Annotated in this window: 47 protein-coding genes and 1 pseudogene (2 of these 48 cut by a window edge); 20 read left to right on the top strand and 28 right to left on the bottom strand. The window is 56.7% G+C overall.

Annotated features, from left to right (window positions below):
• The 5 genes in view from ilvG to ilvA are tightly spaced (at most 60 nt apart) and all read left to right on the top strand, a layout consistent with a single transcriptional unit that may run on beyond the window.
• Positions 1-414, top strand: the final stretch of a protein-coding gene (gene ilvG, locus ACQG1K_RS21780) for an acetolactate synthase 2 catalytic subunit (RefSeq protein ID WP_023298882.1). 1,233 nt of this gene lie to the left of the window's left edge; the window shows 414 of its 1,647 coding nt (coding positions 1,234-1,647); its start codon lies beyond the left edge, outside the window; its stop codon occupies positions 412-414.
• The gene (gene ilvM / locus ACQG1K_RS21775; protein WP_003860184.1) at positions 411-674 is read left to right on the top strand and encodes an acetolactate synthase 2 small subunit; all 264 of its coding nucleotides are present in this window, start codon (positions 411-413) and stop codon (positions 672-674) included. The genes ilvG and ilvM overlap by 4 nt, the downstream gene beginning before the upstream one ends.
• A gap of 18 nt (positions 675-692) precedes the next feature.
• The gene (gene ilvE / locus ACQG1K_RS21770) at positions 693-1,622 is read left to right on the top strand and encodes a branched-chain-amino-acid transaminase (RefSeq protein ID WP_003860182.1); all 930 of its coding nucleotides are present in this window, start codon (positions 693-695) and stop codon (positions 1,620-1,622) included.
• 60 nt (positions 1,623-1,682) lie between these two features.
• Positions 1,683-3,533 carry a dihydroxy-acid dehydratase gene (gene ilvD / locus ACQG1K_RS21765; RefSeq protein WP_022649775.1) on the top strand — a complete coding sequence of 617 codons (1,851 nt, stop codon included), beginning with the start codon at positions 1,683-1,685 and terminating at the stop codon, positions 3,531-3,533.
• A 2-nt stretch (positions 3,534-3,535) separates the two neighbouring features.
• Complete coding sequence (ilvA, locus tag ACQG1K_RS21760) at positions 3,536-5,080, top strand: threonine ammonia-lyase, biosynthetic (protein WP_161177826.1); 1,545 nt, start codon at positions 3,536-3,538, stop codon at positions 5,078-5,080.
• A 45-nt stretch (positions 5,081-5,125) separates the two neighbouring features.
• Here the strand turns inward: ilvA and ilvY are convergent, their stop codons facing one another.
• Positions 5,126-6,016 carry an HTH-type transcriptional activator IlvY gene (gene ilvY / locus ACQG1K_RS21755; protein ID WP_017382574.1) on the bottom strand — a complete coding sequence of 297 codons (891 nt, stop codon included), beginning with the start codon at positions 6,014-6,016 and terminating at the stop codon, positions 5,126-5,128.
• A gap of 152 nt (positions 6,017-6,168) precedes the next feature.
• Between ilvY and ilvC the strand changes: the two genes are divergently transcribed.
• Complete coding sequence (ilvC, locus tag ACQG1K_RS21750; RefSeq protein WP_022649773.1) at positions 6,169-7,644, top strand: ketol-acid reductoisomerase; 1,476 nt, start codon at positions 6,169-6,171, stop codon at positions 7,642-7,644.
• 36 nt (positions 7,645-7,680) lie between these two features.
• Here ilvC and trmL read toward each other — a convergent pair whose 3' ends face one another.
• From trmL to lldP, 5 genes are all read right to left on the bottom strand, one after another.
• Positions 7,681-8,154, bottom strand: coding sequence for a tRNA (uridine(34)/cytosine(34)/5-carboxymethylaminomethyluridine(34)-2'-O)-methyltransferase TrmL (trmL, locus tag ACQG1K_RS21745; protein ID WP_022649772.1), 474 nt, complete (start codon positions 8,152-8,154; stop codon positions 7,681-7,683).
• A gap of 46 nt (positions 8,155-8,200) precedes the next feature.
• Positions 8,201-9,541 (bottom strand): MFS transporter, encoded by a 1,341-nt coding sequence (locus tag ACQG1K_RS21740; protein ID WP_048966146.1) that lies wholly within the window; start codon positions 9,539-9,541, stop codon positions 8,201-8,203.
• A gap of 179 nt (positions 9,542-9,720) precedes the next feature.
• Positions 9,721-10,908 (bottom strand): FMN-dependent L-lactate dehydrogenase LldD, encoded by a 1,188-nt coding sequence (gene lldD, locus ACQG1K_RS21735; RefSeq protein WP_022649770.1) that lies wholly within the window; start codon positions 10,906-10,908, stop codon positions 9,721-9,723.
• On the bottom strand, positions 10,905-11,678 hold the full coding sequence (gene lldR / locus ACQG1K_RS21730) for a transcriptional regulator LldR (RefSeq protein WP_023298877.1): 774 nt from the start codon (positions 11,676-11,678) through the stop codon (positions 10,905-10,907). Before lldR ends, lldD begins: the two co-directional genes overlap by 4 nt.
• Positions 11,675-13,330: an L-lactate permease gene (gene lldP / locus ACQG1K_RS21725; RefSeq protein ID WP_367076285.1), complete on the bottom strand. Its 1,656-nt coding sequence runs from the start codon at positions 13,328-13,330 to the stop codon at positions 11,675-11,677. The genes lldR and lldP overlap by 4 nt, the downstream gene beginning before the upstream one ends.
• A 1,098-nt stretch (positions 13,331-14,428) precedes the next feature.
• Between lldP and ACQG1K_RS21720 the strand changes: the two genes are divergently transcribed.
• The 4 genes and pseudogenes from ACQG1K_RS21720 to ACQG1K_RS21705 all read left to right on the top strand — a co-directional run bounded on the left by ACQG1K_RS21720 (position 14,429) and on the right by ACQG1K_RS21705 (position 19,303).
• A complete protein-coding gene (locus ACQG1K_RS21720) occupies positions 14,429-15,010 on the top strand; it encodes a fimbrial protein (protein WP_003860173.1) in 582 nt (193 codons plus the stop codon).
• Between the two features lie 30 nt (positions 15,011-15,040).
• A pseudogene (locus ACQG1K_RS21715) lies at positions 15,041-15,714 on the top strand (fimbrial biogenesis chaperone).
• A 70-nt stretch (positions 15,715-15,784) separates the two neighbouring features.
• Positions 15,785-18,199, top strand: coding sequence for a fimbria/pilus outer membrane usher protein (locus ACQG1K_RS21710; protein WP_367076288.1), 2,415 nt, complete (start codon positions 15,785-15,787; stop codon positions 18,197-18,199).
• A gap of 9 nt (positions 18,200-18,208) precedes the next feature.
• Complete coding sequence (locus ACQG1K_RS21705) at positions 18,209-19,303, top strand: fimbrial protein (protein WP_367076290.1); 1,095 nt, start codon at positions 18,209-18,211, stop codon at positions 19,301-19,303.
• A gap of 31 nt (positions 19,304-19,334) precedes the next feature.
• Here the strand turns inward: ACQG1K_RS21705 and ACQG1K_RS21700 are convergent, their stop codons facing one another.
• The 4 genes from ACQG1K_RS21700 to ACQG1K_RS21685 all read right to left on the bottom strand — a co-directional run bounded on the left by ACQG1K_RS21700 (position 19,335) and on the right by ACQG1K_RS21685 (position 23,500).
• Positions 19,335-19,697: a YibL family ribosome-associated protein gene (locus ACQG1K_RS21700; RefSeq protein WP_022649764.1), complete on the bottom strand. Its 363-nt coding sequence runs from the start codon at positions 19,695-19,697 to the stop codon at positions 19,335-19,337.
• Between the two features lie 58 nt (positions 19,698-19,755).
• Positions 19,756-20,346: a mannitol operon repressor MtlR gene (gene mtlR, locus ACQG1K_RS21695; RefSeq protein ID WP_023298873.1), complete on the bottom strand. Its 591-nt coding sequence runs from the start codon at positions 20,344-20,346 to the stop codon at positions 19,756-19,758.
• Complete coding sequence (gene mtlD / locus ACQG1K_RS21690) at positions 20,343-21,506, bottom strand: mannitol-1-phosphate 5-dehydrogenase (protein WP_150312875.1); 1,164 nt, start codon at positions 21,504-21,506, stop codon at positions 20,343-20,345. Before mtlD ends, mtlR begins: the two co-directional genes overlap by 4 nt.
• Before the next feature lie 86 nt (positions 21,507-21,592).
• Positions 21,593-23,500 (bottom strand): PTS mannitol transporter subunit IICBA, encoded by a 1,908-nt coding sequence (locus ACQG1K_RS21685; RefSeq protein WP_022649761.1) that lies wholly within the window; start codon positions 23,498-23,500, stop codon positions 21,593-21,595.
• Positions 23,501-23,936: 436 nt separating this feature from the next.
• Between ACQG1K_RS21685 and ACQG1K_RS21680 the strand changes: the two genes are divergently transcribed.
• The 3 genes from ACQG1K_RS21680 to selB all read left to right on the top strand — a co-directional run bounded on the left by ACQG1K_RS21680 (position 23,937) and on the right by selB (position 27,869).
• Positions 23,937-24,545 (top strand): glutathione S-transferase, encoded by a 609-nt coding sequence (locus tag ACQG1K_RS21680; RefSeq protein WP_046620387.1) that lies wholly within the window; start codon positions 23,937-23,939, stop codon positions 24,543-24,545.
• 103 nt (positions 24,546-24,648) lie between these two features.
• Positions 24,649-26,034, top strand: coding sequence for an L-seryl-tRNA(Sec) selenium transferase (gene selA / locus ACQG1K_RS21675; RefSeq protein ID WP_045308992.1), 1,386 nt, complete (start codon positions 24,649-24,651; stop codon positions 26,032-26,034).
• The gene (selB, locus tag ACQG1K_RS21670; RefSeq protein ID WP_023298869.1) at positions 26,031-27,869 is read left to right on the top strand and encodes a selenocysteine-specific translation elongation factor; all 1,839 of its coding nucleotides are present in this window, start codon (positions 26,031-26,033) and stop codon (positions 27,867-27,869) included. Before selA ends, selB begins: the two co-directional genes overlap by 4 nt.
• Before the next feature lie 3 nt (positions 27,870-27,872).
• On the opposite strand, the gene ACQG1K_RS21665 is transcribed toward selB, so the two are convergent.
• Positions 27,873-28,757: an ROK family protein gene (locus ACQG1K_RS21665; protein WP_022649757.1), complete on the bottom strand. Its 885-nt coding sequence runs from the start codon at positions 28,755-28,757 to the stop codon at positions 27,873-27,875.
• Between the two features lie 166 nt (positions 28,758-28,923).
• On the opposite strand from ACQG1K_RS21665, the gene aldB reads away from it, so the two are divergent.
• Positions 28,924-30,462, top strand: coding sequence for an aldehyde dehydrogenase AldB (gene aldB, locus ACQG1K_RS21660; RefSeq protein WP_367076294.1), 1,539 nt, complete (start codon positions 28,924-28,926; stop codon positions 30,460-30,462).
• Positions 30,463-30,594: 132 nt separating this feature from the next.
• Here the strand turns inward: aldB and ACQG1K_RS21655 are convergent, their stop codons facing one another.
• The gene (locus tag ACQG1K_RS21655) at positions 30,595-32,544 is read right to left on the bottom strand and encodes a glycoside hydrolase family 127 protein (protein ID WP_063201718.1); all 1,950 of its coding nucleotides are present in this window, start codon (positions 32,542-32,544) and stop codon (positions 30,595-30,597) included.
• A gap of 10 nt (positions 32,545-32,554) precedes the next feature.
• On the bottom strand, positions 32,555-33,955 hold the full coding sequence (locus ACQG1K_RS21650) for an MFS transporter (RefSeq protein WP_022649754.1): 1,401 nt from the start codon (positions 33,953-33,955) through the stop codon (positions 32,555-32,557).
• Positions 33,956-34,180: 225 nt separating this feature from the next.
• Between ACQG1K_RS21650 and ACQG1K_RS21645 the strand changes: the two genes are divergently transcribed.
• Positions 34,181-34,999: an AraC family transcriptional regulator gene (locus tag ACQG1K_RS21645; RefSeq protein ID WP_022649753.1), complete on the top strand. Its 819-nt coding sequence runs from the start codon at positions 34,181-34,183 to the stop codon at positions 34,997-34,999.
• Here ACQG1K_RS21645 and araD read toward each other — a convergent pair whose 3' ends face one another.
• The 8 genes from araD to yiaK form a co-directional block, all read right to left on the bottom strand.
• The gene (araD, locus tag ACQG1K_RS21640; RefSeq protein ID WP_038416909.1) at positions 35,000-35,695 is read right to left on the bottom strand and encodes an L-ribulose-5-phosphate 4-epimerase; all 696 of its coding nucleotides are present in this window, start codon (positions 35,693-35,695) and stop codon (positions 35,000-35,002) included.
• Positions 35,689-36,549 carry an L-ribulose-5-phosphate 3-epimerase gene (locus ACQG1K_RS21635; protein ID WP_023298863.1) on the bottom strand — a complete coding sequence of 287 codons (861 nt, stop codon included), beginning with the start codon at positions 36,547-36,549 and terminating at the stop codon, positions 35,689-35,691. The genes araD and ACQG1K_RS21635 overlap by 7 nt, the downstream gene beginning before the upstream one ends.
• A gap of 2 nt (positions 36,550-36,551) precedes the next feature.
• Positions 36,552-37,205, bottom strand: a complete 654-nt coding sequence (ulaD, locus tag ACQG1K_RS21630) for a 3-keto-L-gulonate-6-phosphate decarboxylase UlaD (protein WP_023298862.1) — start codon at positions 37,203-37,205, stop codon at positions 36,552-36,554.
• Complete coding sequence (locus tag ACQG1K_RS21625; protein ID WP_038416907.1) at positions 37,202-38,707, bottom strand: FGGY-family carbohydrate kinase; 1,506 nt, start codon at positions 38,705-38,707, stop codon at positions 37,202-37,204. The genes ulaD and ACQG1K_RS21625 overlap by 4 nt, the downstream gene beginning before the upstream one ends.
• A 76-nt stretch (positions 38,708-38,783) precedes the next feature.
• A complete protein-coding gene (locus tag ACQG1K_RS21620) occupies positions 38,784-40,103 on the bottom strand; it encodes an MFS transporter (protein ID WP_038416906.1) in 1,320 nt (439 codons plus the stop codon).
• Between the two features lie 45 nt (positions 40,104-40,148).
• Complete coding sequence (locus tag ACQG1K_RS21615) at positions 40,149-41,075, bottom strand: DUF4862 family protein (RefSeq protein ID WP_015572754.1); 927 nt, start codon at positions 41,073-41,075, stop codon at positions 40,149-40,151.
• Between the two features lie 26 nt (positions 41,076-41,101).
• Positions 41,102-41,569, bottom strand: a complete 468-nt coding sequence (locus tag ACQG1K_RS21610) for a YhcH/YjgK/YiaL family protein (RefSeq protein ID WP_058677328.1) — start codon at positions 41,567-41,569, stop codon at positions 41,102-41,104.
• Between the two features lie 10 nt (positions 41,570-41,579).
• On the bottom strand, positions 41,580-42,578 hold the full coding sequence (yiaK, locus tag ACQG1K_RS21605) for a 3-dehydro-L-gulonate 2-dehydrogenase (RefSeq protein WP_023298858.1): 999 nt from the start codon (positions 42,576-42,578) through the stop codon (positions 41,580-41,582).
• Between the two features lie 224 nt (positions 42,579-42,802).
• Between yiaK and yiaJ the strand changes: the two genes are divergently transcribed.
• Together yiaJ and ACQG1K_RS21595 are read left to right on the top strand one after the other, a co-directional pair.
• Complete coding sequence (yiaJ, locus tag ACQG1K_RS21600; protein ID WP_015572751.1) at positions 42,803-43,621, top strand: IclR family transcriptional regulator YiaJ; 819 nt, start codon at positions 42,803-42,805, stop codon at positions 43,619-43,621.
• A gap of 3 nt (positions 43,622-43,624) precedes the next feature.
• Positions 43,625-44,080, top strand: coding sequence for a 4Fe-4S dicluster domain-containing protein (locus ACQG1K_RS21595; RefSeq protein WP_023298857.1), 456 nt, complete (start codon positions 43,625-43,627; stop codon positions 44,078-44,080).
• A 7-nt stretch (positions 44,081-44,087) separates the two neighbouring features.
• On the opposite strand, the gene avtA is transcribed toward ACQG1K_RS21595, so the two are convergent.
• A complete protein-coding gene (gene avtA, locus ACQG1K_RS21590; RefSeq protein WP_022649751.1) occupies positions 44,088-45,341 on the bottom strand; it encodes a valine--pyruvate transaminase in 1,254 nt (417 codons plus the stop codon).
• A gap of 241 nt (positions 45,342-45,582) precedes the next feature.
• Positions 45,583-47,613 carry an alpha-amylase gene (locus ACQG1K_RS21585; protein ID WP_367076299.1) on the bottom strand — a complete coding sequence of 677 codons (2,031 nt, stop codon included), beginning with the start codon at positions 47,611-47,613 and terminating at the stop codon, positions 45,583-45,585.
• 313 nt (positions 47,614-47,926) lie between these two features.
• On the opposite strand from ACQG1K_RS21585, the gene ACQG1K_RS21580 reads away from it, so the two are divergent.
• Positions 47,927-48,751, top strand: a complete 825-nt coding sequence (locus ACQG1K_RS21580; protein WP_022649749.1) for a protein bax — start codon at positions 47,927-47,929, stop codon at positions 48,749-48,751.
• A gap of 35 nt (positions 48,752-48,786) precedes the next feature.
• Here ACQG1K_RS21580 and xylR read toward each other — a convergent pair whose 3' ends face one another.
• The 4 genes from xylR to xylF form a co-directional block, all read right to left on the bottom strand.
• Positions 48,787-49,965, bottom strand: coding sequence for a D-xylose utilization transcriptional activator XylR (gene xylR, locus ACQG1K_RS21575; protein ID WP_038416899.1), 1,179 nt, complete (start codon positions 49,963-49,965; stop codon positions 48,787-48,789).
• Between the two features lie 34 nt (positions 49,966-49,999).
• A complete protein-coding gene (xylH, locus tag ACQG1K_RS21570; RefSeq protein WP_023298853.1) occupies positions 50,000-51,181 on the bottom strand; it encodes a xylose ABC transporter permease XylH in 1,182 nt (393 codons plus the stop codon).
• Positions 51,159-52,700 carry a xylose ABC transporter ATP-binding protein gene (locus ACQG1K_RS21565; protein WP_367076302.1) on the bottom strand — a complete coding sequence of 514 codons (1,542 nt, stop codon included), beginning with the start codon at positions 52,698-52,700 and terminating at the stop codon, positions 51,159-51,161. The genes xylH and ACQG1K_RS21565 overlap by 23 nt, the downstream gene beginning before the upstream one ends.
• A gap of 72 nt (positions 52,701-52,772) precedes the next feature.
• Positions 52,773-53,765, bottom strand: coding sequence for a D-xylose ABC transporter substrate-binding protein (xylF, locus tag ACQG1K_RS21560; RefSeq protein WP_022649746.1), 993 nt, complete (start codon positions 53,763-53,765; stop codon positions 52,773-52,775).
• Between the two features lie 371 nt (positions 53,766-54,136).
• Here xylF and xylA point away from each other — a divergent pair, with 371 nt between their 5' ends.
• Both xylA and xylB read left to right on the top strand, forming a co-directional pair.
• Positions 54,137-55,459 carry a xylose isomerase gene (gene xylA / locus ACQG1K_RS21555; RefSeq protein ID WP_026080557.1) on the top strand — a complete coding sequence of 441 codons (1,323 nt, stop codon included), beginning with the start codon at positions 54,137-54,139 and terminating at the stop codon, positions 55,457-55,459.
• A gap of 59 nt (positions 55,460-55,518) precedes the next feature.
• The gene (gene xylB / locus ACQG1K_RS21550) at positions 55,519-56,973 is read left to right on the top strand and encodes a xylulokinase (RefSeq protein ID WP_367076304.1); all 1,455 of its coding nucleotides are present in this window, start codon (positions 55,519-55,521) and stop codon (positions 56,971-56,973) included.
• 52 nt (positions 56,974-57,025) lie between these two features.
• On the opposite strand, the gene ACQG1K_RS21545 is transcribed toward xylB, so the two are convergent.
• Positions 57,026-57,671, bottom strand: the 3' portion of a protein-coding gene (locus ACQG1K_RS21545; RefSeq protein WP_022649743.1) for an acyltransferase. 350 nt of this gene lie beyond the right edge of the window; only the last 646 of its 996 coding nucleotides appear in the window; its start codon lies beyond the right edge, outside the window; its stop codon occupies positions 57,026-57,028.

The following is a 57,671-nucleotide window of genomic DNA, read 5'->3' as shown; positions in this document are numbered from 1 at the left end:
GGCGCACAGGTTGCCCGCCCGAACGATACCGTTATCTGTATCTCCGGTGACGGCTCCTTCATGATGAATGTCCAGGAGCTCGGCACCGTGAAGCGTAAGCAGTTACCGCTGAAAATCGTTTTGCTCGATAACCAGCGTTTGGGAATGGTTCGCCAGTGGCAGCAGCTGTTCTTCCAGGAGCGTTACAGCGAAACGACCCTGACCGACAACCCCGATTTCCTCACCCTGGCCAGCGCCTTCGGCATTCCTGGCCAGCACATCACCCGTAAAGACCAGGTTGAAGCGGCACTCGACACCATGCTGTCAAGCGAAGGGCCATACCTGCTTCATGTCTCAATCGACGAGCTTGAGAACGTCTGGCCGTTGGTACCGCCCGGTGCCAGTAACTCACAAATGCTGGAGAAATTATCATGATGCAACATCAGGTTGCCGTGCAGGCTCGCTTCAACCCGGAAACGTTAGAACGCGTATTGCGTGTGGTGCGTCATCGTGGTTTTCAGATTTGCTCTATGAATATGGAAACGGCCACGGATGCACAAAATATCAGTATCGAATTAACCGTTGCCAGCCCGCGGCCGGTCGACTTACTGTTTAGTCAGTTATCAAAACTGGTAGACGTTGCCCATGTTGCCATCTGCCAGAGCACAACCACATCACAACAAATCCGCGCTTAAGCGTGACAGGACGAAAAAATGACGACAAAAAAAGCTGATTACATTTGGTTCAATGGTGAGATGGTTCGCTGGGAAGACGCGAAAGTTCACGTGATGTCCCACGCGCTGCACTACGGCACCTCCGTGTTTGAAGGCATCCGTTGCTACGATTCTCACAAAGGACCAGTGGTGTTCCGCCATCGCGAACACATGCAGCGTCTGCATGACTCAGCCAAAATTTATCGTTTCCCGGTCTCCCAAAGCGTTGATGAGCTGATGGAAGCCTGCCGCGAGGTGATCCGCCAGAACAAACTGACCAGTGCCTATATTCGTCCGCTGGTCTTCGTGGGTGATGTCGGCATGGGTGTCAATCCGCCCGCTGGCTATAACACCGATGTGATCATTGCTGCGTTCCCGTGGGGCGCCTACCTGGGCGCGGAAGCACTGGATCAGGGGATCGACGCAATGGTTTCTTCCTGGAACCGCGTGGCACCAAACACTATCCCGACCGCGGCTAAAGCGGGCGGTAACTACCTCTCCTCACTGCTGGTTGGCAGCGAAGCGCGCCGTCACGGCTATCAGGAAGGTATCGCGCTCGATGTAAATGGCTACATCTCCGAAGGTGCGGGCGAAAACCTGTTTGAAGTGAAAGACGGCATTCTGTTCACCCCGCCGTTTACCTCGTCCGCGCTGCCGGGCATCACCCGCGACGCCATCATCAAGCTGGCAAAAGATCTGGGTATCGAAGTACGCGAGCAGGTGCTGTCCCGCGAATCCCTGTACCTGGCTGACGAAGTGTTCATGTCCGGCACCGCGGCTGAAATTACACCGGTGCGTAGCGTCGACGGCATTCAGGTGGGCGAAGGCCGCTGTGGTCCGGTCACCAAACGCATTCAGCAAGCCTTCTTCGGCCTGTTCACCGGCGAAACAGAAGACAAATACGGCTGGTTGGATCAGGTTAATCACTAAATATAAATTTGGGACGGCACGCACCGTCCCATTTAATAGTCAGACGGGAGTAAATAAAGCATGCCTAAGTATCGTTCAGCCACCACCACCCACGGCCGTAATATGGCGGGTGCCCGCGCACTGTGGCGCGCCACCGGAATGACCGACGCCGATTTCGGCAAGCCAATTATCGCCGTGGTGAACTCCTTCACCCAGTTTGTGCCGGGCCACGTACACCTGCGCGATCTCGGTAAGCTGGTTGCCGAGCAAATCGAAGCCTCCGGCGGCGTGGCGAAAGAGTTCAACACCATTGCGGTGGATGACGGTATCGCAATGGGCCACGGGGGGATGCTCTATTCACTGCCGTCGCGCGAGCTGATCGCCGACTCGGTGGAGTACATGGTTAACGCCCACTGCGCCGATGCGATGGTCTGTATCTCCAACTGCGACAAAATCACCCCGGGGATGCTGATGGCCTCCCTGCGCCTGAACATTCCGGTGATCTTCGTTTCCGGCGGCCCGATGGAAGCGGGTAAAACCAAGCTTTCCGACAAAATCATCAAGCTCGACCTGGTCGATGCGATGATCCAGGGCGCGGACCCGAAAGTCTCTGACGAGCAGAGCGACCAGGTGGAACGCTCCGCGTGTCCGACCTGCGGCTCCTGTTCCGGGATGTTCACCGCCAACTCCATGAACTGCCTGACCGAAGCGCTGGGCCTTTCTCAGCCGGGTAACGGCTCGCTGCTGGCGACCCACGCCGACCGTAAGCAGCTGTTCCTTAACGCGGGCAAGCGCATCGTTGAGCTGACCAAACGCTACTACGAGCAGGACGACGCCAGCGCGCTGCCGCGCAACATCGCCAGTAAAGCGGCGTTCGAAAACGCCATGACGCTGGATATCGCCATGGGCGGTTCCACCAACACCGTTCTGCACCTGCTGGCCGCCGCGCAGGAAGCCGAAATCGACTTCACCATGAGCGACATCGACAAGCTCTCCCGCAAAGTGCCGCAGCTGTGTAAAGTCGCGCCGAGTACCCAGAAGTACCATATGGAAGACGTGCATCGTGCTGGTGGTGTCATCGGTATCCTCGGCGAGCTGGATCGCGCAGGGCTGCTGAACCGCAACGTGAAAAATGTGCTCGGCCTGACGCTGCCGGAGTCGCTGGACCAGTACGACGTGATGCTGACCAAAGACGACGCGGTGAAAAAGATGTTCCGCGCCGGTCCGGCAGGTATTCGCACCACGCAGGCGTTCTCGCAGGATTGCCGCTGGGACACGCTGGATGATGATCGCGCCGAAGGCTGCATCCGCTCGCTGGAACATGCCTACAGCAAAGACGGCGGTCTGGCCGTGCTGTACGGTAACTTTGCGGAAAACGGCTGCATTGTGAAAACCGCAGGCGTGGACGACAGCATTCTCAAATTCACCGGTCCGGCAAAAGTGTATGAAAGCCAGGACGAGGCGGTAGACGCTATCCTCGGTGGCAAAGTGGTGGAAGGCGACGTGGTGGTCATTCGCTACGAAGGGCCGAAAGGCGGTCCGGGCATGCAGGAGATGCTCTACCCGACTACCTTCCTGAAATCGATGGGCCTCGGCAAAGCCTGCGCGCTGATCACCGACGGTCGTTTCTCTGGCGGCACGTCAGGCCTCTCCATTGGCCACGTCTCCCCGGAAGCGGCAAGCGGCGGCAATATCGCGATCATCGAAGATGGCGACCTGATCGAAATCGACATTCCGAACCGCGGCATTCAGCTGAAGCTGAGTGACCAGGAGATTGCGGCCCGTCGTGAAGCGCAGGAAGCCCGCGGCGACAAAGCCTGGACGCCGAAAGACCGCCAGCGCGAAGTCTCCTTCGCCCTGCGCGCTTACGCGAGTCTTGCCACCAGTGCAGATAAAGGCGCGGTGCGCGATAAATCTAAACTTGGGGGCTAATGATGGCCGAGTCACAACCTTTATCCGCCGCACCCGAGGGGGCGGAATACCTGAGAGCGGTGCTGCGCGCGCCGGTCTATGAAGCCGTGCAGGTCACGCCCCTGCAAAAAATGGACAAACTCTCCTCGCGCCTCGACAACGTCATTCTGGTGAAGCGCGAAGACAGGCAGCCGGTGCACAGCTTCAAGCTGCGCGGCGCCTACGCGATGATGGCCGGGCTGACGGATGAGCAGAAAGCGCGCGGCGTCATTACCGCGTCGGCGGGCAACCACGCGCAGGGCGTAGCGTTCTCCGCGGCCCGTTTAGGGCTGAAAGCGCTGATCGTGATGCCGGTTGCCACGGCGGATATCAAAGTCGACGCGGTGCGCGGGTTCGGCGGCGAAGTGCTGCTCCACGGCGCGAATTTTGACGAAGCGAAAGCCAAAGCGATTGAGCTGGCGCAGCAGCAGGGTTTCACCTGGGTCCCGCCGTTCGATCACCCGATGGTGATTGCCGGGCAGGGTACGCTGGCGCTGGAACTGTTGCAGCAGGATGCCCATCTCGACCGCGTTTTCGTTCCGGTGGGCGGCGGTGGCTTAGCCGCTGGTGTGGCGGTGCTGATCAAACAGCTGATGCCGCAGATCAAAGTCATTGCCGTGGAAGCGGAAGACTCCGCTTGCCTGAAGGCGGCGCTGGATGCCGGGCATCCGGTAGACCTGCCGCGCGTCGGGCTGTTTGCCGAGGGCGTGGCGGTGAAGCGCATTGGCGACGAAACCTTCCGCCTGTGCCGGGAATATCTCGACGATATCGTCACGGTGGACAGCGATGCGATCTGCGCGGCGATGAAAGATCTGTTCGAAGACGTTCGGGCGGTGGCGGAACCGTCCGGCGCGCTGGCGCTGGCGGGCATGAAAAAATACATCGCGCAGCACAACATCCGCGGCGAGCGTCTGGCGCACGTGCTTTCCGGTGCCAACGTGAACTTCCACGGCCTGCGCTACGTGTCCGAGCGTTGCGAGCTCGGCGAACAGCGTGAAGCGCTGCTGGCGGTGACCATTCCGGAAGAGAAGGGCAGCTTCCTGAAGTTCTGTCAGCTGCTGGGCGGTCGTTCGGTGACGGAGTTTAACTACCGCTTTGCCGATGCCAAAGATGCGTGCATATTTGTCGGCGTGCGTCTGAGCCGTGGCGTGGAGGAGCGCAAAGAGATCCTCAGCCTGCTGCATGACGGCGGCTACAGCGTGGTCGATCTCTCCGACGACGAAATGGCGAAGCTGCACGTGCGTTACATGGTCGGCGGCCGTCCATCCAAGCCGCTCAAGGAACGCCTGTTCAGCTTCGAGTTCCCGGAATCGCCGGGCGCGTTGCTCAAGTTCCTGCACACGCTGGGCACCCACTGGAACATTTCTCTGTTCCACTACCGCAGCCACGGCACCGACTACGGCCGCGTGCTGGCGGCGTTCGAGCTGGGCGAGCACGAGCCGGATTTCGAAACGCGCCTGAACGAGCTGGGCTATGAGTGCCATGACGAAACCCACAACCCGGCGTTCCGCTTCTTCCTCGCGGGCTAAGGGTTGAGCTGCGTGTAGGCCGGGTAAGCGCAGCGCCACCCGGCTTTAGTGGTTCGGCAATATCTTCCAGAACGCATCAATAAGCGGCTCATGCAGCCGCTTTTTTTGTGCGCACACGCCAAGCTCGAACGGCGTTTTTTCGTCGCTGCGTTCTAAAATCATCACGCGATTGCGCACTGGCTCCGGGCTGTTTTCCAGCACCACTTCTGGCAGCAGCGCCACGCCGCAGCCGAGCGCCACCATCGACACCATCGCCTCATGGCCGCCGACCGTGGCGTAAATCGACGGGTTGCTGATTTTCTGGCGGCGGAACCACAGCTCAATGCGGCGGCGCACCGGCCCCTGATCGGCCATGATAAACGGCACCGTCGACCAGTCCGGTTTCTCCACCGAGACCTGGTTGCGCACAGGGCAGGGCAGCGCCGGGGCAATCAGTACTACCGCCAGATTCTCCAGCATTGAGAACGCTACCGCGCCCGGCAGGGTTTCCGGCTTCCCGGCAATCGCGAGATCCGCTTCGCCCGTGACCACTTTTTCCATCGCGTCGGCGGCATCGCCGGTGGTGAGCTTAATTTCAACCGACGGATGTTCCGCGCGGAAGCGGTCGAGAATGGGGGGAAGATGGCTGTAGGCGGCGGTCACGGAGCAGAAAATATGCAGCTCGCCGGAAAGCGACGGCCCCTGCTGGTCGATGGTGTGCCGCAGCTGCTGGTACTGCAACAAGGTTTGCTGGGCAAAGATGCGCAGCTCTTCACCGGCTTCCGTGAGGGTGACGGTGCGGTTATCGCGCACGAACAGCGGCTGGCCGAGGTCTTCCTCAAGGCGCTGGATCTGGCGCGACAGCGTGGAAGGGCTGACGTGCATCGCCCGGGCGCTGCGGCCAAAGTGACGGCTTTCCGCCAGATGCAGGAACATTTTCAGATCGCGTAAATCCACCGATTCCACTCCCTCTTTTTACATTGCATAAATTGCAATGTGACGTTGTGAATATATCAATTTCCGCAATAAATTTCCTGTTGTAATGTGGGTACATTCTCGCTGAAACGCGAACCGAACAATAAGACACACAACATCACGAGGTATCACCCATGGCTAACTACTTTAATACACTGAATCTGCGCCAGCAGCTGGCGCAGCTGGGCAAATGCCGCTTCATGGCGCGCGATGAATTTGCCGATGGCGCGAGCTACCTTCAGGGTAAAAAAGTGGTCATTGTTGGCTGTGGCGCACAGGGTCTGAACCAGGGCCTGAACATGCGCGACTCCGGGCTGGATATCTCCTACGCCCTGCGCAAAGAAGCGATTGCTGAAAAGCGCGCTTCCTGGCGTAAAGCGACCGAAAACGGCTTCAAAGTAGGTACCTACGAAGAGCTGATCCCGCAGGCGGACCTGGTGGTTAACCTGACGCCAGACAAGCAACACTCAGACGTTGTGCGTTCCGTACAGCCGCTGATGAAAGACGGCGCTGCGCTGGGTTACTCCCACGGCTTCAACATCGTTGAAGTGGGCGAGCAGATCCGTAAAGACATCACCGTAGTGATGGTGGCACCGAAGTGCCCGGGCACCGAAGTGCGCGAAGAGTACAAACGTGGTTTCGGCGTACCGACGCTGATCGCCGTTCACCCGGAAAACGATCCGAAAGGCGAAGGCATGGCGATTGCCAAAGCCTGGGCAGCGGCCACCGGCGGCCATCGTGCGGGCGTACTGGAATCTTCCTTCGTTGCGGAAGTGAAATCTGACCTGATGGGCGAGCAGACCATTCTGTGCGGCATGCTCCAGGCGGGTTCTCTGCTGTGCTTCGACAAGCTGGTGGAAGAGGGCACCGACCCGGCATACGCGGAAAAACTGATTCAGTTCGGCTGGGAAACCATCACCGAAGCGCTGAAGCAGGGCGGCATTACGCTGATGATGGACCGTCTGTCCAATCCGGCAAAACTGCGCGCGTTCGCACTCTCTGAACAGCTGAAAACCATCATGGCACCGCTGTTCCAGAAACACATGGACGACATCATCTCCGGCGAGTTCTCTTCCGGCATGATGGCGGACTGGGCGAATGACGATAAGAAACTGCTGACCTGGCGCGAAGAGACCGGTAAAACCGCGTTCGAAACGGCACCACAGTTCGAGGGTAAAATCAGCGAGCAGGAGTACTTCGATAAAGGCGTACTGATGATCGCGATGGTGAAAGCGGGCGTTGAGCTGGCGTTCGAAACCATGGTGGATTCCGGCATCATTGAAGAATCTGCGTACTATGAATCGCTGCACGAGCTGCCGCTGATCGCAAACACCATCGCCCGTAAGCGTCTGTATGAGATGAACGTGGTGATCTCCGATACCGCCGAGTACGGTAACTATCTGTTCTCTTACGCCTGCGTACCGCTGCTGAAAGAGTTCATGACTACCCTGCAAGCAGGCGATCTGGGTAAAGCGATTGCGGAAGGTGCGGTTGATAACGCGCAGCTTCGTGACGTTAATGAAGCGATTCGCAGTCACGAAATCGAGAAAGTGGGCCAGAAACTTCGTGGCTACATGACCGATATGAAACGTATCGCAGTAGCAGACTAAAAAGACAATCGGGTGGCGCAAGCCACCCGAACTGTTTTAGCTACGCAGTATCGCGCCGGGATAACCCAGCTGGCGCCACGCCTCATACACCACCACCGACACCGCATTCGACAGGTTCATGCTGCGGCTGTCCGGCATCATCGGAATACGAATTTTTTGCTCAGCGGGCAGGGCATCCAGAATGGTGGCCGGCAGGCCGCGGGTTTCCGGACCAAACATCAGATAATCTCCGTCCTGATAGCTTACGGCGCTATGCGCTGGCGTGCCTTTGGTGGTCAGGGCGAACATGCGCTGCGGCTTCTCTGCGTCCAGAAACGCGGCGTAATCGTGATGACGAACGACGGCAGTAAACTCATGGTAGTCCAGCCCCGCGCGGCGCAGACGTTTGTCGTCCCACGTAAAGCCCATCGGCTCAATGATGTGCAGACGAAAACCGGTGTTGGCGCACAGGCGGATGATATTGCCGGTATTGGGTGGGATTTCTGGTTCGAATAAGACGATGTTAAGCATGCTGCCCCCTTAATTGCGGGGGGCAGAATAGCAGAAAAGAGAGGGACTAGGCGACGCCCGGCTCCTGCGAGCGGCTATACAGCATTTTGTAGACGGTTGCCGCCGCGGCCACGAGAGCAGGCACGCTGAGGATCATCAAAATACTGTCCGCCTGCCACTGCATGGAGAGAAGCTGGGCGCTGGTCATGGTGCCCGCCACGCCGCCGAAGCGGCCGATCCCCTGCATCCAGGCGATACCCGTCGCGCGGCACTCGGTAGGGTAAAAGGTGGCGGCCAGGGTCTGCATCCCCGACTGCGCGCCGTTCATCGCGATCCCCATCAGGAAGATTAACCCGCCAAACAGGGTGATATGATTATGCTCAATGCCGAGTAAAAGAATCAGGCCCATCGTCAGCACGAAACCACACGCGACCACCTTGTGCGCTTCCCAGCGGTCCATCATCCAGCCCGCGAGCAGAATGCCAGCGGTGCCGCCGAAAGTGAACAGCGAGGTGAGCCAGGCGGATTCCGCCAGCGCATACCCCATCCCCTGCATCAGCGTTGGCATCCAGCTCAGCAGGACGTAATAAATCACCAGTCCCATAAAGTAGGTGACCCACAGCATCAGGGTGCCGGGCAGCCAGGGCATGGAAAACAGCTGCGACACGCTGCCTTTTTTCGACGCGACCTTCTCCTCCGCCAGGAAAAAGCCTGTGACGCTATCCAGCGTGCTGCGGGCGAACCGGCTGGCGATGCGGCGAACCTGCGCGACGTCTTTCCCGCGCTGCACCAGAAACTTCACCGACTCCGGCAACAGCAGCGCCAGCAGCACCGTTAAAATCAGCGGCGCAATCGCGCCGGTCAGCAGCACGCTTCGCCAGCCATGGTGAGGGATAAGCCAGGACGAGATCGCCCCGCCGCCCGCCGCACCCAGCGGAAAGCCGCAGTACATGGTGTTAATTGCCATGGCGCGGCAGCGCTGGGGGGCAAACTCTGAGATCAGCGTGATGGCGTTAGGCATCGCGGCGCCCAGCCCGAGACCGGTCAGAAATCGCCACAGCGTCAGGGTATTCAGACTTTGCGCCCAGGCCGTGCCCAGGCTCGCCAGGCCGAAGAACAGGCATGAAAAGACCAGTACGCGCTTGCGTCCCATACGGTCCGATACCGGACCTGCAATAAGAGCTCCCAGCGACAGCCCCAGTAGCGCCGCACTCAACACCGGCCCCAGATCCTGTTTATGTATTCCCCACTCCGCCGACAGCGTAGGCGCAATGTAACCCATCGCGGCGGTATCAAACCCATCGATCGCCAACACCAGAAAGCCCAGCACAATAAGAAGCCAGTGAAACCCTGAAAAAGGACTCTCATCGATCACCTGCTGAATATCCACCCGACCTGAATACGTCATACGTTCCCCTCCGATGTGATGTTGTTTTTGTGTTCTTGTATTTGCTTGTCTATACAATTGCGGAGGGCAGGCTGTGTCAAATTTTCTTATCCAGAATGTTACGCAGGTGTTATTTTCGACAAAAAAAGCGCCCGAGGGTAAAGCCGGGCGCGGAAGAAGGGGAGGCTAACCGGGGGAGATCAGGCCGCGTTTCCTTGAGAAAGGGGGGCCAGCGCCGCGGGCAGCTTACTGAGCTCCTGCACCAGAGAGTCTTTGCTGATTTCACCGATTGTTTTCGCACCGGTCAGGGTCATCGCCACCTTCATCTCTTTCTCGATCAGGTTCAGCAGATTCGCCACGCCCGCCTGGCCGCTGGTGGCCAGCGCGTACAGGTAAGCACGGCCCAGCAGCACACTGTCTGCGCCCAGGGCAATCATGCGCACCACGTCCAGCCCGTTACGGATGCCGCTGTCGGCCAGAATCGCAATATCGCCTTTCACCGCATCGGCAATGGCTGGCAGGGCGCGGGCGGAGGAGAGCACCCCGTCAAGCTGGCGGCCACCATGGTTAGAGACCACGATCCCATCGGCGCCAAAACGCACCGCGTCGCGCGCATCTTCCGGATCGAGGATCCCTTTGATCACCATCGGGCCGTCCCAGAATTCGCGGATCCACTCCAGGTCTTTCCAGGAGATGGATGGATCGAAGTTGTTCGCCAGCCAGCCGATGTAATCTTCCAGCCCGGTCGGTTTACCCAGGTAGGCCGAAATATTGCCCAGATCGTGCGGACGGCCATTCACGCCGACATCCCACGCCCACTGCGGGTGCGTCACCGCCTGCCAGTAGCGGCGCATCGCGGCGTTCGGACCGCTCATGCCGGAGTGCGCATCACGGTAGCGGGCGCCGGGCGTGGGCATATCGACGGTAAAGACCAGCGTTGAGCAGCCTGCCGCTTTGGCGCGCTCAAGGGCGTTACGCATAAAACCGCGATCGCGCAGGACGTAGAGCTGGAACCACATCGGGCGCTTGATGGTCGGGGCGACCTCTTCAATCGGGCAGACGGACACGGTGGAAAGGGTAAACGGGATGCCTTTGGCATCTGCGGCGGCGGCGGCCTGCACTTCGCCCCGGCGGGCATACATGCCGCATAAGCCGACGGGCGCAAGCGCCACCGGCATGGAGAGCGTCTCGTTAAACAGCTTCGTCTCAAGGCTCAGGTCAGACATATTCTTCAGCACGCGCTGGCGCAGGGCCACTTCCGACAGGTCCTCCACGTTGCGGCGCAGGGTATATTCGGCGTACGCCCCGCCGTCAATGTAGTGGAACAGGAATGGCGGCAAAATGCGCTGTGCCGCGGCGCGATAGTCACTGGCTGCGGAAATAATCATGCTTTGTTCTCCCTGGAAATATCACTCTCGCCAGGCAGACGGGTAATACGCGCCTGTCGGGCCTGATCTTCATCGAATCGTTTAATGGTGGTATGCACGAAGCCGAGATGCGCCATCATCGCCTTGCGCGCGGCCTCGGCATCACCGGCCAGAATGGCGTTGAGCACCGCCTCGTGCTGTTCGGTCAGTTGGGCAAATACCGGCGGCACCAGATACATGCGCTGGCGGCTCTGCTTCACGGAGGATTGCAGCAGGTCGAAGAACCCGCGCATGGTTTGCAGCAGAACCACGTTGTGCGAGGCCTCGGCAATCGCGAGGTGAAAACGCACGTCCGCCTGGGAGGCGATGTCCGGGTCGCTGCTTTGCGTGGCCTCAAAGCAGGCTTTGAGCTTCTCTTTGTCGGCCTCGGTTGCCCGCATCGCCGCATGCCACGCGGTGCTGGTTTCGATGGCGTGACGCGCTTCGAGGATGTCAAAGCTGTAGTCCGGGTCGTTTTCCATCAGCGTCTTAAGCGGCTGCACGATGTTTTGTTCGGACCAGTCGTCATGCTGCCAGCGCACGAAGGTGCCGCCGCCTCGACGGCTCAGCAGCACCCCTTCGCTGACCAGCGTCGCCAGCGCCTCGCGCAGTGAATTGCGCGACACGCCAAGCTGGGCGGCAAGCTGACGCTCGGCGGGCAATCTCATGCCCGCTTCCAGCTGTTGTTCTTCTATCAGCGCCCGTACGCGAGTGGCAATCTCGTCGGACAGGCGTCTGGGCATCACTATCATGGAATCATCCAGGTTAAGACATAGGCCTGCAATGTGGTGATCACGCCCACCATGCAGGTAAATATCAGGCTGTGTTTAACGGTAAAGCGGAACAGATCCGACTCTTTGCCTACCAGCCCCACCGCGGCACAGGCAATGGCGATGGACTGCGGTGAGATCATCTTCCCGGTCACGCCGCCGGTGGTGTTCGCGGCGACCAGCAGCACGTCCGAGACACCAATCTGCTGCGCGGCTGTGGCCTGTAGGGCGGCAAACAGGGCGTTAGATGACGTATCTGAACCGGTCAGGAACACCCCCAGCCAGCCGAGGAACGGCGAGAAGAAGGTAAACGCGTGGCCGGTATGCGCCAGCGCTAACGCCAGCGTCGACGACAGGCCGGAGTAGTTCGAAATAAACGCGAACGCCAGCACCATGCCGATGGAGTAAATCGGCAGCATCAGCTCTTTAATCGTCGCCGCAAAGGTCTGCACCGCGGCGGCAGGCTTCATGCGCAGCCACACTACGGAAAGGATAGCGGCAAACAGGATGGCCGTGCCGGTGGCTGAGAACCAGTCGAACTTAAACACTGCCGCATACGGCGTGGCGTCGTGTACCACCGGCGGCATACGGGCGACCATTTTGTCGAGGAACGGCACGGAGATATTAATCACCATGTCGTACAGCGCGCCGCCCGGGGCGAACAGGGCTTTAAACGGCGGAATGCTCCACAGCGTCACGGTGGCGGTCAGGAACAGGAACGGTGACCACGCGCGCACAATCTGTCCGGCGGTATAGCCGGTGCGCGCCAGCGTCTGATCCACGTGTGATGCGCCCATGTCAGCAAAGCGGAAGATACGTACCGGCTGCCAGCGTTTCAGGAACAGCGTCAGACAGACCAGCGACATCAGGGAAGAGATGATGTCCGGCAGTTCCGGGCCGAGGAAGTTGGAGCTGAGATACTGGGCAATGGCGAACGAACCGCCCGCTACCATCACCGCAGGCCAGGTCTCCTTCACGCCGCGCCAGCCGTCCATAATCGCCATGATCCAGAACAGCACGATAATGGTCAGGAACGGCAGCTGGCGGCCCACCATCTGGCCGATCTCGAAGCTGTCCAGCCCGGTCACCTGGCCCGCCACCAGAATAGGAATGCCCATCGCGCCAAACGCCACCGGGGCGGTATTCACAATCAGGCACAGGCCAGCGGCATACAGCGGGTTAAAGCCCAGACCGACCAGCAGGGCGGCGGTGATGGCCACCGGTGCGCCGAATCCTGCCGCCCCTTCCAGAAATGCTCCGAAGGAGAAGCCGACGATCAGCATCTGCAAACGCTGGTCCGGCGTGATGGAGAGAATCGACGAGCGAATAATGTCGAACTGCCCGGTTTTGACCGAGATTTTGTAGACAAAGACGGCGGCGATGATGATCCACGCAATCGGCCACAGTCCGTAGAAGAAGCCATAGACGACGGAGGCCAGCGCGCGATCGACCGGCATTTTGTAGAAGAACAACGCCACCATCAGGGCGATGGCAACGGTATACGTCGCGGCGAGGTAGCCCTTCAGCTTGAGCTTAATCAGCGCAAAGAAGAAAAACAGGATCGGTAGCGATGCGATCAGGCTCGACAGCCAGATATTTCCGGCCGGATCGTAGTTTTGTTGCCAGAGGCTCATGCAGGTCTCCTGAGGACCACACAGTGTTCGTCGGGTGAGTCTCTGCTCATCTCTGCGTCACACTTAGTGTAAAAGTGGTCCTTCCAATATTGTGATGTAGGGTTAATGACAACAAATGGTTAACCAAGTGTTGCTATTCAGCAATTGTTTTGTGAAGTGGAGCATCGAAATTGTGAACGATGGATAGCTTTGTACGTGATTGGTAGGACCAAACCCGCAAAATCAAATCACCGTGTGCATTGGGAGCGGTGGTCAGGTGGAGAGCCTTACATTCGCCTTTTAAGCAGATACGGCGCGTAAAAGAGGTTATATAAAAAGGAGAGGTGATAATATTGCGTGAATTGAATGAGGTTTGTTTGTTTTATTTGTGTTTTTGAGAAGCTGTATATGTGTGAGCATAGTGATATATTTCCTATAAATAAAAATTTTTTTTGGTTAAAAATGCGAAATCTAAGCTGTAGCAAAAAATTTTAATTAAGGTAAATTTCACATATAGATTTTAACAGTGTATTACAAACGATCAATTGATGATCGATAAGGAAATATCCTGTTCAATTGCGGTTTTTCAGGATAAAGGGTAAGAATTTTGCGCTGAACAGACATTTTTTGGCTAATAATATTCTGAAATAAATTGATCAAACAATGATCAGTTGACTCTCTTGTAATTTAGTTGCGGTATTAAAAGCAGATTAATAATTATTAGGGCAATCGAAAGGGGTTAAATTTGTTAGTTGAGTGTTAATTTCTGAGTGTTTACAGACGCGGCATATTGCTTTTCAATGCGTAGACGTTAAAAGGCATTTGATTTACTATTTATTCAGAAGCAACGTAACAGAAGATTTTAAATTTATTACTAACCACAACGTATTCAGTGTTATTTTCGGCCAGAAGTCATTCCTCAGTTGAAGGATATCTGTGTATGGCCTTCTGAAAATATACGGATTATCACCATGGGATGGACCCTGCTTTATTCTATAAGGTCGCGTCACCCATTCTGCTAAAAACCTTTCGGTGGCGTTTTTAAATCCTTATAGCGGTTATTGTACCTGGTACAACAAGTCTATATCTGTTTAATTTACAGAGGGGAAAGTGTTCCAAATGAAAATCAAAAATGTGGCGCTGGCGATTGCCGCGGCGGGGCTGCTGTTATCTTCTCAATCAGTACTGGCAAGCAGTGATTCTGGCGTTAATGCTTCTCTGGATACCGGTGCGGGTTCGCAAAGTACGGGCGGGGTGATCAATTTTACCGGGAAGATTACCCTTATTTCCTGTGATATTACTCCGGCCTCTAAAAACAAAACGGTAGACCTTGGGGCGTGGGCAAAAAGCTACTTTGACGATCACAACGAAACGACGCCGCGCGAGTTCAAAATCAACGTGGAAAACTGCCCGGAGACGGTTGAATCGGTTGCGGTACTGTTTGACGGAACCAAAGATACGGTGAATGACACACTGCTTCAGGTTACGCCAGGTGAAGGTATGGCGACGGGTGTCGGCGTGAAGCTTTATAACAGCGATCGCAGCACGGCGATTAAACCGGGTACGGTATCTGAAACAACCGCACCGGATGATGAAGGCAATGCTGAATTAACTTTCTATGCCGCACTTGACAAAGATGGCACGGAAATCAACGCCGGCGATGTTAACGCCGTATCCAACTTCCTGATGGTTTATAACTGATTTCACTGTCAGCCACCTCCAGAGATAATAATGATGAAACGTTTATCGTATATTATGCTCACTGCATTAATGGTTAGTTCTGCGTCAGTTTCTGCTGGCGTTGTAATGGGGGGAACACGGATCGTATACCCGCAAAACAGCAAGGAGGTGGCATTTTCTGTTTCTAATATGGAAAGTGCGGTTCCCTATCTTATTCAGTCGTGGGTTGAAGGCGATGGGCCGGATAAAAATAACGCTGCGCCATTTATTGTCACACCACCTCTGTTCAGACTTGATCCGGAGCAGACCAACACGCTGCGTATTCAATATACCGGCGCTCCGCTGCCCACAGATCGTGAATCTGTATTCTGGCTCGATATTAAAGCGATAGCGCCAAAGCCAAAAGAGAGCAGCAACGAATTACAGGTAAACGTCAAATCGAAATTTAAAATATTCTACCGCCCGGACAACCTGAAGGGGACGCCGCCACGGCCTGGCAGAAAATAACGTTTTCGCGAACGGGAAAAGGGCTTAAGGCCGCTAACCCGACGCCATACTACGTCTCTTTTTATCGGCTGACCGTTGGCGGGCATAAAATTGAGCAGCCGGGCATGATCGGTCCAGGGGAAACCCGGGAATGGCCTGTGTCCGCCTCCGGGGGCGTAAACTGGTCGGCTATTAATGATTTTGGTGCCATCACCGCCACCCACACCCAGCCTCTTTAAGACCATGCCTTTTCGCCTGTTTTGTTACGCGCCGCTTTCGGTGTTGCTGCTTAGCTTCAGCTGCACGGGGATGGCCGAGGATTACTTTGATCCCGCCGCGCTGGAGCTTTCCTCTACTGAACAGAAAACGGCGGATCTGCACTATTTCTCTGAAAAGGGCGGGCAGATGCCAGGCACCTGGCTCGTGACGCTGGAGATTAACGGACGCGAGGAGCGGCATCAGGAGATCACCTTCGTCAATGAGAAAGGCAGCCTGCAACCCGTTTTTAGCGTATCGCTGCTGGAAGCGCTTGGCGTAAATGTAGGGGCCATTCCTGCATTCTCCCGGTTGCAGGAGGGAGAAACGTTCACGCACCTCGAGGATTTTATTCCGGCAGCGCGAACCTCTTATGATTTCAACCAGCAGCGTCTCTTTCTCAGCCTGCCGCAGGCGGCAATGAAACACCGCAGCCGTGGCTACGTGCCGCAGTCGCAGTGGGACGATGGTATCCCGGCGGCATTTACTGATTACAGTCTGTCGGGCGGTCAGGCCCGTCATCAGAGCGGGGTCACGACATCCAGCTATCTGAGCCTGCGTAACGGCATCAATCTGGGGGCGTGGCGGCTGCGTAACACCTCGGCCTGGAGCTACAGCGACGCGGGCGGCGACCATTTTCAGTCGCAAAGTAGCTGGCTGACCAGGGATATTCGCCGTCTTAACAGCCAGCTACGGATCGGTGATGCCTGGACCGCAGGCGACGTCTTCGATAGCGTGGCGTTTCGCGGGGTACAGCTCTCATCAAGCGAAAGCATGTTGCCCGACAGCCAGCGCGGCTTCGCACCAACCATCCGCGGCGTCGCACACAGCTTCGCTAAAGTCTCCGTTTCGCAAAATGGCTATGTGATCTATGAAACCTGGGTGGCCGCCGGGCCATTTATCATTAACGATCTGTTCCCGGGCGCACAAAGTGGCGATCTACAGGTTACGGTCACGGAAAGTGACGGCTCAACGCGCGTCTTTACCCAGCCCTATTCTGCGGTGCCGTTTATGCGACGCCAGGGCAGCCTGAAATACAGTCTCAATGCAGGACGATTTCACTCCGGCTCCGGTGATGCGCGTTCGCCCGAATTTGTTGAAGGCGCTTTCTTCTACGGTCTGCTCTCCAGGATGACGGTGTATGGCGGCTTTCGTACGGCGAGCAACTATCAGGCCGGTGCAATTGGCGTAGGCAGAGGGTTTGGCGCATTTGGCTCGCTGGGTATTGATGATACGCTGGCAAAAAGCCGTTTACCCGACGGCAAAAGCGCGATGGGGCAGGCGTGGCGCATTCAGTACCAGAAAGATTTCAGCGCTACCGGCACCGCCTTCAACCTGGCGAGCTATCGCTATGCCTCGCGCAATTACTACGAATTTAGTGAACTGAATCAGTCTGACAGCCAACAGCTGCAACTCAATAATCGCCGTAGCCGCTCGCAGGTCACTTTTTCACAGACGCTGGGTCAGTTCGGCAGCCTCAGCGTCTCGGCATGGATGCAGGATTACTGGCATACGTCCGGGCAGGATAAAACCATCCACATTGGCTGGTACACCAGCTGGCGGGGTATTTCCTGGGGCGCGGGGTATGACTACACCGACTCAGCGCTTGAGCAGCATCCCGATCGCACCGTGTCGTTTAACGTCAATGTTCCGCTTGGCAACTGGCTGCCGGGCAGTTCGGTCAGTTACTACGCCAACCACAACAATCGTGGGATGACCACGCAGCAGGTGTCACTCAACGGCAGCGCGCTGGCGAACCGCAACCTGAATTACAGCGTTCAGCAGAGTAAGACCAGTGAGGGAGAGGCCGACAGCACCAGCCTGGCGCTGCAATACAACGGTGGCTACGGCAACGTCAGCCTCGGTTATGACCACAGCCGAAACGGTAGCAACGCGAGTCTTGGACTCGCCGGAGGCGTTGTCGCCACGCAGTATGGCGTCACGCTTAGCCAGCCGCTGGGCGATACCGTCGCCCTGCTGCGCGTGCCCGGCGCGGCGAACGTTGAGCCGGAGGGCTACAACGGGATCCATACCGACAGCCGCGGCTATGCGGTCATGCCAACGCTCTCGGCGTATCGCAAAAATACCGTCAGCCTTGATACGGCGACGCTGGGTGAGAACGTCGACATTGAGCAAAGCGGTCTGACGCTCATTCCCACCAGCGGCGCGGTGGTGCTGGCCAATTACACAACCCACATTGGTTATCGCGTTCTGTTTTCCCTGCGCTACCACGGCGAACCGTTGCCGTTTGGCGCGCAGGCTGAAGTGGTGGAGCAGAACCGCCATTCTGCAAACCGAAGCATGGTCGCTGACGGCGGTCAGGCCTACCTGAGCGGGGTACCAGAGCGCGGCACCCTGCGCGTCACCTGGTATGAAAACGGGGAGCAGCAGCAATGCCAGACACCTTTCAGACTGGGGAAAGCTCATATGGCCCCCGGTATCGCCACGCTGTCCGTTGAGTGCCATTAGAGGAATATCATGCGTCGTTTTATTCACTGGTTTTTCTATCTGAGCCTTCTTTCGCTTTTTGGCATGCTGAGTTTTCATGCGCACGCTCAGGCCTCGCCCTGCCGCACCACGCGCGATCAGTGGGTTGTCCAGGTACCCTACGCCATTGGATATGCTCCCGGCACCGCGGATTGGACGCCGGTTTCCGCGCCGATACAGTCTACCGGGCAAGACTTCTACAACTGTGATGGCGGTAGTGACCCCTGGCGTAGTATCGGATTTGTCGAGCTGGATAACCCCGTCGGCACCGTGGTGGGGGAAGACGGTGCGTCGCGGCACGTCTACAAAACCCAGATTGACGGCATCGGCTACGCGCTCGGGTTCCGCGAGCAGCAGTACTGTGGTGCGGATGCCGTACAGTATATTGACGGCACCAGCCCGGTAGACGGCAACGAGTCCCGGCGTATCTGCGATGCCTCACAGAATCCTGCCTTTGCCAGCGCCCCAACGTATAAATTGCAGTTCTGGGTGGTGTTTTACAAAATCCCGACGACCAGCCCCATGCCTGACGATAACGCCAACTCCCAGGAGCAAAATGTCGGATCGCTGATATTGCAGGCGGGAGAAAATCAAGCCAGCGCCACCAACGTGGCGACACCAGTACAGATTCATCTCGCCAGCTTCATCGTCAGGCGTACCAGCTGCTCAGTGGGCTCTCGCAGCATTCTTGTTCCCATGGGGAGCGTGAGCCAGCGTGAATTTCACGGCATCGGCTCCCGTGCCGGAGGCGGACGCTTCAGCATTCCGGTGACCTGTGAAAATAACACGGCGGTTAAGATGGGTTTCTTTGGCGATACCACGCCGGGCAACGATCGGGCGCTGGCGTTGACGAAGCAGGAGGATAGCGCCAGCGGTGTCGGGATCGAACTGCTTTACGGTGACAATACCGGTTCGGTTCAGGGGCAGGTGGTATCGTGGAACACCCCGCAGGTGTCAGCGCTTGGCCAGGTAGGGGATAACCAGACGCAGACCTTCTGGTTTGATGCGCATTACATTCAGACGGAAGAGAACGTAACGGCGGGAAAAGCGGATGCGATGGCCACGTTTAACCTGATTTACAACTGAGTTTCCCCTGCGCAGCGGCAGGGGAGAGCGATCAGAACGCGGTCTTACTAAAACCCGTCATCTCTTTCAGGCCCATTTCGCGGCCAAGCTCAGTCATCGGGTGCACCACCACCAGGCCACGGACGCTTTTCTTCAGCTTGCCCATGTCGGCCTGCTCTTTTTTGGTGATCGCGCGGCGATGCGGCATGTTCATCAGCTTCTGCGCCTCTTTACTCAGCTTCTGGCCTTTCACATCGCGCAGGCGCTCAATTTCCGCCTCCAGCTTCACGGACTCTTTTTCCAGCTCGGCATATTTCTCGGCGGAATCAACAAGGGAGAGGCCAGCCATCTGATGGCGGATCAGATCCAGACGGTCGCTCAGGCGTTTAATTTCGTTCTTTTCGACTTCTTTCATGACAAATAACTCTGAAAACGGGGAATTTACAGGGAAGGATACACCAATGTGTGCGGGCTTACTTCTGAAACGCTTTTTTTAAGCTGATTTTAGAAATCAGCTCAGTCAGGGAAAGCACCATGGTGGAGCGGACAACTTGTTGATAACGCAGCTTTTGCATCATGTACAGCTCTGGGTCGCTGTCATCAAACTGAGGTGCGGGAGGGAGCGCGGCTACGCAGTGCAGTTCGCCGAAGGGCCCCAGGATCTCATCATCGGTGAAGGTGTACTCATTGCCGTCATGATTGAGCTCTTCGCGCAGCGCCATTAACAGCTCGGCGTCTTCATACTCCTGACGGTTGAGCACGCCAAGACCGTAAATCAGCTTCAGCCGTACCGATAAATCGCCCAGCGGTCCGTCTCCGTCCAGTAACGGTTCTACAGCATACTTTACCGCGTAGTCGTCTTTGCGAAACACCTGAAGCACCAGAATGTTCACCGCCTCGGTTAACAGCTCGACGGCGGCGATCAGGAAACTTCGTACGGTTTTGCCAGCATTCAGACGCTCAAGCACACGATTTTCAAAGGCCTGGGTTTGTTCCATTATTGCCTGCATATCTGACAATCTGTTATTCGGGCGCAGGCTAACCTGCGCCGGACTCTGCATCATTTGGTTGCGTTGTATGCGCTGACCGCCTCCGCAACCACGTCACTGTTGGCATCCAGACCGGAAATCTGCGCCAGCGCAGCCTGTGCGCCTTTGTTATCAATCAGCTGAGCCAGCTCAATCGCCTGCGGGTCCTGCTCGCTGCGGTAGTGCATTGCGGCAGCGATTCCCTTCACCAGGTTAGCGTGCGGCAGACCGTATTCCAGCGTGCCCAGCAGCGGTTTAATCAGGCGGTCGCCCGCGCTCAGTTTACGCAGCGGCTGACGACCCACGCGCTCAACGTCATCTTTCAGATACGGGTTTTCAAAACGACCGAGGATTTTCTGGATGTATGCTGCGTGTTTATCAGCATCAAAACCGTAGCGTTTGATCAGCACCGCGCCGCTCTCTTCCATTGCCCCTTTGACCACCGCACGGATGTTCTCATCGAGGATCGCGTCACGAATCGTCTGATGACCGGCCAATTTCCCGAGGTACGCGGTTATAGCATGCCCGGTGTTCAGCGTGAAGAGTTTACGTTCGACAAATGCCATCAGGTTATCGGTTAATTCCATTCCCGGAATGGTCGGCAGCGCGCCCTTAAACTGAGTTTTATCAACGATCCACTCGCTGAAGGTTTCCACGGTTACTTCCAGCGGGTCGTTGGTGGCGGATTCTGATGGCGGAACGATGCGGTCAACGGCGGAATCCACAAAACCAACGTGCGCTTCAACCCAGGCTTTATCTTCCTCAGCCACAGCGGCCAGAACGTGGCCTTTCAGCTGCGTGGTGCCGCGCACCATGTTTTCACAGGCGATGATGTTCAGCGGCGTTTCAACGCCTTGTGCTTTACGCTTCGCCAGGCCTTTCGCGACCGCCGGGGCGATACGCTCAAGCACCACCGGACCCACGGCTGTGGTGACCAGATCAACGCTTGCGATGAGGTCAATCACGTCGTCGCCAATGCTGCTTACCGCGTTGACGCCAGAGACCGTTTCAACCTGTTCGTTTTCACCCACCACGTGAACCTGATAGCTATGACGGGCATTCAGGGCATCCAGAACCACCTGATTCACATCGGCGAATGTCAGGGTAATGCCTGCGTCTGCCAGCAGTTTACCGATAAAGCCACGACCGATATTACCTGCGCCAAAATGTAATGCTTTCATAGTGTTAACCTTCATCAATGTTTTTACCCGAGAGGGCTGGGGTGAGGAACGTTTTCCCCTCACCCTAGCCCTCTCCCCGGGGGGAGAGGGAAGAGGCGCTGTTACTTGTTAAGCAGAGCCAGAACTTCTTCAACGCTGGTGGTGTTGGCCAGACGCTCAATAACCGTTTCGTCATCCAGCGCGTTGGTCAGGCTGGTAATCACCTGGATATGCTCGTTGTTGCGAGCGGCGATACCAATCACCAGACGGGCGATGTCGTCCTCTTCTTCACCGAAGCGCACGCCGTCAGGATACTGACAGAACACCACGCCGGTTTTCAGCACGCGGTCTTTGGCTTCCACCGTACCGTGTGGAACCGCGATGGATTCACCCAGGTAGGTTGGGGTCAGCTTTTCACGCTCCAGCATCGCCTCAACGTATTCCGGCTGAACGTAGCCGCCTTTCACCAGCTGCTCACCGGCGAAGCGAATGGCCTCTTCTTTATTGGTCGCCGTGCGGCCAAGGAAGATGTTTTCTGCGCCCAGTTTGAACAGATGCGCGTTGCTCTCGTCGAAGCTGTCTTGCAGGCTGGTGCGCACTTTCACTTCGTTATCTTCATGGCGCTGGGCCGCAACCAGACGTTCTGTCAGGCTGGTGTACAAGCCGCTGTCGAGGAAGTTTGTCAGGGAAATGTGCTGCGCCTGCGGCACCTGACGCATAGCGCGCTCGGTCAGATCGCGGTGCGTGATCACCAGGTCAACGTCCGGCGGCAGGTTGTTAATCGCGCTGTTGGTCACGGAGATGTTGGTCAGACCCGCATCCTGCACTTTCTTACGCAGCACGCCCGCACCCATTGCGCTGGAGCCCATACCGGCATCACAGGCCACGATAATTTTACGCACGTGGCTCAGGTCGTTAGAGACATCACCCGCCGCCAGCGGCGTTGCGCCTTTGGATTCGGCTTTCATGTCATGCATACGACGGGTTGCCGCTTCGATATCGTCGTCTTCTTTCACCTTGCTGGTTTTCAGCAGGATAGCGGAGACCACGAAGGAGACGGCCATGGCCGCACAGATCGCCGCGATGTTCGCGAAGTAGGCGCCTTTCGGGGTCATCGCCAGCACCGCCAGAATAGAGCCTGGAGAAGCAGGAGACACCAGACCACCGCCCAGTACGCTCAGGGTGAACACGCCGGTCATACCGCCAAGGATAACGGCCAGGATCAGACGTGGGTTCATCAGCACATACGGGAAGTAAATTTCGTGAATACCGCCCAGGAAGTGAATGATCGCCGCGCCGCCAGCAGACTGTTTCGCGCTGCCGCGACCAAAGAACATGTACGCCAGCAGAACGCCCATACCCGGACCCGGGTTCGCTTCAATCAGGAAGAAGATGGACTTGCCGAGATCGTGTGACTGCTGGATACCCAGCGGTGAGAAGATACCGTGGTTGATGGCGTTGTTCAGGAACAGGATTTTCGCCGGTTCAACGAAGATAGACGCCAGCGGCAGCATGTCGTGCGCCACCATGAAGTTAACGCCCGCCGCCAGCAGTTTGGAGAGCACTTCAACCGCAGGACCAATGCCGAGGAACGCCAGAATCGCGAGGATCATCCCGATGATGCCCGCGGAGAAGTTGTTCACCAGCATTTCGAAGCCGGATTTGATCTTGCCATCAACCCAGACGTCAAATTTCTTGATCGCCCAGCCGCCCAGAGGACCGGCAATCATCGCACCGAGGAACATCGGCATATCCGCACCGACAATTACCCCCATGGTTGTGATGGCACCCACGACACCACCACGGTCACCGCCCACCAGACGACCACCGGTATAACCGATGAGCAGCGGCAGCAGGTACGTAATCATTGGGCCAACAAGTTTCGCCAGCGTTTCGTTAGGCAACCACCCTGTCGGAATAAATAATGCGGTGATAATACCCCACGCGATAAACGCGCCGATATTTGGCATCACCATGTTGCTGAGGAAACGACCAAAGCTTTGCACTTTGATCTTGAAATCGGATGACATAAAACACCCCTTCTTATGTTTACGCTTAGGCTTGTGGCCCGAGGTTTATCGTTAATGTGCGGCGGCAGAGGTAGCCGGGCCCTGTTCTGATGCTGTGAAATCTGGCACTGAATCGTTCAACTGTCCAGACAGCGGAATTTTGTGTGATCTGAATCACATGAATGTAGGGGGTGAGGATATTAATGAAGTGATCGCGATCACATAATGGGTGTGTAAAAAAAATACATTGCTCAGAATTACGCCAAAATGAGGACTGTTTTGTGATTAATATCACAATGTTAAGTTGGTTGTTTGTTTCCAGATTGTGATTTGATTCACAAAATATTTTTATGCAGATTTCTCCCGTATCCCCTCACGGCAGGAATGCGATACGTACACCTGCCTTTTTTCACGGCTTGATCCATACTGACCTCTTTATGGGCATTAAGGATAAGCAATGAAACTCATCGGCAGTTATACCAGTCCTTTCGTGCGTAAGATTTCGATTCTCCTGCTGGAGAAAGGGATTGAATTTGAATTCGTAAATGAACAACCGTACCACGCAGAGAACGGCGTTGCGCAGTACAACCCGCTGGGGAAAGTCCCGGCGCTGGTAACGGACGAGGGCGACTACTGGTTTGATTCCCCGATCATTGCGGAGTACATCGAGCTGCTTGGCGTTGCGCCAGCCATGCTGCCGGCGGATCCAAAAGCGGCGCTGGCGATGAAGCAAATTGAAGCCCTGGCGGATGGCATTATGGATGCGGCATTAACGTCCGTACGCGAGCAGGCAAGGCCCGCCGCCCAGCAGTCAGAAAATGAGCTGCTGCGCCAGCGCGAAAAAATCAGCCGCAGCCTGGATATGTGCGAACAGCTGATCCGCGACGGGAAAATTCAGAGCGATAGCCTGAATCTGGCGACGATCGCCATCGCCTGCGCCATTGGCTACCTTAATTTCCGCCGCGTCTCGCCGGGCTGGTGTGTGGATCGTCCGCTGCTGGTCAAACTGGCGGAGACGCTCTTCCAGCGCGAAAGTTTCGCCCGGACTGAACCACCAAAGGCTTGATGCGGGTTATAACACTTCCTGGCGGGAGGCGGTACAATCCCCCCACATGTTAACTCCCTCTCCCGTCGGGAGGGGGGAAGATATTTACTCGCCAGGCGCATTCATGACTACTCATCATTCCCTCTACAGCCAGATCCCCGCTACCGATCGTCTGCTTCGTGATCCGCGCATCACTGCGGTGCTGGAGCAGTTTGGCCATACTGCAACGGTCGACATGCTACGCCAGCTTCAGGACGATGCGCGTCGCCATATTCAGGCTGAGAACGCGCTACCCGGCTGGTGCGAGGCATGGGCGCAGGAAGTTGAACGGAGGCTGAGCAAGCACGCGCAAAGCGCGTTGCGCCCGGTTATTAACCTGACAGGCACGGTTCTGCACACCAATCTGGGCCGGGCACAGCAGGCAGAAGAAGCAATAGAGGCCGTCACCCGGGCCATGCGCTCGCCGGTGACGCTGGAGTACGATCTGGACGGCGCCGGGCGCGGGCATCGCGATCGCGCACTGGCGGATCTTCTCTGCCAGATCACCGGCGCGGAAGATGCCTGCATTGTGAATAACAACGCGGCGGCGGTGCTGTTAATGCTGGCGGCCACCGCGAGCGGAAAAGAGGTTGTCGTCTCTCGCGGCGAGCTGGTGGAGATCGGCGGGGCGTTTCGTATTCCGGATGTCATGCGCCAGGCGGGCTGCACGCTGCATGAAGTGGGCACAACCAACCGTACCCATGCAAAAGATTATCGCGCGGCGGTGAATGAAAACACCGCCCTGCTGATGAAAGTGCATACCAGCAATTACCACATTGAGGGTTTCACCAAAACGGTGGAAGAGGCCGAACTGGCCGCCATCGGGCGCGAGCTAAACGTGCCGGTGATTGCCGATCTCGGCAGCGGGTCGCTGGTGGATATGCGCCAGTACGGTCTGCCGAAAGAGCCAATGGTGCAGGAAATGGTTGCTGCGGGCGTAAGCCTGGTCAGTTTCTCCGGCGATAAACTGCTGGGCGGGCCGCAGGCGGGGATTATCGTCGGCAAGCGCGAACTGATTGCGCAGCTACAGCAGCACCCACTGAAGCGTGCCCTGCGTGCCGATAAAATGACGCTGGCCGCCCTGGAAGCCACGCTGCGGCTCTATCTCCACCCGGAGAAACTGGCTGACCGCCTGCCCACGTTGCGTTTGCTGAGCCGTGATGAAGCCTCTGTTCGCGCGCGGGCGGAAGCGCTACTGCCGCAGGTTGCTCCTCATTACCCTGAGTTTGAAGTTCGTATCGAGCCTTGCCTGTCGCAAATTGGCAGCGGCTCGCTGCCCGTGGACAGGTTACCGAGCGAAGCGCTGACGTTCACCCCGCGCGACGGACGCGGAAGCCAGCTTGAGGCGCTGTCGACGCGCTGGCGCGCATTACCGACGCCAGTGATTGGCCGGATCGGTGATGGTCGTATGTGGCTGGATTTACGCTGCCTGGAAGATGAAGGGCGGTTTCTGGAGATGATGTTGAAATGATTATTGCCACCGCCGGTCACGTTGACCACGGCAAAACCACGTTATTGCAGGCCATTACGGGCGTGAATGCCGATCGCCTGCCGGAAGAGAAAAAGCGCGGCATGACCATTGACCTGGGTTACGCCTACTGGCCACAGCCCGACGGTCGCGTGCTGGGCTTTATCGACGTGCCCGGCCACGAGAAGTTTCTTTCCAATATGCTCGCGGGCGTGGGCGGGATCGATCACGCTCTACTGGTTGTCGCGTGCGATGACGGGGTGATGGCGCAAACGCGCGAGCATCTGGCGATCCTGCAACTGACGGGAAACCCGCAGTTGACCGTCGCCCTTACCAAAGCGGACCGTGTGGATGAGGCGCGTATCAACGAGGTGCGTGAAGAGGTACTGGCGGCGCTGAGTGAATATGGTTTTAAGGATGCCGCTCTGTTTGTCACCGTGGCGACAGAAGGCCGCGGTATCGACGCCCTTCGCGACCATTTGCAGCAGATCCCGTCTCGTGAACATGCCAGCCATCACCGCTTCCGTCTGGCGATCGACAGGGCGTTTACCGTGAAAGGGGCTGGGCTGGTGGTGACCGGTACCGCGCTGAGTGGCGAAGTTAACGTGGGCGATACCCTGTGGCTGACGGGCGTGAACAAACCCATGCGCGTGCGCGGGCTTCACGCGCAAAACCAGCCGGTGGAACAGGCCCACGCCGGGCAGCGTATCGCCCTGAATATTGCTGGTGATGCCGAAAAAGACCAGCTTAACCGCGGCGACTGGCTGCTGGCCGACGCGCCGCCGGAGCCTTCTGAACGGATTATCGTTTCTCTACAGACCCACACGCCGCTGACCCAGTGGCAGCCGCTGCATATCCACCACGCGGCCAGCCACATCACCGGACGCGTGTCGCTGCTGGAAAACGATCTCGCCGAACTGGTGTTCGACTCCCCGCTCTGGCTGGCGGATAACGACCGCCTGGTTCTGCGCGACATCTCCGCGCGCGAAACCCTGGCGGGCGCCCGCGTGGTGATGCTGAATCCGCCCCGTCGCGGCAAGCGTAAGCCCGAGTATTTAGCGTGGCTGGCCTCGCTGGCCCAGGCCCGTGACGACAAGTCTGCGTTAGATATCCACCTTGAGCGTGGTGCGGTGGATCTGGCTGCGTTCGCCTGGGCGCGCCAGCTCAGCGGTGAAGGATTGCGTCTTCTGACGCAGGAGCCGGGTTTTATTCAGGCTGGCAACAGCCTGCTGAACGCGCCGGTGGCGGCGCGCTGGCAGCGCAAAGTGCTGAGCACGCTGGCGACCTACCATGAACAGCATCAGGATGAGCCTGGCCCGGGCCGTGAACGTCTGCGGCGCATGGCGTTGCCCATGGAAGACGACGCGCTGGTGCTGTTGCTGATTGAAAACATGCGTGAAAGCGGCGTGATTGCAAGTCATCACGGCTGGCTGCACCTGCCGGAACACAAGGCCGGTTTTACCGCTGAGCAGGACGCGGTCTGGCAAAAAGTGGCGGCGCTGTTTGGCGATGAACCCTGGTGGGTGCGCGATCTGGCGCGTGAAACCAATACCGATGAGCAGCTGATGCGTCAGGTACTGCGGCATGCGGCGCAGCAGGGCATGATTGTGGCGATCGTGAAAGATCGTTATTACCGCAACGATCGGATCGTGGCGTTTGCGAACCTGATCCGGGAGCTGGATCAGGCGCGCGGATCAACCTGCGCCGCAGACTTCCGCGATCGGCTGAATGTTGGACGCAAACTGGCGATTCAGATCCTGGAGTATTTCAACCGCATCGGGTTTACGCGTCGTCGTGGCAATGACCATGTGCTACGCGACGCGCAGTTATTTCCGTAAGCGTTAAGCGCTGCGCGCCTGCTTCTGCTTAGCCAGCCAGACCGCGCCCAGCCTTCCCGCCTGGTTACCCAGCTCGCAGGGAAGGATGGGCACCCGGAGCGCTTCCCACTCCTCGAATCGCTGTAAATATTTATCCAGCAGGAGATAGATTTTCTCCTGCTCACTAATGCCGCCGCCAATCAGCACCGCCTGCGGATCAAACATAGAGATCACGCTGTAAATACCGCGCGACAGACAATGCGCCCACGCTTCAATGGCCTCGCGCAGATGCACGTCGCTGTCCATGCGTTTAAACAGCTCCTCACCATCAGGCATCTCATCTTCCGACACGGCCAGCGCGCGGCGGCAGGCTTTCATCAGGCCACTGGCGGACGCCACTTCATGCATCGGCTCGCCCTCATTGCCTACGGGCAGCACGCCAAACTCACCCGCCCGGTAGTGCGACCCGCGGTAGAGATCGCCCTCCATGACGATACCGCCGCCGATGCCGGTGCCGATGGTGATGCAGACGAAATGCTCATAGTCCTTGCCCGCGCCCTGCCAGCGCTCGCCCAGCGCCGCGCAATTGGCATCGTTTTCGATTGTCACGGGGAGATCGGTCAGCTGTGCGAACAGTTCGCACAGGTTTTCGCCGTCAAGATAGTCCAGCGCCCCGGCTTTGGCCGCTTCGCCGGTATGGTGATTGATATGTCCTGGAAAACTCACGCCAATACTGGCGATCTCGTGCTCCTGGCAGTATTTATCCACTACCGTTTTCCACTTCTCTTTGAAGGTGCTTTCATCGTCCGGCGTATCATATTCATCGGATGTCAGTTCTTCGCCGTTTTCATTAATTACGCCGTGTTTGATGTGGGTTCCACCCACGTCAAAGCCGATAAATAGCTGCATTGCATCATTCCTCATGAGCCCTTGAGCTATTAAGTATGGCTGCGGCGGCAGAAACGAAACGTAAAGTACGGTAATCCGTGATGCGGCTCGTAAACCCGCTACCCGCTGGCGAGAAAATCACCAGCCGGAACTACCCTTGTTGTACAACAACAGCAAGGAGACGGTCATGACAAACAATCCTCCCTCATCGCGTATCCAGCCTGGCGAGTATGGTTTTCCCCTTAAGCTGAAGCCCCGCTATGACAACTTTATCGGCGGCGACTGGGTGGCGCCCGTCGACGGTGAATACTATTCCAACCTGACGCCCGTTACCGGCCAGCCGCTGTGTGAAATTGCCAGTTCGGGCAAGCGGGATATCGATTTAGCGCTGGATGCGGCGCATAAGGCGAAAGATAAGTGGGGGCAAATGTCCGTTCAGGACAGAGCGGCCATTTTGTTCAAAATCGCCGATCGGATGGAGCAGAATCTGGAGCTGCTGGCGACCGCAGAAACGTGGGACAACGGCAAGCCGATCCGCGAAACCATGGCGGCGGACGTGCCGCTGGCGATCGACCATTTCCGCTATTTTGCGTCCTGCATTCGTGCCCAGGAGGGGGGAATAAGTGAAGTTGACAAAGATACCGTGGCGTATCACTTCCACGAGCCGCTCGGCGTGGTGGGGCAAATTATTCCGTGGAACTTCCCGCTGCTGATGGCGAGCTGGAAAATGGCGCCCGCGCTGGCGGCGGGTAACTGCGTGGTGCTGAAACCTGCACGCTTAACGCCGCTTTCGGTACTGCTGCTGATGGAGGTGATTTGCGACCTGTTGCCGCCGGGGGTCATTAACGTGGTCAACGGGGCCGGGGGAGAGATCGGCGAATATCTGGCTACTTCAAAGCGTATTGCCAAAGTGGCGTTTACCGGCTCAACGGAAGTGGGTCAGCAGATCATGCAGTACGCGACCCAGAACATCATTCCGGTCACCCTGGAGCTGGGCGGGAAATCGCCGAACATCTTCTTTGCCGACGTGATGGATGAAGAGGACGCCTTCTTCGACAAAGCGCTGGAAGGGTTTGCGCTGTTTGCGTTTAACCAGGGCGAAGTCTGCACCTGTCCGAGCCGCGCGCTGGTGCAGGAATCCATTTATGAGCGCTTTATGGAGCGGGCGATCCGGCGCGTGGAGTCGATTCGCAGCGGTAATCCGCTGGATAACGTTACCCAGATGGGGGCGCAGGTATCGCATGGCCAGCTGGAAACCATCCTCAACTATATTGATATCGGTAAAAAAGAGGGGGCCGATGTGTTGACCGGCGGTCGTCGTAAGGTGCTGGGCGGCGATTTGCAGGAGGGCTACTACCTTGAGCCGACTATCCTGTTCGGTAAGAACAACATGCGCGTTTTCCAGGAGGAAATTTTTGGACCGGTGCTGGCCGTCACCACGTTTAAAACCATGGACGAGGCGCTGGAGCTCGCTAACGACACGCAGTATGGCCTGGGGGCGGGCGTCTGGAGCCGTAACGGTAACCTTGCCTATAAAATGGGCCGCGGCATTCAGGCCGGACGCGTATGGACAAACTGCTATCACGCCTATCCGGCTCATGCGGCGTTTGGCGGCTACAAACAGTCGGGCATCGGGCGCGAAACCCATAAAATGATGCTGGAGCACTACCAGCAAACGAAATGTCTGTTAGTCAGCTACTCCGATAAACCGCTGGGGCTGTTTTAATCTCCCGGCTCAGGCCGTCCCGGGCGGCCTGAGCCGGGTTAAAGCCGGGTGGCGGCTTCGCCTTACCCGGCCTACTTTTTACTCCCTCTCCCGTGGGAGAGGGCTGGGGTGAGGGCAACAGGCCGCAGTTATTCAGCCTTCATCCACCCATATCCGCATTTCCCCTTCTCCCCGGTTTGCCCAGCTGAACCACGGAATAAAGGTCAGCGTCTGGGGCTGACGTTCTACCGGCGAATGGTCGTACTGCCACAGGGCATCAGTGTCCTTCGCCTGACACCCAATCCCTTCCGCCTGTATCAGCATCTTGTGCGCGAAAATGCCTTTGCCTTCAAATACCCGAAACGCGCTGTCTTGCGGCAAAGAAAGGTTATGCAGATTTGCGCCGTTATCGGCTTCTTCCAGGCAGTAAACCAGCGGCCCACGCTGCAATGCGACTTTCCCCGCCTGCTGGCGCACCTGCGGGTTGCCGTACACGCGGCGGACCGGCATCGGTAACGTCAGCGTCAGCGTGTCGCCTTCCTGCCAGTTGCGGTTGAGGTATAAGTATCCACGGGAGACCTCGCCTGTAATGGCTTGACCATTGAGCGAAACAGCCGGTTCCGCACACCAGTCCGGCAGCCTCAGGGCCAGCGTGTGAGTCACCGGAACAGGTGAGGTTATCTCGATTTTCACCTGCTCATGCCACGGATAGTTTCCGCTAATACGCAGCTGGAGGGTGTTTTCCCCCACCGGAATGGCGACGTCGTTCCCCACGTACAGGTTGATCAACAGCGCGTCCGGGCGAACGGTATAAATATAGTGCCCCAGCGAGGTCAGCACGCGCGCAATATTCGGCGGGCAACAGGCGCAGCCGAACCAGCGCTGGCGCACCGGTTTCACGTGGTCATAGATATGGTTAAAGGCCAGTGTTTTCGGGTGCACTTCCAGCGGATTCACATAAAAGAAATGCTTACCGTCCAGCGCCATGCCACCCAGCACCGTGTTGTATAGTGCGCGCTCCATCACGTCGGCGTAGTGGCCGTCCGCCTCCATCTCCAGCATCCGGCGGGCAAACATCATCAGGCCGATGGAGGCGCAGCTTTCGGCATAGACCGTATCGTTGGGCAGATCGTAATCGCTGCTGAATGCCTCGCCGCTGCTTTGCGAGCCAATCCCGCCGGTGATGTACAGCTGGCGCTGTGCCATGTTGTTCCACAGCCGCAGGCAATCCTGACGTTTCCCTTCGTCGTTGCTCAGGCGCGCCAGATGCGCCATGCCCGCCATCAGATAGACGAAACGCACGGCATGGCCGATGGCCGTTTGTTGTTCCGCAAGGGGCTGATGTGCCTGGCTGTAGGCTTTGTCCTTGACCATCCACGCCGGGCCATAGGTGTTCCAGTATGACGTTCTGCCGCGCTTCTCATATTCGATATCGTAGAAGTGAGGCTGTGTGCCGCGTTCCTCAATAAAGTATTTCACCAGATTGAGATAGCGTGGCTCCTGCGTGACGTCGTACAGCCGCATCAGCGCCAGCTCGATTTCCGGGTGGCCCGGATAGCCGTGCAGCTGGTTTTCGCCCGGGCCAAACACGCTGTCGATATGATCCGCCAGCCTGCACACCACGTCCAGCAGGCGGCGCTTTCCGGTTCCCTGGAAATACGCCACGCCCGCTTCAATCATATGTCCGGCGCAGTACAGTTCGTGGCACTCGGCCAGATTGGTCCAGCGCTCGGCCGGTGCTTTCACCGTGAAATAGGTATTGAGATAGCCATCTTCACACTGCGCCGCTGCGACCAGCTCGATCACCTCGTCGGCGGTTTTTTCCAGTTCAGCATCCGGCTTCTGGCACAGCGACCACGCCACGGCTTCGAGCCATTTCGCCACGTCGCTGTCCTGAAAGACCATCCCGTAAAACTCCCCCTGTTCCAGACCGGCCGCGATGCGGAAGTTGGCGATGGCGTGGCTGGGTTCAGCCTCCGCCACGCGATCGTTAAGCGCATCCCACTGGTAGGGGATCACCACATCGCGGACCAGCCGTTGGTACTGACCAAGAAACGGGTCGTTGATTTTCAGCTGATGCAGGTCGGCTTCCATTATGGTCATATCGTTCTCCTCAGGACTGTACATGACGCTGGCGCAAATCGGTGGCAATGCGCGACATCACGGGATTGTTAAGCCTGCACCAGCGGATAGCGACCGCCAGCAGCAGGTGGAAAAGGGCAGGGAGCAGCGTCTCCATGGCGGTGATGCCCTGCAATGAGGCGGGTGTCTGGTTGCCCGCGCCTGGCTGATAGGCCACGGCAATAAACACCAGGCTGATGATCCCGGCGCTGGATGCCCACGCGAGCTTGATGAAAAATAGATTGAAGGCGAAATTCATCCCCGAGGAGCGCACGCCGGTTTTCCATTCGCCGTAGTCATCGGCAAAGGCCATTAGCGAGAAGTGAAGCGGCAGGGTGAAGCCCAGGATCACGCCGTTACTTAAAATCACGATAAGCCAGAGCGTCTGGTGCGCCGGGCCACCTGGCAGGAACCACATTCCCATAGCAAGCGCAGCGAGTACCAGGTTGGTGTAGTAGTAGAGTTTGACGGTATCAATCCGCCGCGACAGCGGGTTGACGATCACCGCGCCCAGAATGGCGGCAAAGGTCACCATGGTGAAAAACAGCGAGGTGTACGCCGTGCTGCCCTGAAGCACGTAGGTGATGAAGTACATGTACCCGCCGCCGCGAATGTTGAAGACGTTGATCAGCAGAAACGACATCACCAGCATCAGCAGCAGCTGATCGTTTTTACGCAGGCCCGCCAGGTGCTCGCGCAGGGTGAATTTCCCCATCAGCGCAAGCGGGACGCGCTCGCGCACCCAGAAGAAGCAGCACAAGAACATCACCACAGCGATGGCGCACAGTACGCCGACGCCCAGCTGATAACCCCGGGCGGTATTGCCCTGTCCCAGCTCTGACACCAGCCACGGCAGGCCAACGGAGACCAGAAAGCCCGCCACGCCGCACAGTACGAAGCGCCAGGACTGGCAGGATATTACCTCGTTGTGGCGGGTGGTCATGGTGTTGATCAGCGCGCAATACGGCACGTTGATGGCGGTATAGCCTACGGACAACAGCAAATAGGTGCCGAACGCCCAGGCGATTTTCACGCCCATGCTGGCGTCCGGGACGGTGAAGGTCAGCACGCCGACGATCCCGATGGGAAGCGCGACCCACAGCTGCCACGGACGAAAACGCCCCCAGCGGCTCTGCGTGCGGTCGGCAATCACGCCCATCACCGGATCGGAAATCGCGTCAAATACCCGAAGAGCAATAAACAGCGTGCCCACCAGCGCGGGCGTCAGGCCAAATACATCGGTATAGAAAAAGGTCAGGAAGTTCATGATCAGGCAGGTAATTACCGTGCCGCCCGCGTCGCCCAGGCCGTAGCCAATTTTCTCGCGGACTGACAGTCGGTCATCGGCTGCCTGTTTTGCAACTTCTGCGTCTGTAATTGGTGTGGAAGTCATGGGGTAACTCCTCGATAAACGATTTTTTATCGTATTTGTGCAAGGTACCCCATTTATTCTGCATTCAACGGGCAGACCAACAAGGGAAGGGAAAAGTATAAAAAGGTGACGATTCCGACCTGATGGTAAAACTGTGAGTTTGATCGAGCTGTTCTGCTGATATTTATTAATAATCAAACAATAAACGCAATATTAGCCACCATAAAAGCGGGAAATTGAATATCCATGCTTGAATTATCCATAGCACTTCCGATTAAGGTTCAAAATGGCGGGTTATTTATCTCCCGGGGCGTGGGTCGTCATCCCGCACGAAAATTATCTTCGTGGGAGATAATCTTTGTCGAAAAAGGGACATTAACGATCCAGGAGGAAAATACGCTGTTTGAGGTAAACGCCGGCGAGAGTTTATTACTTTGGCCGAAGCGGCGGCATGTCGGCGTGGAAGATTTTCCGGGCGATCTCAAATTTTACTGGCTGCATTTTGAGGTGGATGAAGGCTTGCCTGCGTTGCCAGGTGCGACGCCACTGTCGATTGAGCAACACTGTAGCGTGCGGGATCCGCAATATGTTATTGCGTTATTCCGTCAGTTTTTAAGCGAGCAGGAAAAATTACAGCGTAGCCAGGCGCTGGAGATAATTTTGCTGTTAATTTTGCAGCAGATATCGCTCTCGCCGGGATATGAAGATAAAGCGGATGATGCGGGCGCAGCAATGGCGTGGAAGGCCAAACAGCTTATCCGCACTCACTTTCATTTGCCCATATCCACTTCACAGCTGGCGAAAGAGCTGCACTGCAACGCAGATTACCTGGGGCGAGTATTTCGCCGGACGTTTCATTTAACCCTGACGGAGGCAATACACCGCCAGCGCGTCAGGGCCGCTGAAAAATTGTTGCTGAACGATGCGGCCTCATTAACTGAAGTGGCCACCCGGTGCGGTTTTAATGACGTGGGTTATTTCCGGCAGATATTCTCGAAACATACCGGGTTAACGCCCGCCGTCTGGAAACGGCGGTACTGTAAAGAGCATATTAATTCCGGATGATTACTGGCCGTAATAGGCATTTGCGCCATGCTTGCGCAGGTAATGCTTATCCAGCAATTCCTGCTGCATAACCGGAAGCTGTGGTGCAAGCTGGCGCGAGAAAAGCCCCATATAGGCGCACTCTTCCAGCACCACGGCATTGTGTACCGCATCGGCAGCGTCTTTGCCCCAGGCAAACGGGCCGTGAGAGTGTACCAGCACCGCCGGGACCTGCATCGGGCTTATGTCGCGCTCCTCGAAGGTTTTGATAATGACTTCCCCCGTCTGGTATTCATATTCACCCGCGATTTCAGCCGTGGTCATCAGCCGCGTGCAGGGGATCGCACCGTAGAAATAGTCCGCGTGCGTCGTGCCCCATGCGGGTAAATCCTGCCCCGCCTGCGACCAGATGGTGGCGTGGCGGGAATGGGTATGCACGATGCCACCAATTTCCGGGTAACGACGATACAGCGCGAGATGGGTCGGGGTGTCGGAGGAGGGTTTTTTACTCCCCTCGACCACTTTACCCGTGGCGATATTTACCACCACCATATCTTCTGCGGTCATCACGTCGTACTCCACGCCGGATGGTTTGATCACCATCATGCCGCTGTCACGGTCAACCGCGCTGACGTTGCCCCAGGTGAACGTCACCAGCTGGTGGGCGGGCAGGGCGAGATTTGCCGCCAGCACCTCGGCTTTGAGTTGTTCTAACATGTCATGCCTCCTTCCTGCATTCGGGCCTCAATCCAGCGGCGCGCCTGGATGATCTCCAGTACCGGCTCTTTGGCTTTCTCGGTCCACATTTCAATCAGAAATGCGCCGCGATAGTTAAGTTGATTTAGCGTGTTAAACACGCCAACGAAATCGACGCAGCCCTCGCCAAACGGCACATCGCGGAACTGGCCGGGGCTTTTTTCGGTTACGGGCCGGGTATCTTTCAGATGGATAGCGGCGATGCGGTCAATGCCCAGCGTCAGCTCGGCGGTGACGTCGTTGCCCCACGCGCTCAGGTTGCCGACGTCCGGGTAAACGCTGAACCACGGCGAGGCGAGCATGTCGTCCCACTTTTTCCACTTGCTGATGGAGTTCATAAACGCGGTGTCCATGATCTCTACCGCCAGCATTACCTGCGCGGCAGCGGCCTGCTCTACAGCCCACGCCAGCCCTTCGGCAAAGCGCTGTTGCGTGCCCTCGTCGTGCTCCTCGTAGTACACGTCATAACCCGCAAGCTGGATGGTGCGAATACCCAAATCACGGGCCAGCCGGATGGCTTTGGTCATGATCTCGCGGGCGCGTTCGCGCACGGTGTCATCGCGGCTGCCAAACGGGAAGCGACGATGGGCAGACAAGCACATCGACGGGATGGCCACGCCGGTCTCCAGCATCGCTTCCACAAGAGAGGCGCGCTGCGTGGTACTCCATTCAAGGCGCGATAAACGCTCGTCGGTCTCATCCACCGACATCTCCACAAAATCGAAGCCGCAGCTTTTTGCCAGAACCAGGCGCTCCGGCCAGGAGAGATCTTTTGGCAGCGCTTTTTCGTAAATCCCTAACGGATGCTGACGCATGGTTACTCTCCCCAGATGTCGCGAATTTGTGAATGGAATGCTTGTGCCACCTGCGGCGGATTGGCGGCGCCTGCCAGCGCGCGCCCGGCAATGAAGGCTTTGACGTTGATCTGCTTAAACAGCGGCAGGTCAGCGGGGGTGATACCGCCAGTGATGGAAAGCTGTAGCCCGATATCGGACAACGCCTTCATTTTGCTGAGATCCGCCTCGCCCCACTGCTGGCCGCTGGCCTGTGCGTCGCGTCCACGGTGGTATATCGCCTGCTTCACCCCGATGCGGTGCCACGCGCGCGCGTCGTCCAGCGTCCAGTTGCCAAACAGCTCCATCTGGATCTCGCCGCCGCCGCGCAGTGCGACCTCGTGGCCACGTTCAACGGTGGCCAGCGGGGCGGCACAGATGATGGTCATCCAGTTTGCGCCTGCGCCAAACGCCTGCTCAGCCAGCGTTTCTCCGGCATCGGCGACTTTCCAGTCCGCCACGATAATTTTATCCGGACACTGTGCGCGCAGGGCGCGAACGGCGTTTAGCCCTTCGGTCAGGCACAGGATGGTGCCGGCTTCGACGATGTCGACGTGATCGGAAAGCGTCGCGACATCCCGCTGCGCGGCCTGAAGTGAGGTGTGGTCGAGCGCCAGTTGCAATAATGGTCGGCTCATAGGTCGTACTCCTTAACACGGGCGTGATAGCCCTGTAATGCTGAAATCAGTAGCTGGTAACGGTGATATTTGCGCTGGTAGGCGGCATGGGCACGCATGTCAGGTTCAATCATCCGGATGTCATGCCTGAGGGCGCGCTGAGCGGCGTAAAAATCGGGATAGAGACCTGTACCGACGAGCGCGGCCAGCGCCGCACCGGAACAGCCGGTCTCCTCCACCTGCGGGAGTTCAATCGCCAGGCCGCTGACGTCCGCGAGCATCTGCATCCACACGTCCGAATGGGTGGGGCCGCCCGTCACGCGCAGGGTCTGCACGTGGGGAAAGCGTTCGAGCATACGGTTGAGGTGGGTCATGTGGCTGAATACCACCCCTTCATAAACCGCCTGGAGGAGGTGCGCGCGGGTATGCAGCGCCTGCAAACCATAGAAGCCGCTGGTCATCTCCAGTCCGGCGTTGCTGCCGTAGATGAAAGGCAGGAAGAACACATCGCTTTCAGCTTTTGGCAGGCTGGCCACGGCGTGGTTAATCTCATCGAATGACATTTCGCCCCATTGGGCCGTCAGCCATTCCAGGTTGCCGGACGAGGTGGGGCTGGCTTCGTGAACGATGAACTGCTGCGGATGGACATAGCGGCCATAGACGTAGGGGAACGGCTCGTTGTCGCGGATGCCGTGGGCAATCCCACTGGTCACGGCCCAGGTCCCCATTACGGCATTCAGCGTATTTTCGTCATGCAGCCCGGCGCAGATCGCGGTGGAAACCACATCAAACAGTCCACCAACGACGGGAGTACCCGCCGTGAGACCGGTCAGTGCGGCTGCCTGAGCGGTGATTTCCCCGCAAATTTCTGCTGAACCGATAATAGGCGGCAGGGCACCGTCAATGTCGCTGATGCCGAGCCAGCGCGTGAGCTGCGGATCGTACTGCCCGGTATTCATGTTGTAGAGATTGGATTCCGAGATGTTGCTCTCTTCGCAGCCTTTGACCCCGGTCAGACACCAGCGCAGGTAATCGTGCGCCATCATCACGCTGCCGATTTGCTGATACCGCTGCGGCTCGTTCTCTTTAACCCAGCGCAGGAGTGAGGCCGGATGCCCCGTCCACAGCGTCTGGCGAGTATGCGGATAGAGCTTTTCGGGTATACCGTCCTGCTGCCAGCGTTGCACGATCTCCAGCGCACGGCGATCGGAGGAGAGTATGGCGTTACCCAGGGGGCGATCCTGTTTATCGAGCAAAAATAGCCCCTTGCCCTGGGCTGAAATGCCAACGCCTTTAATCTGACCGCCGTCAGCGCCTGAATTTTTAAGCAGCAGGGCGACGGTTTTGTGGCAGTGCTGCCAGAGCTGGTGCATATCCCGCTCGGCGTAGCCAGCGCGTGGGCTGAGCGTGGCCACTGAGCGGCGTTCAATACAGACTTCTTTGCCCTGGCTGTTGTATAAACCGGCTTTCAGATAAGTACCGCCACAATCGATACCCAGCCAGAAGGGCTCTTTTTCACTCATCTTCTTCTCGCTTAATTGCCGGGTGGCGCTTCGCTTACCCGGCCTACGGTTTGGTTTAGTGAATCAGGTGAGGGCCTCAGGCCGCACGCTTATGCGAGTTCACCGTGGGGTTGGGCTCTGCTCCGGCATCGCATTTCGCCGGTAACATCAGGGCCAGCAGCGATGCCAGCGCCAGCGAAACCGCCAGGCAGTAAACGCCTGCGTCTTTGCTGTACAGGGTGATCAGTACGCCTACCGCATAAGGACCACAGAACCCGCCGAGGTTGCCCAGGGCATTAATCACGCCGCGAGCGCCACCCGCCATCTCAGCGCTGAACAGACGCGCCGGGATGGTCCAGAACACGCCCGCTGCGGATTGCAGGAAGAAGCCACAGCCCACCAGCGCGGCATAGGCCAGCCAGGTGTGCTCTTTCAGCGCCACGGAGAGGAACATGCAGAGCGCAAAGCCAATCAATGGCAGGGAAACAAACAGCTTGCGCTTGCCGGTGCGGTCAGAGAGCGTAGAGAACAGGAACATGCCGGCAATGGCGCCGATGTAAGGCAGAATGGCGAGCATTCCCACCTGGCCGATGCTGGTGTGCGTCAGTTCTTTCAGAATGGTGGGCAGCCAGAGGGTGTAACCGTAAATGCCGGTCTGGTAGAAGAAGTTGAGGGCGATCAGCTGCCACATGGTTTTGTCAGACAGCACCGCGCTGAGCGAGGCGTTTTTCACCTCTTTACCCGCAATGGCCTGCTGCTCTGCCGCCAGGGTTTGTACCAGGTAGTTTTTCTCGGCCTCAGAGATCCAGCGTGCTTCCTGCGGCCGGTCGTAGACGGTGAACGCCCACAGCACCAGCACAACAACGGACATCAGACCTTCAATAATGAACAGCCAGCGCCAGTCGAGAGCGGTAATAATCCAGCCCGACAGCGGGGCGGTGATGATCCCGGCGATGGGCACGAACATGATCACAATCGCGTTGGCGCGGCCGCGCTCGGCATCCGGGAACCAGTTACTGATCATCGTGAGCACAACGGGCAGCATCCCACCTTCCGCCACGCCGAGTAAGAAGCGCAGTACCAGCAGCTGATACTGGTTGGTCACAAGCCCGGTCAGAACCGAGATCACCGCCCAGGCAACCAGCGACCAGCCGATAAACTTCTTACCGCTGCCGTGCACGGCAATTTTGCCGCCGGGAACTTGCAGGAACAAATAGCCAATAAAAAAGATCCCCCCCGCCAGGCCCGCCATCGTGGCGGAAATGCCCAGCTCTTCGTCCATACCGCCGGGCATCGCAAAAGCTATATTTACGCGGTCCATATAGGAAATAATGCAGGCGATAAGAATAGGGGGAATGATCCTTAGCCAGCGCTGGCGCGGAATGTCCGCGTGTAGAGCATTAGAAGAAATATTCATAGTTAATATCTCAGTGAAGGTAACCGGAAAATGTATTCTTTATTTTTATTGTGATGCTTTATTCATAGCGCTAATGCCGTCGCGCAAAATAGCGATGCGATGGCTGACGTCAGCATTAGCATTTATTTCCAGTAATTTAATACCGGAGAATTTCAATGTTGCGGCGCTCGCCGCAGTAAACAGCGTTTTTACATGTTCAGTGGACATGAGACTGTCGGCGCAGAACGAAGAAAACGGCGCGTGCAGATCCTGCCATTCTCCATACTCACCGTGAGGGGTCGTGCCCGAAAACATCAGCGCCCCCAGCTTCCCGGCAGCGAGTGCCGCCTGAACATGTTCCAGCGGAAGGGCGGTGTTGCGACCTTCGATGGCCGAACGTGCCCAGTTGATACAGACGCTGATATCGGTCTCTTTCACTACCTCCAGCACCTGCTCTAAGGGCAAGAACCCTTTACGCGGCGCCGGGCCATTCATCGCATCACAGTGTTCCAGCACCAGATCGCAGCCCCAGTCCCAGCTCGCGATTTCCCGTACTGAGCGGGAGAATGCTTCTGTCGCTTGCTCGACAGAATCATTACCCGCCTGCGGTGCGGCCTGCATTTCCAGAGCGATCACTTTCCCGGGAAAGCGGGTGTTAACGGCATCAATCTTTTGATGCAGATGGCGGTAATATTCAATGCACGCTTTACGCTGTTCTTCGTCCGCGGACGCCAGGCCAAACGCGCCGTTGCTGCCGCGGCGGCGCATGGTTTCCATAACGGCTGTGACAACGATCTGCCAGTCGCCCGGCGTATGACGAAACAGCCATTCATCACCAAACGGATGGAGATTTTCAAGGCAAGGTTGTTCCAGCCCGCGAATATTTGGCGTGTCGGAAAGTTCCCGCCAGAAGGCGTATTCTTCCTGCTCCCCTTTCTGGTGAAATGAGGGTGCACAGGGGTACGCACCAATAATAAAACCGGTGTTGGTCATTTCGCATTCCTGTATTTATCAGAAAATTAATCTAATTCGCTGATGGCCACTTTCACCACAATTTTACGAATTGCGGATCCCTTGTTTTTAATACAGGCAGGACGGTGAACATCCTGCGGGAAAAATATGGCGTAACTGCCAGGTATCATTTCGATAAGCGACTCGTGTTCGCTGTCGTGATAAAAAATAATATCCCGTTGCTCCAGCAATGATTCGCTGATTTTGTTATTCCCGGTATCAATAGCAATACCGATTTTTTCTTCGCCCCAGGCCAGAAACTGGATATCCAGATAGCGGCGATGGACTTCAGGGCGGTTCTCGTGTTGTTCCTTTGTGGTGAGGTCGAGAACCTGGGCAAAAATGTTGCGGCCTTCAATTTCGATCACGCCCGGTGCCAGGGTGGTGAAATCCGTGGTACGCAGAAAATTAAGCGCCTTTTCTATCGCCAGCGGCAGGCGACATGGATTTGGCTGTGCAATATGTCCGAATATCATGACCCACTCCTTACAGAGACTGGATTTTCGCCCACACGCTGTCGTCAATCGTGATGCCGTTGCGGCGGTTCTCCTCCAGCAGGCGTGTGAACTCATGGCCTGGCAGACGGACGGCGACGTTTTCATCAGCGCGTTCTGCGGTGGTGATGAAGTCCATGATGCGCTGTAGTTTGGCATCGCGGGTTGGACCGTCGATCAGGCGATCCACTTCGATGGCGATAAAGATCTGCGATACGCCATATTCGTCGCTGTTGTCCTGGGTCACTTCCGCAACGGATGCGCCGTCAGAGAGCAAGGTGGCGATCATGTCGAGCACAATCGATAAGCCAGAACCTTTCCAGTAGCCCATGGGCAGAATGCGGCGGTTTTTCTCAATCACGCCCGGCTCTCTGGTTAGATTGCCCTCATCGTCAAAGCCGCCGTCGACCGGTAATTCGCGTCCGGCCATGCGATTCACCTCCAGCATGCCGTAGGAGAACATCGACATCGACATATCGACCATGGTGATTGGATTCGACGGAATGGCAACGATCAGGGGGTTTGTGCCGATGCAGCATTCTTTTGATCCCCACGCGGGCATCACGGCAATAGAGTTGGTCCAGCAGATGCCGATATAGCCTTTTTCCGCCGCCTGCCAGCCGTAGCTACCGCCGCGCATCCAGTGGTTAGCATTACGCAGCGCCACCACGCCGATCCCGTGATCGGACGCCAGCTCGGTAGCACGGTCCATCATCTTCTTCGCCGTCAGGTTGCCGATGGAACGCTGCGCATCCCACTGTTCGATGGCGCCTAATGTCGTTACGCGTTTCGGCTGGGCGTCAGGGAGGATGTCGCCTGCGTCAAGCTGCTGAATAAATCGCGGGAAGCGGTTGACGCCGTGTGAATAAACGCCGGACTCCGTGGTGCGGGCGAACATCTCGGCGCAGGCGTCTGCGGTATCCGCTTTTACACCGCGATCGAGCAGAACCCGATTGAACGCCGCTTTCAACTCTTCGAAGGTCACTTTCATCCCTGTTCTCCTGTTTTTTTAGGGGCAAGTTCGAGTGCTTTTTTATCGCTAAATTTCACTATGCGAAATCTGATTTCAAATATAGCGATCAAATTTTGTCAGATCAACGACATTCACGTTTTTCAAAACCGATTAAAATCAAATGGTTGTGTTTTTTCTGTTGAGATCGTGAACTAAACCACACTTTGCGCTACCATCAGGGCGCGATAAACAGGAGCCATTTGATGAGCATAAAAGAGAGCGAAATGACGCAAGAAAAAGAGAGGCCAGCAGGTAGCCAGAGCTTGTTTCGCGGCCTGATGCTGATTGAAATCCTCAGTAACTATCCGAACGGGTGTCCGCTTGCGCATTTATCAGAACTGGCGGGGCTGAATAAAAGCACTGTGCACCGGTTATTGCAGGGGTTGCAGTCGTGCGGGTACGTGACGCCGGCGCCGGCGGCAGGGAGCTATCGTCTGACCACTAAATTTATCGCCGTCGGGCAAAAGGCGCTTTCATCGCTCAATATTATTCACGTGGCGGCGCCGCACCTCGAGGCGCTGAACATTGCCACCGGCGAAACGGTCAACTTCTCCAGCCGTGAAGATGACCACGCGATCCTGATTTATAAGCTTGAGCCGACAACCGGTATGCTGCGCACGCGCGCATATATCGGCCAGCATATGCCGCTCTATTGTTCTGCGATGGGCAAAATCTATATGGCGTTTGGTCATCAGGATTACGTGGCGAGCTACTGGGAAAGCCACCAGGAACAGATCCAACCTTTGACCCGCAACACCATCACCGAACTGAGCGCGATGTATGATGAGCTGGCGGAAATTCGCGATCACAGTATGGCGATGGATAAAGAAGAGAACGAGCTGGGTGTGTCATGTATCGCCGTGCCGGTCTTTGATATTCACGGGCGCGTGCCCTATGCCATCTCCATTTCGCTGTCGACGTCGCGCATGAAGCAGGTGGGCGAGAAAAACTTGTTAAAACCGCTGCGTGACACGGCGGAAGCTATCTCGAAAGAACTGGGGTTTAACGTGCGCGAGGCGTAACTGATGAACCGATTTATTCTGACGGATCCTGAAAAATGTATCGGGTGCCGCACCTGTGAGGTGGCGTGCATGATGTCGCATCAAAGCAGCGCCACGCCAGAAGCGTTTACGTCACGTATCCGCGTGGTTAAGGGGGGAACCTTCACCACAGCCGTGGGCTGCCATCAGTGTGAAGATGCGCCCTGCGCGAATGTCTGCCCGACGGGGGCCATTCACCGTGCTGCGGGAGCCTGGCTCGTTGAGCAGGCTCGCTGTATCGGCTGCAAAAGCTGTATGGTGGCGTGCCCGTTCGGGGCAATGCAGGTTCGGGTTGTGGGAGATCGCGTTCAGGTGCTGAAATGTGATTTGTGCATGCATCGCGAGGGCGGTCCCGCCTGCGTCGAAGCCTGTCCCACCCACGCGCTGCGCTGCATAGACCCCGCCAGACTACGCGCGGAACGGCTGCGTAATCTGGCCTGAGGTTTTATTAACCGGCCTCGCGCCAGGCGTTCTCAATCTCTTCGGCGAGAATTTTCACACCCGCTTCGATTTTTTCCGGGTCCGGGACGTAGTTCATGCGCATGCACTGGTGCGTATGCGGCCACGGCTTATCCAGACCCGGGAAGAAGTAATCCCCCGGGACCATCAGCACGCCACGCTTTTTCAGACGCTGATAAAGCAGCTCTGTCGTAATGGGCAGATCCTTAAACCACAGCCACAGGAAAATTGCCCCTTCCGGTTTATGGATCAGGCAGCGTTCCTCCGGTAAGTAGCGGCGAAGGATGGCGATAGTTTCCTGAACGCGCTGAGAGTAAAACGGCTTGATCACCTCATTTGACAGGCGCAGCAGGTCGTTACGCCTGATCATCTCGCACATCATCGCCGGGCCGATGCCGCCAGGGGAAAGGCTGATAATGCCGTTCATGTTGGTAATGGCGGTGATGATTTTCTCGTTAGCAATGATAATGCCGCAGCGGCTGCCCGGCAGGCCCAGCTTGGAGAGGCTCATGCAGAGGATGATGTTCGGGTTCCACAGCGGACGCGCTTCGCTGAAGATGATCCCCGGGAACGGTACGCCATAGGCGTTATCGATCACCAGCGGGATGCCGTGCTGATTCGCCAGCGCATCCAGCTTCATCAGCTCGTCGTCGGTGATCACGTTCCCCGTCGGGTTGGTGGGACGAGATACGCAGATCATGCCCGTCTCTTCACCGATATGAAGATGTTCAAAATCGACGTGATATTTGAACTGGCCCTCTGGCAACAACTCGATATTCGGACGTGCGGAAACAAACAGGTCTTCTTCGAGGCCGGCATCGGCATAGCCGATATACTCCGGTGCCAGCGGGAACAGCACTTTTTTCGTGGTGCCGTCGGCGCGGCGTCCGGCGAACAGATTGAATAAGTAGAAAAACGCGCTCTGACTGCCGTTTGTCAGTGCAATGTTCTGTGGTTCGATATCCCAACCCAGCGCTTCCCGCAGCATTGTCGCCAGAAGCGTCAGTAGTTCTGTTTTACCCTGAGGGCCGTCGTAATTACATAGCGCATCGGTTGCTTTACCGTTTTCCAGCATGTCTGCCAGCAGCGTCTGGAAGTAGGTGTTCATCTCCGGAATTTGAGCCGGGTTTCCACCGCCAAGCATGATAGCGCCTGGGGTGCGCAGCCCGTCGTTGAGGTCCTCCATCAGGCGGGTAATGCCTGAATGGCGGGTAAATTTGTCGCCGAATTGTGAAAACGTCATAGCAGGTGATCTGTCGGGCTTAATATGAAAGGCAGTAACCATAACGCCAGCACCGTGTTGGTGCAAATCGGCGGATGTGGTCGGATTTGTTGTTTTGTATGGTGGAGAGGGATTATTGCAGTGAATCGTTCTGATGAATGTCTCCTCACCCCGGCCCTCTCCCCAAAGGGGCGAGGGTGAAAGACCGCACCGTGCAATCCCCTTGCCCCTTAGGGGAGAGGATTAGGGTGAGGGGGCTGTTCTACTGATTACCCGCCCACACCACCATCACCTTATCGCCCTTGTGCTCGCGCACAAAGCCGTAGCCTTCTTTCATTGACAGCGTTGTTTGCTTGCCTTCACCCACAGCCGGATGACGGGCGCGGAACTGCCCCAGAAGCTGCCAGTGGGCGACAGTTAACGCCTGTTTACCCGTGACGTCCTGCCAGTTCATATCCGAACGGGTTCCCTGTAGCGGATCGGAGCCCGTCGGACCTAATGGACGCTCTGATTCATCGCCGTAATAGATCTGCACGCTTCCCGGCGCCAGCAGCAGTAACTCAGCGGCGCGCTGACCCCCTTCACGGAACAGACGCGTATCGTGGGAGGAGAGATAGCTCAGCACATTAAAACTTTGCAGCTTTTCTGCCATTTGCTGCCAGGTCAAATCCATATCTGCCAGACAGTCCACTGCTTTCGCCGCCTGCTCCTGATAGTCAAAGTTGATCATCGCATCGAAGCCGTGACGGTAATAATCGCTCTGCATCACGCCGTGGCCCCAGGACTCACCGGTCATCCAGAACGGCGCATCGTCGAGTTTTTTGTCCGGGTTGGCGGCCTTCCACGCGGCCAGCGCCTGGCTGGCCTGGTCTTTCAGTTGCTGCCAGGCTTCATGCTCAACGTGTTTGGCGGTATCGACCCGGAAACCGTCGATGCCGTAGTCACGTACCCACTGGCTAAGCCAGTGGGTCAGGTAATCTCGCGGCGTGAAATTCGTCATCACTTTCGCGTTGGTGTCGGGCTTGTGTTGATAAAAGTTCGGCAAACCTGACGGGGTTTTTGATTCCGTTTTCAGATCCGGCAGGAAGGCCAGGGACATGGTCAAGTCGTCAAAGCCCGGGTTGTCGTAATCACCGATATCGGTACGGATCCATTTTTTACCCCACCATTTTTCCCATGCGGCTTTGTCACTGAAGTTGATGTAATCGTTGAAGCTGTGCCAGCTTTGACCCGCGCCTGGCTTCCAGTCAGTCCAGCGTTCGCCGAGCGTTTTTTTCAGCTCATCTCCCTGTAAATAGAGTGCGCCAAACTGATATTCCTGCATATCTGCAAGCGTCGCATAGCCCGCGTGGTTCATGACAACGTCAAACAGGACGCGGATACCGCGCCTGTGCGCGTCGTCGACAAGCTGGCGTAAATCATCTTCGTTGCCCATGTTGGCGTCGAGTTTCGTCCAGTCCTGGGTGTAATAACCGTGATACGCGTAGTGGGGGAAATCCCCTTTGGTGCCGCCGCCAACCCAGCCGTGGATCTGCTCCAGCGGGGAGCTTATCCAGAGCGCATTCACGCCCAGTTGCTGAAGGTAATCCAGTTTGCTGGTAAGCCCTTTCAGATCGCCGCCGTGGAAAGTACCTATCTCCTGCATACCATCTTTATGGCGGCCATAGCTGTTGTCGTTGGTGGGGTCGCCATTCACGAAGCGATCGGTCAGCACGAAATAGACGGTGGCGTTTTGCCAGCTGAACGGCGCGGGTTTGTCCGTTTCGGCGCGCTCAAGCAGCAGCAGGCCATTGCTGTTGGCGGCTGGCTGAAGAGTCACTTTGCCATTTTGAACGGTCGCGGTCTGTTTGCTGTAAAAATCACGCACCACCGTGCCTTCCGGGAACGTGTTAACGACGTCGATCGTGAGCGGTTTGCCGTCCCACTTCGGGCACCGGCGGGTAACGTTTGCGACAGGCTGTGGCGCCGCACTTTGTACCGTCAGCATCAGCGTCGGCGTTCCAGAGCGCGTATCAATACGCATCTGATAAACGCCGTCACGGAATAATCGCCACTGCGGTGGCGTGCCTTCGCACGGTTTGAGCGACAGCATCTCGTTGAGCTTAATGGCCTTTGTCGGCTGCCAGCACGCGTTGTCAAGACTCAACGTCAGTGGACGGGTACCCTTCGCAAGCGTTGCCTGGCTGGTAAAGACGCCGGTACCTTCAGCGTTGAATGCGTCAAATCCCGGCGATGACCAGTCGGCATGCGCGAATGCGGGTAACATCAGAACAGCTAATGCAGTGCGTTTCATTCCATTTTCCTGTCGCGGCATTTTTGACCAGTGTGCCATTCGGCTCAGGGGAAAAACTCCTCCTCTGAGGCTTTCTGCCAGGAGGACGCGTAGGGATGAGTGATCCCGCGCAAAATTAGGCAGTTATCTGCGATATCGCGCACATTTTTCCAGTGTTGGTGCTTTAATGAGCATGTTCCGGATGACATAGTTTCGGAATTGGACTATTTATAGACGTGCTCTTGAAGACTATTTTTGGTACGATTTGAGATTCCGCTCTCAAATTTTGAAGAAAATAAGGTGTTGGAATGCTTATATCCGACCAGGAGACCTAATGATATCGACTCCCATTCGACGATATGGGGCCGCGATACTCATGTTACTCACCATGGCATTTTCAGGTGAGGTGCTTGCAAAGACGCACACGGATACAACGAGTAAGAAAGCCCACGTAATAAAGACGACAAGCAGTAAGGTTAGCAGTAAACAAGAGTATTCTCGCAATAGTGCAAAGAGTAGTTCACTTCCTGATTTGCGAAAATACCCTTCCGGGACACCAAGGAAAAAAGCGTTTCTCCGGACGGTAATGCCTTACATTAAAAGTCAAAATGCCGCGATTACTGCGGATCGTAACTGGCTGATCGCCAAACAGTACGATAGCCGCTGGTCGCCGTCTGAGCGCACTCGCCTGAAAGACATCGCCAAACGCTATAAAGTGAAGTGGAGCGGGAACACGCGTCGTGTGCCGTGGAACACTCTGTTAGAGCGTGTGGACATTATTCCAGGCAGTATGGTCGCGACAATGGCCGCCGCCGAAAGCGGTTGGGGCACCTCGAAGCTGGCGCGCAACAACAACAATCTGTTTGGCATGAAATGCGCAAAAGGTCGTTGTACTAATGCACCCGGCAAGGTGAAGGGCTATTCACAGTTTGAATCGGTGAAAGATTCCGTGAATGCCTATGTGGTGAATCTGAACACCCACCCGGCCTACTCTTCGTTCCGTAAGTCACGCGCGCAGCTGCGTAAGGCGGATCAGGAAGTGACGGCCACGGCGATGATCCACAAGCTGAAAGGTTATTCCACCCAGGGACAGCGCTACAACAACTACCTGTTCTCAATGTACCAGGATAACCAGCGTCTGATTGCCGCACATATGTAATGAAAAACGCCTTCCACTGGAAGGCGTTCTTTTTTCTAGAGCAGGACTTCACTGTACCGTTCCCGGTACTCCTTCGGCGTGGTGTCATACTCTTTCCTGAACACCGAATAGAAATACTGAAGCGACGGATAGCCGCACATCTGTGAAATCTCGTTGATCGACAGCGAGGTGGAGATCAGCAGACTGCGCGCTTTCTCCAGCTTTTCCGCATGGATCACGGCGTGGATCGTCTCACCGACTTCCTCTTTAAACCGCTTCTCCAGATTCGAACGTGAAATGCCGACCGAATCCAGCACCTGATCGACCTTAATCCCTTTGCAGGCATGATTGCGAATGTAGTGCATCGCCTGAATCACGGCCGGATCGTTTAAGGAACGGTAGTCAGTTGAGCGACGCTCGACCACGCGAACGGGCGGAACCAGCAGACGCTGGAGCGGCAGGGATTCGTTGTCTAACAGTCGGTGCAGCAGCTTCGCGGCCTGATAGCCCATCTGACGGGTACCCTGCGCCACGGATGAGAGCGCCACGCGCGACAGATAGCGCGTAAGCTCTTCGTTATCAATACCAATCACGCACAGCTTTTCAGGCACAGGAATATGCAAATGTTCGCACACCTGTAATACGTGGCGGGCGCGGGCGTCCGTCACGGCGATAATCCCTGTCTGGGGCGGCAGCGTTTGCAGCCAGTCAGCCAGGCGATTCTGTGCGTGCTGCCAGTTTTCCGGCGCGGTTTCCAGCCCCTGATAAACGACGCCGCGATACTTCTCCTGGGCAACCAGCTGGCAGAAGGCATACTCACGCTCCATCGCCCAGCGCTTTCCGCTGGTGGCGGGCAATCCGTAAAACGCAAAACGATGGACGCCTTTCTCCTTTAAATGGAGGAAGGCGGTCTCAACCAGGGCATGGTTATCCGTGGCGATGTAGTGAACGGGGGGGTAATGTTCCGCTGAATGGTAAGAGCCGCCAACGCCCACGATAGGTACGTCGACGCCACTCAGCAACTGTTCAATCACGGGGTCGTCAAAGTCAGCGATAACCCCGTCTCCCAGCCAGTCTTTGATGTTCTCCAGACGGGTACGGAAATCTTCTTCGATGAAAATATCCCATTCGGATTGCGACGCCTGCAAATATTCACCAACCCCCTCAACCACCTGACGGTCATAGGCTTTGTTGGCATTGAATAACAACGTAATGCGGTGACGCTTTTCAAACATGGCTCACTTTCCCAAATTAGTCACGATACGGTTCTCAGGCGCGCCGCTTGGTGGCAGAGTCCATCCAGACTGCCAGCAAAAGAATGGCCCCTTTGACGATATACTGCCAAAACGTCGGCACGTCCATCATACTCATCCCGTTATCCAGCGAAGCCATAATAAATGCGCCCATCACCGCCCCCGCCACGCTGCCAATACCTCCGGCGAGGCTGGTCCCGCCAATCACGCAGGCGGCGATGGCATCCAGCTCGGCAATATTACCGGCAGACGGGGAACCCGCACCCAGTCGCGAGCTGAGGATCAGCCCCGCGATGGCTACCATCAGGCCGTTGATGGCAAAGACGGCGAGTTTGGTGCGCTCGACGTTGATACCAGATAAACGCGCGGCTTCAAGATTGCCGCCGATAGCATAAATACGGCGACCGAATGCGGTACGTGTGGCCATAAACATCCCACCTAACAGCAACAGCGCCAGCAGCAGAACGGGCGTTGGGACACCGCGATAATCGTTTAGCAGCCAGATGGCTCCCAGCACAATCACCGCAGTAAGCGCCTGACGGCCGACAACCGAGGTTGAGGCAGGCGAGGCCAGCCCCAGCGCCTGGCGACGCATGCGTCCTCGCCATTGCCACGCGACAAACGCCATCAGCCCAACCACACCGATCGTAAAACCGACGCCATCAGAGAGGTAGCTTTGGCCAATCTGGGACATCGAGGCGCTGGTCGGGGAGACGGTAGTGCCGCTGGTGATCCCAATCAGAATACCGCGGAAGGCCAGCATCCCTGCTAAGGTGACAATAAACGACGGGACTTTACGGTAGGCCACCCACCAGCCGTTCCACGCACCCAGCAGCAGACCCAGTACCAGCGTGACCACAATCGTCAGCGGCAACGGCCAGCCGAGCCAGACGTCAAAAATTGCCGCCACGCCGCCGAGCAGACCCATCATCGACCCTACCGACAGGTCAATTTCCGCTGAGATAATCACAAAGACCATCCCCACCGCCAGGATCCCGGTGATGGCGGTCTGACGCAGCAGGTTAGAGACGTTACGTGCGCTCAAATAGGAGCCATCGGTCATCCAGGTAAAGAACAACATGATGACGATAATGGCGGCAATCATTACAAAAACTTGCAGATTCAGCGATTTAAGTCCTGCGAACGCACCGGGCGTCGGAACAGCGACTTTGATATCAGACGGGTTGCTTTTCGACATGGCGTTCGCTCCTTAAGGCAGCTTCCATCACCTGCTCTTGCGTCAGGTTCTGGTTGTTCAGGTTGGCTTTGAGTTTCCCTTCATGCATGACCAGCACGCGGTCGCTCAGCCCCAGCACTTCAGGCAATTCGGACGAGATAACAATGACGGCAATCCCTTGCTGCACAAGCTGGTTGATCAGCTTGTAGATTTCATACTTCGCGCCGATATCGATCCCGCGCGTGGGTTCGTCCAGAATTAAAATGCGCGGATTAAGCAACAGGCAGCGTGCCAGAATCGCTTTCTGCTGGTTGCCGCCGCTCAGGCGACCTATCGCCAGTTCCGGCGAGGAGGTTTTCACCTTGAGCCTGGCAAGTGACTGAAGTATACACTGCTGTTCTGCGGCATCATCCAGGCTGCTCAGCGCGCCGGAAAACTGGCTGAGCGCCGCCAGCGTGATATTTTTTCCCACCGCCATGACCGGCACGATGCCGTCTTTTTTGCGGTCTTCGGGCACCATAGCAATGCCTTTGGCAATGGCCTGCTGGCAGTTGTCGATTTTTACCGGCTGACCGTCGATATAAATTTTGCCTTCCCAGCGCCCCGGCCAGACGCCAAACAGACACTGCACGGCCTCGGTTCTTCCGGCACCCACTAAACCCGCAATACCGAGAATTTCGCCGCGGTGCAGCGAGAAGGAGAGGTTATCCACGCGCTTGATGTGGCGGTGAACGGGATGCCACGCCGTCAGGTTTTCCACGCGCAGGAGTTCTTCGCCTATGGTGTGTGGTTCGTTGGGATACAGTGCGGTGAGCTCGCGACCCACCATCATGGTGATGATGTCATCTTCGCTCATGCCTTCTGCTTCACGCGTGCCAATGTGCTGCCCGTCGCGGATGACGCAGATGGTGTCGGAAATAGCTTTCACCTCATTGAGCTTGTGCGAAATATAGATGCAGGCGATACCGTGGTTTTGCAGGTCGCGGATGATATTGAGCAGAACGGCGGTTTCCTGTTCGGTGAGCGAGGCGGTTGGCTCGTCGAGGATCAGCAGGCGTACCTGTTTATTTAGCGCCTTGGCGATCTCCACCAGCTGCTGCTGGCCCAAACCTAAGTCGCCCACGCGCGTATCCGGTGAGATAGCGAGACTCACCTGGGCCAGCAGTTTTTCGCAGCGCAGCGTCATGGTGTCGTAATCCAGTACGCCGTGGCGCGAGAGTTCGGCCCCAAGAAAGATATTTTCCAGCACGGTAAGGTGCTTCACCAGCGCCAACTCCTGGTGAATGATAGCGATGCCTTTACGTTCGGTATCACGAATGTGCGTGGCCTGAAGCACCTCACCGGCAAAGACGATTTCGCCCTCGTAGCTGCCGTGCGGATAGATCCCGCACAGCACCTTCATCAGCGTGGATTTCCCCGAGCCGTTTTCGCCGCACAGCGACATCACTTCGCCGGGGTTCAGCCGCAGGCTTACGTTGTCGACCGCTTTCACCGCTCCGAAGGCTTTGGTGATGCTTTTCATTTCAAGTAAATAAGACATAACTGCTCCGCATAGCCCGACAGATGAACAGGGCAGGTCGATGCGCCCCCGCCGGGCAGGGGCTGCGCTGGATTACAGTTCACTCTTCTTATGGAAACCGTCTTTCACCACCGTGGCGTCAATATTCTCTTTGTTGACTTCGATAGGGGTAAGCAGGCGAGCTGGCACGTCTTTCAGGCCGTTATTTAACGTCGCGTCTGCTTTAGGTTGCTGGCCATTTCCCAGCTCAACGGCAATTTCGGCGGCGGTATTGGCAAGCTCGGTAATGGGCTTATAGACCGTCATAGTCTGGGTACCCGCGATAATGCGTTTTACACCCGCAAGGTCGGCGTCCTGTCCGGAAATAGCGACTTTCCCGGCCAGACCCTGCGCGCTCAGCGCCTGAATGGCGCCCCCCGCAGTGGCGTCGTTAGAGGCCACCACTGCATCGATTTTGTTGTTATTTGCGGTCAACGCGTTTTCCATAATTTTCAGCGCGTTTTCCGGTAACCAGCCGTCAGCCCACTGATCGCCGACGACTTTAATTTTGCCCTCGTCGATATACGGCTTCAGCACTTTCATTTGTCCCTGACGGAACAGTTTGGCGTTGTTATCCACAGGCGAGCCGCCCATAAGGAAATAATTCCCTTGAGGCACTTTTGCGATCAGGCTTTTAGCCTGTAATTCACCCACCTTTTCATTGTCGAACGAAATATAATAATCAATATCCGCATTATTAATCATGCGGTCATAAGCCAGGACTTTTATGCCTTCCTGTTTTGCTTCTTTCACCACGTTGCTTAATACCTGGCCGTTATACGGGATAATGACCAGCACATCGACGCCACGGTTGATCATATTCTCAATTTGCGACATTTGCGTCTCTTCGTTGCCGTTAGCGGACTGAACGAACACCTCCGCACCGAGAGATTCCGCTTTTTTAACAAAGATATCGCGATCTTTTTGCCAGCGCTCCAGGCGTAAGTCATCAATCGCCATGCCGATTTTGACCTCTTTGGCGTGGCCGGCAAAGCTTGCAAGCAGGAGAGTAGTGCAGAGCGTTAGGGTCAGGTTCTTTATCTTCATAATTATTAGGCCTTTTTGTAGGGGTATGTGTAGCTGAGATAAAAGAAACATTCACTGCTGAGACGCAGCAAATTTTTAACGTGGAAAGGCCTGCTGGCAATTACAGATTTTTATCTTCTCATTACGATATTTGGTTTATTTCTGAATTTATGACCGCGATCGGATTTTAAAAAGCGTAACCTATTAATTACATTTGATTCTGGAATGCGCGCCGAAAAATAGTTTGTCTGCACATTATTTTGCGAGCCAGCGCACAATTGCGCATTCTCTCAATAGCAGTGTGAAATAACGTAATTGAGCAACCTCCAATGTCTATTCACTATTACTCCAGAAGCAAGACCACGCCGCATACCCTGATTATGGAGCTCAATATGCAAGCTTATTTCGACCAACTCGATCGCGTTCGTTTCGAAGGCACGAAAACGACCAATCCTTTAGCATTTCGTCACTACAACCCGGATGAGCTGGTGCTGGGTAAGCGCATGGAAGATCACTTGCGCTTTGCCGCCTGCTACTGGCACACCTTCTGCTGGAACGGTGCCGATATGTTCGGCGTGGGCTCTTTTGACCGTCCATGGCAACAGCCGGGCGAGGCCATTGAGCTGGCGAAGCGTAAAGCCGACGTCGCGTTCGAGTTCTTCCATAAGCTGAACGTACCGTACTACTGTTTCCACGATGTTGACGTGTCGCCGGAAGGGGCGTCGCTGAAAGAGTATCTGAACAATTTTGCGCAGATGGTCGACGTGCTGGCTGAAAAACAGCAGCAAAGCGGCGTGAAGCTGCTCTGGGGTACGGCTAACTGCTTTACCAACCCTCGCTATGGCGCGGGCGCGGCAACCAACCCGGACCCGGAAGTCTTCAGCTGGGCGGCAACCCAGGTGGTGACTGCGATGAACGCCACGCATCAGTTGGGTGGCGAGAACTACGTTCTCTGGGGCGGTCGTGAAGGCTATGAAACGCTGCTGAATACTGACCTGCGCCAGGAGCGCGAGCAGATTGGCCGCTTTATGCAGATGGTGGTGGACCACAAGCACAAAATCGGCTTCCGCGGTACGCTGCTGATTGAGCCAAAACCACAGGAGCCAACCAAGCATCAGTACGACTACGATGTCGCCACCGTGTATGGCTTCCTGAAGCAGTTTGGTCTGGAAAAAGAGATCAAAGTGAACATTGAGGCTAACCACGCCACGCTGGCGGGCCACTCGTTCCATCACGAAATCGCCTCTGCGATTGCGCTGGGCATCTTCGGATCGGTGGATGCGAACCGCGGCGATCCGCAGCTGGGCTGGGATACCGACCAGTTCCCGAACAGCGTCGAAGAGAATGCGCTGGTGATGTACGAAATCATCAAAGCGGGCGGTTTCACCACCGGCGGCCTGAACTTCGACGCCAAAGTGCGTCGCCAGAGCACCGACAAATACGATCTGTTCTACGGGCATATTGGCGCGATGGACACCATGGCGCTGGCGCTGAAGGTGGCGGCCCGTATGATTGAAGACGGTGAGCTGGATAAGCGCGTGGCGAAGCGCTACAGCGGCTGGAACAGTGAGCTGGGCCAGCAAATTTTGAAAGGTCAGTTATCGCTTGCGGAGATCGCGAAGTACGCTGAACAGCATCAGTTGGCACCGCAGCATCAGAGCGGCCATCAGGAACTGCTGGAAAACCTGGTCAATCACTACCTGTTCGATAAATAACAGCATCCAGGCCCGGTAAGCGCAGCGCCACCGGGCATTTCTGTCAAAGGAGTCACCACATGTATATCGGGATCGATCTTGGCACGTCGGGGGTGAAAGCCATCCTGTTAAGCGAGCAGGGCGATGTGTTAGCCACGCAGACTGAAAAGTTGCAGGTTTCACGCCCGCAGCCACTTTGGTCGGAACAAGATCCGGAGCAGTGGTGGCAGGCGACGGACCGCGCGATGAAAGCCTTAGGTGAGCAGCACAGCCTGCGCGACGTGAAAGCGCTGGGCATTGCCGGGCAAATGCATGGCGCCACGCTGCTGGATAGCCAGCATCGCGTTCTGCGCCCGGCTATTCTCTGGAACGATGGCCGCTGTGCGGAAGAGTGCGCGATCCTTGAGGAGTGTGTGCCTGCGTCCCGCGAGATTACGGGCAATCTGATGATGCCCGGTTTTACCGCGCCAAAACTCCTGTGGGTGCAGCGCCATGAGCCTGAGATTTTTCGCCAGGTGGCGAAAGTTCTGTTGCCGAAAGACTACCTTCGTTTTCGCATGACGGGGGATTTTGCCAGCGACATGTCTGACGCCGCGGGCACGATGTGGCTCGACGTGGCGAAACGGGACTGGAGCGAAGCGATGCTGGATGCCTGCCAGCTGACGCGCGATCATATGCCTGCGCTGTTTGAAGGCAGTGATATCACGGGCGCTTTGCAGCCTTCTGTTGCTGAACGCTGGAATATGCCAGCCGTACCTGTCGTTGCCGGCGGTGGCGATAATGCGGCGGGTGCGGTCGGCGTGGGGATGGTGGAGACAGGACAGGCCATGCTCTCGCTCGGCACTTCCGGCGTCTATTTTGCCGTCAGTGACGGCTATCGTAGTAACCCTGAAAGCGCCGTACACAGCTTCTGCCACGCGTTGCCGGGTAAATGGCATTTGATGTCGGTGATGCTGAGCGCGGCTTCCTGCCTCGACTGGGCGGCAAAGCTGACCGGAATGGCGGACGTCCCGGCGCTTATCGCAGCGGCACAGCAGGCGGATGATACTGCCGGTGCGGTCTGGTTTTTACCGTACCTTTCAGGCGAGCGGACGCCGCATAACAACCCGGAAGCGAAAGGGGTCTTCTTCGGCCTTACCCATCAGCACGGCCCGGCAGAGCTGGCGCGCGCGGTGCTTGAAGGGGTCGGTTATGCGCTGGCGGACGGCATGGATGTCGTGCATGACTGTGGCCTGACGCCATCCAGCATTACGTTAATTGGCGGCGGGGCACGAAGCAGCTACTGGCGGCAAATGCTTTCCGATATCAGCGGGTTGCAGTTGGACTATCGTACTGGGGGAGATGTTGGTCCGGCGCTCGGTGCGGCACGGCTTGCGCAAATTGCGCTGAACCGGGATAAACCACTGCCCCAGCTTTTGCCCCAGCTGCCGCTTGAACAGCAGCATCGTCCTGATGCGAAAAATCATGCTCGCTACGCTGAAAGACGAGACGTTTTCCGCAAAATCTATCAGCAGCTTTTACCGCTAATGTCATAAACAGGAGCCGGGTGGCGCTAACGCTTACCCGGCCTGCCAGCCTTCAACCGGGTTAGCTCACAAACCTGCGTGTATCGATGCGTTGCAGCAGCATTGAGAGCAGCAGGCTGACAACCAGCGTAACGGTAAATATCCAGACAATATCCAGCACCGGCCAGCTTTTAAGCTCAACGCCGCGGGTGCGCAGGGCGTGGATCACCAGCGCGTGAAAACCGTAAATGCCCAGCGAGTGGCGAGAGATAAACCCCAGCACCGGAAGCGGGCGGGCATTCAGGGTGTTTTTAAACAGGGTCAGCAGCGAAACCGCGCAGATAAAGACCATCGGCCCGCAGTAGAGATACCAGGTATCGGCAAAGTTTCCGCGCCATTGCAGCTCGTGCAGCGTCCCTCGAGAGATAATAAACACACCGGCGATAAATGCTGCCGCGCAAAGCCAGTTTATTCCTCTCTTTTGCGTCTCCATCATGCCGATGGCGCGCCCCAGCATGCCGTACAGCACGTAATAAAACGTATCGCCGTTGATATAGAGGTTAACGGGCAGCCATTCAAAGCCATCAATTTTCTGTGAGACGGTATTCGGGTTTGCCACGATCCCGATTATTACCATCAAGGCCAGCAGCATTTTACCGCTAACGTTTTTTACCTGAATTAACGGCGAAACCAGATAGATAACCATTATCGCGAAGAAAAACCACAGA

Source organism: Enterobacter cloacae complex sp. 402C9 (genome assembly GCF_050030745.1).
Classification (GTDB): Bacteria; Pseudomonadota; Gammaproteobacteria; order Enterobacterales; family Enterobacteriaceae; genus Enterobacter; species Enterobacter intestinihominis.
Note: the sequence above shows the minus strand (reverse complement) of the source record. Positions and strands in the feature narration are given on the sequence as shown.

Bases quoted from the DNA above. Each gene is read 5' to 3' on its own strand.
- ilvM (WP_003860184.1), top strand. From the start codon at position 411: ATGATGCAACATCAGGTTGCCGTGCAGGCTCGCTTCAACCCGGAAACG.
- ilvE (WP_003860182.1), top strand. From the start codon at position 693: ATGACGACAAAAAAAGCTGATTACATTTGGTTCAATGGTGAGATGGTT.
- ilvD (WP_022649775.1), top strand. From the start codon at position 1,683: ATGCCTAAGTATCGTTCAGCCACCACCACCCACGGCCGTAATATGGCG.
- ilvA (WP_161177826.1), top strand. From the start codon at position 3,536: ATGGCCGAGTCACAACCTTTATCCGCCGCACCCGAGGGGGCGGAATAC.
- ilvC (WP_022649773.1), top strand. From the start codon at position 6,169: ATGGCTAACTACTTTAATACACTGAATCTGCGCCAGCAGCTGGCGCAG.
- trmL (WP_022649772.1), bottom strand. From the start codon at position 8,154: ATGCTTAACATCGTCTTATTCGAACCAGAAATCCCACCCAATACCGGC.
- ACQG1K_RS21740 (WP_048966146.1), bottom strand. From the start codon at position 9,541: ATGACGTATTCAGGTCGGGTGGATATTCAGCAGGTGATCGATGAGAGT.
- lldD (WP_022649770.1), bottom strand. From the start codon at position 10,908: ATGATTATTTCCGCAGCCAGTGACTATCGCGCCGCGGCACAGCGCATT.
- lldR (WP_023298877.1), bottom strand. From the start codon at position 11,678: ATGATAGTGATGCCCAGACGCCTGTCCGACGAGATTGCCACTCGCGTA.
- lldP (WP_367076285.1), bottom strand. From the start codon at position 13,330: ATGAGCCTCTGGCAACAAAACTACGATCCGGCCGGAAATATCTGGCTG.
- ACQG1K_RS21720 (WP_003860173.1), top strand. From the start codon at position 14,429: ATGAAAATCAAAAATGTGGCGCTGGCGATTGCCGCGGCGGGGCTGCTG.
- ACQG1K_RS21710 (WP_367076288.1), top strand. From the start codon at position 15,785: ATGGCCGAGGATTACTTTGATCCCGCCGCGCTGGAGCTTTCCTCTACT.
- ACQG1K_RS21705 (WP_367076290.1), top strand. From the start codon at position 18,209: ATGCGTCGTTTTATTCACTGGTTTTTCTATCTGAGCCTTCTTTCGCTT.
- ACQG1K_RS21700 (WP_022649764.1), bottom strand. From the start codon at position 19,697: ATGAAAGAAGTCGAAAAGAACGAAATTAAACGCCTGAGCGACCGTCTG.
- mtlR (WP_023298873.1), bottom strand. From the start codon at position 20,346: ATGATGCAGAGTCCGGCGCAGGTTAGCCTGCGCCCGAATAACAGATTG.
- mtlD (WP_150312875.1), bottom strand. From the start codon at position 21,506: ATGAAGGTTAACACTATGAAAGCATTACATTTTGGCGCAGGTAATATC.
- ACQG1K_RS21685 (WP_022649761.1), bottom strand. From the start codon at position 23,500: ATGTCATCCGATTTCAAGATCAAAGTGCAAAGCTTTGGTCGTTTCCTC.
- ACQG1K_RS21680 (WP_046620387.1), top strand. From the start codon at position 23,937: ATGAAACTCATCGGCAGTTATACCAGTCCTTTCGTGCGTAAGATTTCG.
- selA (WP_045308992.1), top strand. From the start codon at position 24,649: ATGACTACTCATCATTCCCTCTACAGCCAGATCCCCGCTACCGATCGT.
- selB (WP_023298869.1), top strand. From the start codon at position 26,031: ATGATTATTGCCACCGCCGGTCACGTTGACCACGGCAAAACCACGTTA.
- ACQG1K_RS21665 (WP_022649757.1), bottom strand. From the start codon at position 28,757: ATGCAGCTATTTATCGGCTTTGACGTGGGTGGAACCCACATCAAACAC.
- aldB (WP_367076294.1), top strand. From the start codon at position 28,924: ATGACAAACAATCCTCCCTCATCGCGTATCCAGCCTGGCGAGTATGGT.
- ACQG1K_RS21655 (WP_063201718.1), bottom strand. From the start codon at position 32,544: ATGACCATAATGGAAGCCGACCTGCATCAGCTGAAAATCAACGACCCG.
- ACQG1K_RS21650 (WP_022649754.1), bottom strand. From the start codon at position 33,955: ATGACTTCCACACCAATTACAGACGCAGAAGTTGCAAAACAGGCAGCC.
- ACQG1K_RS21645 (WP_022649753.1), top strand. From the start codon at position 34,181: ATGCTTGAATTATCCATAGCACTTCCGATTAAGGTTCAAAATGGCGGG.
- araD (WP_038416909.1), bottom strand. From the start codon at position 35,695: ATGTTAGAACAACTCAAAGCCGAGGTGCTGGCGGCAAATCTCGCCCTG.
- ACQG1K_RS21635 (WP_023298863.1), bottom strand. From the start codon at position 36,549: ATGCGTCAGCATCCGTTAGGGATTTACGAAAAAGCGCTGCCAAAAGAT.
- ulaD (WP_023298862.1), bottom strand. From the start codon at position 37,205: ATGAGCCGACCATTATTGCAACTGGCGCTCGACCACACCTCACTTCAG.
- ACQG1K_RS21625 (WP_038416907.1), bottom strand. From the start codon at position 38,707: ATGAGTGAAAAAGAGCCCTTCTGGCTGGGTATCGATTGTGGCGGTACT.
- ACQG1K_RS21620 (WP_038416906.1), bottom strand. From the start codon at position 40,103: ATGAATATTTCTTCTAATGCTCTACACGCGGACATTCCGCGCCAGCGC.
- ACQG1K_RS21615 (WP_015572754.1), bottom strand. From the start codon at position 41,075: ATGACCAACACCGGTTTTATTATTGGTGCGTACCCCTGTGCACCCTCA.
- ACQG1K_RS21610 (WP_058677328.1), bottom strand. From the start codon at position 41,569: ATGATATTCGGACATATTGCACAGCCAAATCCATGTCGCCTGCCGCTG.
- yiaK (WP_023298858.1), bottom strand. From the start codon at position 42,578: ATGAAAGTGACCTTCGAAGAGTTGAAAGCGGCGTTCAATCGGGTTCTG.
- yiaJ (WP_015572751.1), top strand. From the start codon at position 42,803: ATGAGCATAAAAGAGAGCGAAATGACGCAAGAAAAAGAGAGGCCAGCA.
- ACQG1K_RS21595 (WP_023298857.1), top strand. From the start codon at position 43,625: ATGAACCGATTTATTCTGACGGATCCTGAAAAATGTATCGGGTGCCGC.
- avtA (WP_022649751.1), bottom strand. From the start codon at position 45,341: ATGACGTTTTCACAATTCGGCGACAAATTTACCCGCCATTCAGGCATT.
- ACQG1K_RS21585 (WP_367076299.1), bottom strand. From the start codon at position 47,613: ATGAAACGCACTGCATTAGCTGTTCTGATGTTACCCGCATTCGCGCAT.
- ACQG1K_RS21580 (WP_022649749.1), top strand. From the start codon at position 47,927: ATGATATCGACTCCCATTCGACGATATGGGGCCGCGATACTCATGTTA.
- xylR (WP_038416899.1), bottom strand. From the start codon at position 49,965: ATGTTTGAAAAGCGTCACCGCATTACGTTGTTATTCAATGCCAACAAA.
- xylH (WP_023298853.1), bottom strand. From the start codon at position 51,181: ATGTCGAAAAGCAACCCGTCTGATATCAAAGTCGCTGTTCCGACGCCC.
- ACQG1K_RS21565 (WP_367076302.1), bottom strand. From the start codon at position 52,700: ATGTCTTATTTACTTGAAATGAAAAGCATCACCAAAGCCTTCGGAGCG.
- xylF (WP_022649746.1), bottom strand. From the start codon at position 53,765: ATGAAGATAAAGAACCTGACCCTAACGCTCTGCACTACTCTCCTGCTT.
- xylA (WP_026080557.1), top strand. From the start codon at position 54,137: ATGCAAGCTTATTTCGACCAACTCGATCGCGTTCGTTTCGAAGGCACG.
- xylB (WP_367076304.1), top strand. From the start codon at position 55,519: ATGTATATCGGGATCGATCTTGGCACGTCGGGGGTGAAAGCCATCCTG.